Below are 56,403 nucleotides of genomic sequence, written 5' to 3' on the forward strand. Positions count from 1 at the left end.
TACAATTTGCTGGTCTTGATTTTACGGTTTGGGTCGCGCTGATTCTAATCCAGTTTCTTGGAAATATCTTAACACGACTAGTCCTATTACTATGACAGTAAATCGAGCCATTTATCAGCATTTTTCCCAAGATGATATTCCCTTTATTGACAAGGGAATAGAGTGGATAAGGCGGGTAGAAGATACATATGCGCCAGTGCTTACACCTTTTATCAATCCCCATCAGGAACAGATCTTAAGGGTTCTTGCTGGGACATATGGACTGGGTTGCCAAAGTAGTGGTGATTTTCTTCCGACGGAGTCGGTTCGTGTTCTTCTCTATCCAGATTACTTTGAACCGGAAATATCAGATTTTGAAATGACCTTGTTAGAAATTTGTTATCCGAGCAAATTTGAACAACTGAGTCATGGGAAAATATTGGGAACAATCATCAACCAGCTAGGAATTGACCGTAAATTATTTGGTGATATCTTGGTAGATGAAAAGAGAGCACAGATTTTTGTCAATCGTGATTTTATTCCTCTTTTTCAGGATGGGATAAGAAGGATTGGCAGACTTCCTGTATCGCTGGAGGAACGTCCTTTTACCGATAGGATTATATCTAAAATTGACTTTAGAGAACGAGAAATTTTAGTTTCGAGTTTTCGATTGGATGCCCTCTTATCAAGTGCCTTGAAATTATCTAGAAATCAAACTAGTCAACTGATTGAGAAAAAATCTGTCCAAGTAAACTATCATCTGGTTGAAAAATCTGATTACCAGGTTGCCGTTGGAGATTTGATCAGTGTGAGAAAGTTTGGCCGTCTAAAAGTTGTCAAAGACAATGGACAGACAAAAAAAGACAAGATAAAATTAAGCATTCAATTATTATTAAGTAAGTGAGGAAAAGTATGCCAATTACATCGTTAGAAATTAAAGATAAAACCTTTGGTACAAGATTTAGAGGTTTTGACCCAGAAGAAGTAGATGAATTTCTTGATATCGTTGTTCGTGACTATGAAGATTTGGTTCGTAGTAATCACGACAAAGAAACACACATCAAGAGTTTGGAAGAACGTTTGTCTTACTTTGATGAGATGAAAGATTCCTTGAGTCAGTCAGTTTTGATTGCTCAAGATACTGCGGAGCGTGTCAAACAGGCTGCTCAAGAACGTTCGAACAATATTATTCAACAAGCTGAACAAGACGCTCAGCGTTTGCTAGAAGAAGCAAAATACAAGGCAAATGAAATTCTCCGTCAGGCAACAGATAACGCTAAGAAAGTGGCTGTTGAGACAGAAGAGTTGAAGAACAAGAGTCGTGTATTCCATCAACGCCTCAAGTCTACGATTGAAAGTCAATTGGCTATTGTTGAGTCATCAGATTGGGAGGACATTCTTCGCCCAACAGCTACTTACCTTCAGACAAGTGATGAAGCCTTTAAAGAAGTGGTGGGTGAAGTTCTTGGTGAAACTGTATCTTTACAACCAGAGGAAGAGCCTATTGATATGACTCGTCAATTCACACCAGAAGAGGTTGCTGAATTGCAAGCTCGTATTGAGGCTGGCAACAAAGAATTAGCTGAGTTTGAAGCTCAACAAAATCAACAGACAGAAGAAAGTGACCAGCATGAAGAGTCAGTTGAAGTAGAAGCTACTGCGGCAACTGAGGACGATGCAAACAAAGAATCTGTTCTTATCCTATAAAAAATGTGAGAACAAGATCCAACCAACTATATTTTCAGCGAGCGGGAGATGGTGAGAGTCCTGCAATCCCTAGTGGTTAGATTATCCTCTCAAGCAATCCAGTCCGAAAGCAGTAAGACTGGACGTCCCCCACGTTACGGGAAAAGAGGAAAAGAGACCCTGTCTTTTTTCGAACAAAGGTGGTACCACGATTTTCGTCCTTTTTGCGAATCGTGGTTTTTATTTTGTCATTTTAAATTAAAGGAGTAACAATGAAACTTAAAGAAACCCTCAATTTAGGGAAAACAGACTTTCCTATGCGTGCTGGTCTTCCAACTAAAGAACCAGTTTGGCAAAAAGAATGGGAAGAAGCAAAACTTTACCAACGCCGTCAAGAATTGAACAAAGGAAAACCGCATTTCACCTTGCATGATGGCCCTCCATATGCAAACGGAAATATCCACGTTGGACATGCCATGAACAAGATTTCCAAAGATATTATTGTTCGTTCTAAGTCTATGTCAGGATTCTATGCACCTTACATCCCAGGTTGGGATACACATGGTCTGCCAATCGAGCAAGTCTTGGCAAAACAAGGCGTTAAACGCAAAGAAATGGACTTGGTTGAGTACTTGAAACTTTGCCGTGAGTATGCTCTTTCTCAAGTTGATAAACAACGTGAAGACTTTAAACGATTGGGTGTTTCTGGTGACTGGGAAAATCCTTATGTGACCTTGACTCCGGACTATGAAGCGGCTCAGATCCGTGTCTTTGGTGAAATGGCTAAAAAAGGCTATATCTACCGTGGTGCCAAGCCTGTCTACTGGTCATGGTCTTCTGAGTCAGCTCTTGCTGAAGCGGAAATTGAGTACCATGACTTGCTTTCAACTTCCCTTTACTATGCTAACCGCGTCAAAGACGGAAAAGGTGTCCTAGATACAGATACTTATATCGTCGTATGGACAACAACTCCATTCACTATCACAGCTTCTCGTGGATTGACAGTTGGAGCAGATATTGATTATGTATTGGTACAACCAGCTGGTGAAGAGCGTAAGTTTGTGGTTGCTTCAGAATTACTGAATAGTCTTTCTGAGAAATTTGGCTGGGTGGATGTGCAAGTCTTGGCAACCTACCGTGGTCAAGAATTGAATCACATCGTAACAGTCCACCCATGGGATATGGCTGTAGATGAGTTGGTAATCCTTGGTGACCACGTTACGACTGACTCTGGTACTGGTATTGTCCATACAGCCCCTGGTTTTGGTGAGGACGACTACAATGTCGGTGTTGCCAACGGCCTTGAAGTTGCTGTAACAGTTAACGAACGCGGTATTATGATGGAAAATGCTGGTCCTGAATTTGCGGGTCAGTTCTATGACAAGGTTGTGCCGACTGTTATCGAAAAACTGGGTGATTTACTCCTTGCTCAAGAAGAAATCTCCCACTCATACCCATTTGACTGGCGGACTAAGAAGCCAATCATCTGGCGTGCTGTTCCACAGTGGTTTGCCTCTGTATCTAAATTCCGCCAAGAAATCTTGGATGAAATTGAAAAAGTGAAGTTCCACTCAGAATGGGGTAAAGTTCGTCTTTACAATATGATTCGTGACCGTGGCGACTGGGTTATCTCTCGTCAACGTGCTTGGGGAGTTCCCCTTCCTATCTTCTATGCTGAAGACGGAACGCCAATCATGACTGCTGAGACTATTGAACATGTAGCTCAACTCTTTGAGGAACACGGTTCTATCATCTGGTGGGAACGTGATGCTAAGGACCTCTTGCCAGAAGGATTTACTCATCCAGGTTCACCAAATGGCGAGTTCAAGAAAGAAACAGATATCATGGACGTATGGTTTGACTCAGGTTCATCATGGAATGGAGTAGTGGTCAACCGTCCAGAACTCAAATATCCAGCAGATCTATACCTTGAAGGTTCTGACCAGTACCGTGGTTGGTTCAACTCATCACTTATCACATCTGTTGCTAACCATGGCGTTGCTCCTTACAAACAAATCTTGTCACAAGGTTTTGCCCTTGATGGTAAAGGTGAGAAGATGTCTAAATCTCTTGGAAATACCATTGCTCCAAGTGATGTTGAAAAACAATTTGGTGCGGAAATCTTGCGTCTCTGGGTAACAAGTGTGGACTCAAGCAATGACGTGCGTATCTCTATGGATATCTTGAGCCAAGTCTCTGAAACTTACCGTAAGATCCGTAACACTCTTCGTTTCTTGATTGCCAACACATCTGACTTTAACCCAGCTCAAGACGCAGTAGCTTACGATGAGCTTCGTTCTGTTGACAAGTACATGACCATCCGCTTTAACCAGCTTGTGAAAACGATTCGTGATGCTTATGCCAACTTTGAATTCTTGACAATCTACAAGGCCTTGGTGAACTTCATCAACGTTGATTTGTCAGCCTTCTACCTTGACTTCGCTAAAGACGTTGTTTACATCGAAGGTGCCAAATCACTCGAACGCCGTCAAATGCAGACTGTGTTCTATGACGTTCTTGTCAAAATCACCAAACTCTTGACACCAATCCTTCCTCACACTGCAGAAGAAATCTGGTCATATCTTGAGTTTGAAGCTGAAGAATTTGTTCAATTGTCAGAATTGCCAGAAGCAGAAACTTTTGCCAACCAAGAAGAAATCTTGGATACATGGTCAGCCTTCATGGATTTCCGTGGACAAGCTCAAAAAGCCTTGGAAGAAGCGCGTAATGCAAAAGTTATCGGTAAATCACTCGAAGCACACTTGACAGTTTATCCAAATGAAGTGGTGAAAACTCTTCTTGGAGCAGTGGATAGCAATGTAGCTCAACTTTTGATCGTGTCAGAATTGAACATCGCTGAAGGTACAGCTCCAGAAGGCGCAGTTAGCTTTGAGGATGTTGCCTTTACAGTTGAACGCGCTGCAGGTGAAGTTTGTGACCGTTGCCGTCGTATCGACCCAACTACTGCAGAACGCAGCTACCACGCAGTTATCTGTGACCACTGTGCAAGCATCGTAGAAGAAAACTTTGCGGATGCAGTTGCAGAAGGATTTGAAGCCAAATAATCAGAATAGACTGAGAAAGGTCACTAAAATCATAAAAACGCATAATATCAAGAGTTCAAGTACCTTGATATTATGCGTTTTATCATGGGAAAATTTACTAGTCCATTTCCTCAAATGAAGTTCTTCCTGGCCTGTCCGTGTAGATAATTAACATAATCAACTATTCAGTTTTCTCATAATTTTATATTTCTACTAATTATAAAGAGACTGTAGAACTTAAAATTATTTTTTGAAAATCAATATTTATTATAAAATTTTATAAGATTGTTTAATTTTTAGATAAATTATGATAGAATAATACCTATAAAAATTTTAAGGAGATTATTATGAAAACAAATACACTTGCTCGTGTTAACGCTATTTTTGGTCTTATTTCAGGAATTGTATTGCTTTTAGCGCCAGCCATCATGTTTATCATGGCTATTGGAGCTGCTGCGGCAACTGAAGACGCAGATGTAACGGTTGGGACATTGACAGGGCTCTCAATTATTTTGTCATTGGTTAAAATTGCTGTTTTAGTATTGGGAATTGTGGCTATTGTTTATTATAAAGATGATGAACGTGTTACGAATGCACCTTCTGTCTTGCTCATTGTAGGTGGTGCGGTCGGCTTGATTCCATTTTTGGGATGGGTAGGTGGAATTCTAACCATTATTGGTGGTTCACTTTACTTTGGAACATTGAAAAAATTTGTAATTGAAGAGTAGTAGTTTTCCAATTATTTGGACGGGACTATTTCATCGTCTATCGAGAACAATTATGATAGTGTGATAAAGAGAAGACTGATAAGCTCTTCTCTTTTTAGTTGATTTTAACTAGCTTTTTTGTGAAAAATTGTGTAAAATAGAATAGATAAACGAGGGAAACCTCGAAAAATAAAAGGAGAATCCATCTAATGGTAAAATTGGTTTTTGCTCGCCACGGTGAGTCTGAATGGAACAAAGCTAACCTTTTCACTGGTTGGGCTGATGTTGATTTGTCTGATAAAGGAACACAACAAGCGATTGACGCTGGTAAATTGATCAAAGAAGCTGGTATCGAATTTGACCAAGCTTACACTTCAGTATTGAAACGTGCGATCAAAACAACAAACTTGGCTCTTGAAGCTGCTGACCAACTTTGGGTTCCAGTTGAAAAATCATGGCGCTTGAACGAACGTCACTATGGTGGTTTGACTGGTAAAAACAAAGCTGAAGCTGCTGAACAATTTGGTGATGAGCAAGTTCACATCTGGCGTCGTTCATACGATGTATTGCCTCCTGCAATGCCTCATGATGACGAATACTCAGCTCACACTGACCGTCGTTACGCTTCACTTGACGACTCAGTCATTCCAGATGCTGAAAACTTGAAAGTGACTTTGGAACGTGCCCTTCCATTCTGGGAAGATAAAATCGCTCCAGCGCTTAAAGATGGTAAAAACGTATTCGTAGGTGCTCACGGTAACTCAATCCGTGCCCTTGTAAAACACATCAAACACTTGTCAGATGATGAAATCATGGGTGTAGAAATCCCTAACTTCCCACCATTGGTATTCGAATTCGACGAAAAATTGAACGTCGTAAAAGAATACTACCTTGGAAAATAATCTATAAACAGAAAGCCTAGGATTCCTAGGCTTTTTGTTTTTGCTTCTGGTTTCCAACTAGTTGAAAAAATGTTATAAATGATAGTAAAGAGTTACTTAATTGTAAGAAAGAGAGAAAGACGATGGCTTACAGGCTCTTTGTCAACTGTAGTGGGTTGATGAAAAGGGCTAGTAAGGTGAAACGATCTAATCGAGTGGTTAATCTAGGGTAATTAAAAACGATTTATCGTGCTGAAAATTTAGAAATGGCAGTACAAGCTTTAGAGAACTTTATCGCTGAATGGAAGCCAAAGTATAGGAAAGTCATAGAAAGTCTGGAGAATACGGATAATCTTTTAACTTTTTTCTAGTTTCCCTACCAAATTTGGCACAGCATTTATTCGACAAACCTCATTGAGTCTCTCAACAAAGAAATTAAACGTCAAACGAAAAAGAAGGTTCTTTTTCCTAACGAAGAAGCCCTGAACCGTTATTTAGTTACTTTGTTTGAAGATTATAATTTCAAGCAAAGTCAACGAATTCATAAAGGGTTTGGTCAATGTTCTGACACACTTGAAAGCTTATTTGATTAGCACTCCATAACTCTACTTGAGTGTTTACACATAATTATTGACAGTATCTAAAGCGTTTTTAGTGTAATTCGTATATAGTTGTTGACAAAACATTTTAACAGTAAAAGAGTGCGACTTTATTTGTTCACTCTTTTTTTGCGTATAACAGAAAAATTTTTGATAAATAGAATAGTATTGCTACTTATTTATCAAAAATTTACGATGATTAGACGAAAGAATACTTTGCCCCAAAAATAGCATTTAGAAATATTTAGAAGATAAATAATATGTCGCAATGCTCCAAATGGTTAGTTTTCTAAGTGTAAGCTTGTTCTTAGGCAGGCCATTATTCCTTTACTAAAGGTAAAGAAATGGTGACTTTTAAGCCTGGATGATTGTCTAAAAAAACAATTTCACCTTGATGTAATTTAATAATTTGTTTGGTGATAACTGTTCCCATACCATGTGATTCATAATTAGTTGATTTTTGATTTAGCTCAGTAATTTTTTGAGCTGTAATATCTCCTTGATCCGCAATGACGATGAGCACTTTATTATCAGATAATTGATAAGTCAGATCAATCTGGTTAGAGCCGCTGTGCATAATACTATTAAGCAAGAGATTTCTAAAAGCTCTTGCTAATAAAGTTACCTCTCCTTTTACCAACACTGTCTCGGCAGGCAAATCAAAATGAAGTGCAATTGTTTCATAATTATTCAATATATCGGCAATTACTGTTCGTAGGACAGCAACCAAATCAAGATTGGAAAATTCGGAGTGACGCTTTTGGTTATCCAATAAGTAGCTCATATTGAGATTAGAAATCATTTCTTTCATAGTTTGAATCTGATTTTCAATTTCCTCTGTCTGCTTTCCTTTGCCATATTGCTGCTCTAACTGACTGTTATAACCTGATATGAGCATAAGAGGATTGCGTAAATCATGACTGACCCCTCTAATCCATTGCTCTTTCATCGTGTTGCTTTCTTCCAAAATATGAGATGTTTCATTGAGAGCCGTCTTAATTTCAGAGAAATTTCCCTTTTCTTTAAGAACGATATTTTGACCTTGAGATAAAGAAGTGACAGCAGTAATAATCGGCTCCATCTCCTTTTTAATACGCAACTTTGATCGGCTTAAAAGAATAAAAATAAGTAAAAGAATAATACCCAAGAAAACAAGTCCCAAACTGAGAAAATTCCTAATAAATTGCGTATTAGCATAGAAATTAAATTTTGCTAAGGAATGCTTTTTAGGATAGCCCAAAACTAAAATTTGCTGATCACGTACATAGGAGAAAACAGGGTAATCTTCTAAATACCAGCGCGAAAATTTCACTATATCAGCATTGGTATAATGTCTTTTGAGCTGTTGAGGTAAACGATAAGATTGGACAATATTGCCATCTTGATTCAGTACCATAGCCCAAGTATTTTGTTTATCCATTTCAATTTTGCTGCTTTTATCAAAATTGAAATTATTCTCTTGACTTGATTGAGCGATTTTAGTGTAAAGTAGTTCCGGTTTTTCCTTTCCATAGAAACTAAAATAGGCTGAGAAAACCAAACCATAAACAAAAACAAGTCCTATGATTAAAGCCAAGATTAATAGAACATACCTGGTTAATAACTTAGTAAAAAATTTAACGGTATCCATTTAATTCACCTTTAGTTTGTAACCCAAACCTTTAACCGTTATTAAGCTTTCTGGTTTAGAAGGATTGGCTTCAATCTTTTGTCGAATCTTACGAATATGAGCCATTAGGGTATTATCATAGCCTTGGTATTGTAATCCCCAGACCTTTTCTAAGAGTTGGTCAAAAGTGACAATGCGATTCTTATTATCATATAGGACCTTAAGAATACTGTATTCCTTAGCTGTCAGCTGAATCTCTAGTTTTCCTTTGGTAATCAAGGCTTGGCTAAAATGCACCTGGCAAGCAGGCAAAATAAGGGTATCTTCCTTTTCGGGATAGGCTCTTTTTAAGATGGAAAGAATACGCAGCTCCAAATCTCTTGGGCGGAAAGGCTTGATAATATAGTCATCTGCCCCTAGCTCAAAGCCCTGATATTGTTTTTCTATATCGGAGATTGCCGACAAAAACAAAACAGGAACCGTTGAAGTCTTACGGATGCCCTTTAAAACTTCAAATCCTGATCCTTCAGGCAGCATAATGTCTAAAATAACTAAATCAAAAGATTTTTCTTCAAATTGCTTCAAAGCTTCTTTTTGTGATTGTACACTTGTTAGATTGCTAAACCCAGCAATGCTCAATGATTCTTGCACTATTTCTAAAATTTCTGGGTTATCGTCTAAAATTAAGATCTTCTTTTCTTTATAATTCATACTATTACCTCAACAAGACTAGTATAACACATTGCTTCCTTGGTCAAGGACTTTAAAGTAAAAATTAAGGAAGAATTAAGGTAATGAACAGGTTAAAATAAAGGAGGTTCATTATAATGAAAATAGCGAAAGGATATAACATCACTCTAAGATTTTTAAAGGAGAAAACAAATGAACAATTATATCGTTGAAACCAACCAATTAAGTAAGGATTTTTCAGGTGAAGTAGCCGTTAATCAGCTCTCTATTCATATTAGAAAAAATGAAATTTATGGTTTTTTGGGACCAAATGGTGCTGGTAAGAGTACTGCTATGAAAATGCTTTTAGGATTGTTGCAACCAAGCCACGGTTCCATTAAGCTCTTTGGAAAAACCTTTAATAGCAATCAAATATCACTCCTCTCAAATGTAGGTTCCCTCATTGAAGAGCCCTCTTACTATGCTAATTTGACCGGTTATGAAAATCTTGAAATTATCCAAAAATTGCTTAAATTACCAAAAAGAAATATTGATGAAGTCTTAAAGATTGTCAAACTTTTCGATCAAAAAGACAAGCTAGTTAAAAACTATTCACTAGGCATGAAACAACGTCTAGGAATTGCACTAGCCATTGTTAAATTTCCTAAATTACTGATTTTGGATGAGCCAACTAATGGTTTAGACCCTGCCGGTATTCAAGAAATTCGTGAGCTCATCAAGTCCTTGCCACAAAAATATGATATGACTATCATCGTTTCTAGCCATATTCTTTCAGAAATTGAACAGATGGCTACAACTGTTGGTATTGTCAATCATGGTCAATTACTTTTTGAAGGCCACCTATCTGACCTTGAAGAAGATGAAAAATATCTGTTTGAGACCAGTGATGATGTAACTGCTAAAAGAATACTAATGTTCAATGGTTTTAATTTGGATGATGACAAAAAATTGATTATCAACGATAACAATAAAGTTAATATAGCCACTGCTATTCGACTCTTAGTTGAAAATGATGTTGATATTTATCAAGTTCGTATGATTCGTCGATCGCTGGAAGATGTTTTCCTTGATATGACAGGACGGGAAGGAAGTGTTTTGTAATGCTAAATTTACAATTAGAATTTATCAAACTAAAAAGACGGTCTTTCTTGCTATCTTTGATTGCTATTGTAGCAGTGGGCCTGATTTGGAGTGGCGTTGTTATCAAATATGAATTACCTAAAACGCATGAGGCCTATAATGCCATTTATACCATGACTTACTTGAATGATGTTATTTTGCCACTTTTCATTGCAGTTTTAGCGTCTAGACTACTGGAATTGGAACATCTAGGCAAAACTTTTAAACTCTTGCAAACCAGTAACGAAAGTCCTTGGCAACTTTTTAAGGCTAAATTGACTGTGATGGCTATTTTTGCCTTTGTTGTCAGTTTGATTCAAACGATTTTTCTGAAATTTATTATTCAGGGCATGCAGGTCAGTGTGACACCTGTTTCATTGAGTCTCTTTTTGTCCACAACTTTTTTGGTTTGTCTCTTTCTGTCTTGTTTACATCTTTGCTTAGCTTTTATCTATCCAAAGCCAAGTGTGACGGTGGTAACAGGCTTAATTGGTTCCTTCCTGTCATTTGTAGGTATCGGTGCGTTACCATTTCCTATTCGTATTTTCATTCCTTGGCAATATTTCTCTATGATGGGAATCGCTAAACGGGTGGCTGGAACTAACACTTATCTTTTTCAATATGATAATTCTTATCCCTTTAAATTAGTCACATTATTGCTTATCATTTTTTTAAGCATCTTTGTCAGTAAAAAACTCATTGGAAAGGCGGATCTATTATGATTATTTTTGAATTTAAAAAAATCAAAAAAAGTGCTATTCCGATAACGCTAATCTTCTTTAACCTTATTGGGTCCTTATTGGGAGCAATGATTTACGCTCTCAATCGAGAGGTGCTCCTAGATGGTACACAAGCTCACGTCCTTTGGGGACAAACAGTTTTCTATTCCTCGCAGATATTTACTCCTATTCTGATCGGGATTATCTGTTCCATCAGTTGTCAATTCGAGGAAAGCAATAAAAACTGGCAGCGCTTATTAAGTATTCCAGTTAAAGCCAATCGTATCGTTTTATCAAAAATCACCAGCTTGTCACTAGTCATGGCTATTAGTCAACTGATAGTTCTTCTCTTTTATATTATCAGCGCTTTGGTTTTGAAGGTACCTTTTGCAAATTATCTACTGGACTTTTTGCTTTGGTCTATCACAGGTTGGATAGCAACCATTACTATTGTCACCATTCAAATTTTTCTTAGTATTCGCTTAAAAAATTTCGCAGTGCCTATTCTTATATCAGCTATTTTGGCTATGGCAGGACTTATGACCCTCTTTATTGGGCAAGGTCTTTTTAGAATTTTCCCTTATGCTCAGATTGCTGTTGGTGATCGAGCTCGTTCCTTAGTCCCTTTTACCTTATCTGAATTTATCCTTTTCTTAGTTGTCAATAGTGCTTATATTTTTGTCTTCTATACCTTAGCAGTTAGACAGCTTAAAAAGAGATTTATTTAATCTCATTTATAGTGAAAAACATGAAAAAAGCAAAGAACTATCGTAATTGTTATACAATTAATGATCAGCAAATAAACAGTGGGCTCTTTGTCAACTGTAGTGGGTTGATGAAAAGCTATACCCTGGAGAGGACCAAATTGGTTCTCTCCTTTTTGATGTTCAAAGCAATGAGAATTCTAGTTTTAAAGTTGTCAAAGTTCCGGAAGCCAAAAGCATTTCGCTTGATGACTTTGATAAGGTTATTGGTAGCCTCTAGTTTTGCGTTTGAGTAGGGAAGTTCCAGTGCATTCATGATCTTGTCTTTATCTTTCGAAAAGGTCTTGAAAACAGTTTGAAAAATAGGATTTACAGAAGAAATTGTTTCTTCAATAAGACTAAAGAAATGTTCCGTTTGTTTCTCTTGAAAATGAAAGAGTAGGAGTTGATAGAGATTATAGTGCTGTCTAAGTTCTTGAGAGTATGAAAGCAGCTTTTCTAGAACCTCTTTATTGGTCAAGTGTGACCGAAAAGTTGGTCGATAAAATCGTTTATCACTGAGTTTACGGCTATCCTGTTGAATGAGTTTCCAGTAACGTTTCAGTGCTTTATATTCGTGCGATCTCCGATCAAACTGATTCATGATTTGGATGCGAAGGTGGTTCATAGCTCGACTGAGATGCTGGACAATGTGAAAGCGGTCGAGGACGATTTTAGCAGAAGGAAATAGTTTTCTGGCAATATCGTAGTAGGGACTAAACATGTCCATGGTAATGACTTTCACACGACTTCTCACCTGTCTAGAATAACGAAGGAAATGATTGCGAATAGTTGCTTGAGTCCGTCCATTATCGTAGTCCTGTGCAATAAAGCTCATCTTACCTTTCTTGAAGCTGTACTCATCCCAGCTCATGTGTTCTGGAAGGTGGTTAAGATCAGACTTGACCTCGAACTCTTTCAATTTACGGATGACTGTCGAAGTAGAGACCGATAAACTTTCGGCGATAGCAGTCATAGGGACTTTCTCGATTAATTTTTGAGTGATTTTCTGGTTGACGATCGTTGAGATTTGGTAGTTCTTTTTGACTAAGGAAGTCTCTGCGACAGCTATTTTTCCGCATACTTTACAACGAAAACGGCGTTTTCTCAATCGAATAAGAGTTTTGTATCCCGCACACTCTAGATAGGGAATTTTAGATTCTTTTTGGAAGTCATATTTAGCCATTTGTCCTTGACAATCGAGATACTTAGGAGCAGGCTAATCTAGCTTAGCGATGATTTCTTTATGTGTTCCAGCATCCAGATAATCCAAGATTATGATGTTCTTGTCTTTAATTCCGAGTATGTTTGTGATAAAATTTAATTGTTCCATAAGATTCTTTCTAATGAGGGTTTGGTCACTTTTTCATTATAGGTCTTATGGGGCTTTTTTTGTTTTTGCTTCTAGTTTCCAACTAGTTGAAAAAGCGTTATAATGATAGTAAAGAGTGACTTAATTGTAAGAAAGAGAGAAGGACAATGGCTTATATTGAAATGAAACACAGCTACAAGCGTTACCAGGTTGGGGATACGGAGATTGTGGCTAATCGTGATGTGAATTTTGAAATTGAAAAGGGGGAGCTGGTTATTATCCTTGGTGCTTCTGGTGCTGGAAAGTCAACGGTTCTCAATCTCCTAGGAGGTATGGATACCAATGATGAGGGGGAGATTTGGATCGATGGTGCGAATATCGCCAACTATAGTTCGCACCAACGAACAAACTATCGTCGAGATGATGTGGGCTTTGTTTTTCAATTTTACAATCTGGTCTCCAATCTGACAGCCAAGGAAAATGTGGAACTGGCCTCAGAAATCGTAGCGGGTGCCCTAGATCCAGAGCAAGTGCTCAAAGACGTAGGTCTGGCTCATCGCCTCAATAACTTTCCAGCCCAGCTTTCTGGAGGGGAGCAACAGCGAGTCTCCATTGCACGCGCTGTAGCCAAAAATCCTAAAATCCTCCTTTGTGATGAACCGACGGGTGCATTGGATTACCAGACGGGGAAGCAAGTCTTGAAGATTCTCCAAGACATGTCTCGTCAAAAAGGAGCAACGGTGATTATCGTAACCCACAATGGCGCGCTAGCCCCTATTGCAGATCGGGTGATTCATATGCGCGATGCTACAGTTAAGAGCATGACGGTCAATGAGCATCCGCAGGATATCGATACATTGGAGTATTAGCATGAAAAAAACGTATCGGAAAGACCTATTTCAGTCAGTGACGGCTTCAAAGGGACGCTTTGTTTCTATCCTGACCTTGATGATGCTGGGTTCTTTAGCCCTTGTTGGTCTCAAAGTGGCCAGTCCAAATATGGAACGTACGGCAGAAGATTATCTCCGTAAAGCCAATACATTGGATATGGCAGTGATTGCTGATTATGGTTTGGATAAAGAGGATCAAGACGAACTAAAGACCCTTCAAGGAGCAAGTGTTGAGTTTGGCTATATGGTAGACCTGACCGTAGAAAATAGTGAAGAAGCGGTTCGACTTTATTCCAAGCCAGAGGGGATTTCAACCTTCCAAGTGACAGAAGGGCGAATGCCAGAGGCTGATGAGGAAATTTCCCTAGCCGACTTCTGGAAAGACCTCTATCAGATTGGGCAGACCATTACCTTTACTAAGAAAGAAGAAGGGAAGTCCGTCCTAAAATCCCAAACTTTCACAATTACTGGATTTGTTCAGTCGGGTGAAATCCTTTCTAAAGAAGATTTAGGAGGGGCTAGTAGTGGAAATGGAAGCTTGGCTGGCTATGGAGTGATTTTACCCAGTCAGTTTGATACAGAAGTGTATAGTATTGCGCGTGTGCGCTATGACGATTTAAAAAATCTGGATGCTTTTTCATCAGACTATAAGACCAAACGAACCCAACACCAGGAAGATTTGCAAGACTTACTTGCCGATAATGGTCAAAAAAGATTGGCAACTATCAAAGCAAATGGGCAAAAGAGCCTAGAAGAGGGCAAAGAACAGCTCCAAACAGCTGAAAGTAACCTTCAAAAAGGCAAGAGTCAGCTAGAGCAGGCTGAAAATCGCTTGAAAAAGCAAGAAGAACAAGTGCCTACTTTACCAGAACCGCAAAAGAGTCAAATCGAGGGACAGCTGACAAAAGCTAAGGAAGAACTGGCGACAAAAAAAGAAAAACTGGCTCAGACAGAGAGTGATCTAACTAAGGAAAAAGAGAAGCTTGAACAGCGTCAGAAAGAGCTTGATGAACTGGCAGAGCCGAAATACCATGTATACAACCGCCAAACTATGCTAGGTGGTCAAGGCTATCTCATGTACAGTAACGCTTCAGCAAGCATTCGTTCCGTCGGGAATATCTTCCCCGTGGTGCTTTATATGGTCGCTGCAATGGTGACCTTTACAACGATGACTCGCTTTGTAGACGAAGAACGCACCAATGCTGGTATTTTTAAGGCTCTAGGTTACCGAAATCGAGATATAGTTGCCAAGTTTGTCCTCTATGGTTTTCTTGCAGGAACTGTAGGAACCATTTTAGGAACGCTTCTAGGACATTATCTCCTTGCAGGCGTGATTTCGGATGTTATAACAGCAGGAATGGTCGTTGGGAAAAGTCAGGAGTATTTTTACTGGTCTTATAGCCTCCTTGCCCTAACCTTAAGTTGGGTATCCAGTGTTTTGCCGGCTTATTTGGTGGCACGGAGGGAACTACACGATGAAGCAGCCCAACTCTTACTTCCAAAACCTCCCGTTAAGGGATCAAAGATTTTGCTGGAACGCCTGAGCTTTATTTGGAGTCGTTTGAGTTTTACTCATAAGGTTACGGCGCGAAATATTTTCCGTTATAAGCAACGGATGTTGATGACTATTTTTGGAGTTGCAGGTTCGGTGGCTCTCTTATTTGCAGGTCTTGGCATTCAGTCTTCTGTAGGAGGAGTTGTCGAGCGTCAATTTGAACAAATCCAGCAATACCAGATGATTGTAGCGGAAAAGAGCAGTGCGACGGAGCAAGAAAAAGCAGATTTAGAAAGTGCCTTGCAAGCTGAACCTATACATGCTTATCAAAAGATTTACTCTAAATCCATTGAAAAAGATTTCAAAGGCAAAGCAGGACTTCAAACCATCACCATGATGGTTACTAGTGGAGAAGACTTCAAGCCCTTTATCACATTAGAGGAAAATGGGCGAGAGATGCAGTTCACTGATGGAGCGGTCGTGAGTCAAAAATTAGCCCAACTAGCAGGTGTTACAATTGGAGATAAGCTGGAGCTTGATGGGAAGGAAATCAAGGTCGCGGCTATTTCTGAAAACTATGTTGGACACTTTGTTTATCTCAACAGAGCGACTTACGAACAAGTCTACGATACCCGTCCACAAGACAATACCTACCTAGTAAAATTAAAAGAACCAACACCTTCCAATATCGAGAAAGAAGTGGCTAGCTTCATGGAAAAACCTGTTGTTTCTGGGGTCGTCCAAAATGCGACGGCCATCCATCTCTTTGAATCTGTAGCTAGTTCGCTCAATAAAACCATGGCCATCCTTGTCCTTGTTTCCGTTTTACTAGCCATTGTCATTCTTTACAATCTCACCAATATCAATGTGGCAGAACGTATCCGTGAACTTTCCACTATCAAGGTTCTCGGTTTCCATAATAAAGAAGTGACCCTCTATATCTACCGTGAGACTATGGTGCTGTCCCTTGTGGGAATTACTCTTGGTTTGGTAGCTGGCCACTATTTACATCAATTTTTGATTCAAATGATTTCACCAGCCACCATACTTTTTTATCCACGAGTCAGCTGGGAAGTCTATGCCCTTCCAATCGTCGCAGTGACTGTAATCTTAGCCTTATTAGGCCTCTTTGTCAATCACCACCTAAGAAAGGTAGATATGCTCGAAGCCCTGAAATCAGTAGAGTAATTCACGGGTTTAAATAGTAAATCAGTTGACAAAGTCCCTGCTTCTTGGTAGAATAAGAACTGTCGTAAAGACAAATAACTTCTTCTTGGTTGCAGGCATGCCAACCTGTCACTCGGATGAAGCCAAATAAAAAGGAGAAACATCATGGCAATCTCAAAAGAGAAAAAAAATGAAATCATCGCACAATATGCACGTCACGAAGGTGATACAGGTTCAGTAGAGGTTCAAGTTGCTGTCCTTACTTGGGAAATCAACCACCTTAACGAACACATCAAACAACACAAAAAAGACCACGCTACTTACCGTGGATTGATGAAGAAAATTGGTCGCCGTCGTAACTTGCTTGCATACTTGCGTAAAAACGACGTTAACCGATACCGTGAGTTGATCAACTCTCTCGGACTTCGTCGCTAATCTTGCGTCTAAAACGTTTCTATACTTCGTTGGCTTCAGCTCGATGTACCATTAGTACAATCTTCGCCTCGTCGCCTAGTCTATAAACGTTTTATCCAGCAAGAATTATGATGCTAAGGGCGTTAAAAATACGTATGAAAATAGGGAAACGACACAGTGTTCGATGAACACAAGGAGTTTCATCTTTTTCACTAGGATTCTAGCCCGAGCTCAAATCAGCTCTCTGACTTCAGAGAGCTTTTTCTATATATATTTCCATCCTTGTCCATCTAATGGAAATATGGTATACTTTTCATGAGAATTTTCTAAATTTTTAAGATGCTATCAAAGGAGGTTTGCATGCTTTCCAAATTTTCTGGAAGCCGACGGGACCTGCAATTTGTGTTACTTTTAGGTATTTTGCTAGCTGCTTTAGGGATTTCCCTATTTCTAGCAGTTTCTATGGGATCCGTTGCGATTAATTTAGGAGATACCTATCGGATTATTTTGAGCAGGTTGGGTTTTCCTCTTGAGATAGGAGAGGTTTCCAAGTCCACTCTTGCCATTGTATGGAACATGAGGTTCCCCCGAGTATTGTTAGGCTTGATAGTAGGGGCTGGTCTTTCCATGTGTGGTAGCGTAATGCAGTCTACAGTGAACAATCCCATCGCTGAACCCTATGTCTTAGGCATCTCTGCGGGCGCAACTCTAGGGGCAACCTTGAGCATCATTCTTGGTTTAAAAGTGATGATTAGCCTTGGAGCTTTTCTTGGAGCTATTTTGGCAACCATTGCTGTTCTTATCATTGCCTCTATGCAGGGAAGGATGACGACTTCTAGTCTGATCTTATCAGGAACGGTGGTCAATGCTCTCTTTCTGGCTTTTTCCAACTTTATTATCTCAGTTGGCGCTAATGCGGACAGTGTGATGACCATTAAGTTTTGGACCATGGGTTCGCTTGCCGGGACTACCTGGTCTGACTTAGTCCTGCCAACTATAGTAGTAGGTATGGCCTTTCTATTTTTCGCTACTCAGTATCGTGTTTTTAATGCGATGATGATGGGAGATGAGGCTGCTTTAACTTTGGGGATTCCCTTACGCTTTTATTGGTATCTTTATGTGACCATGGTGGCTGTGCTGACAGCAGTCTTAGTAGCAACTTGTGGGATTATTGGATTTGTTGGTCTCATTACTCCTCACTTAGCTCGAGGGTTAGTAGGAACGAATTACAGAAGACTTTTTCCTGTTGCAACCATACTGGGTGCCCTCTTTGTGGTCTGGGCAGATGTACTCTCTCGTGTCATCATTCCAAATGCTGAGCTGCCGATTGGTATTTTCACAGCCTTAGTAGGTGCTCCCTTCTTTATCTACATTGTTGGAGGTAGGCGAAGGGAGGTGAGGGCCTGATATGGACTTGATTTGTCAGGATGTCCACTTTGGACTAGGAGAGAAAAAAATCCTCAAAGGAGTTTCTCTTAAGGTTGAGGGGCATCAATTTCACACGATACTAGGACCAAATGGAAGTGGGAAAACCAGCCTGCTTAAACTTCTCTATCGTCAGGAAAAGGCGGACAAAGGCTTGATAAGCTTAGATGGAAAGCCGCTGGAGCATTGGTCACTCAAAGAAACAGCCAAGCAAATGGCAGTTGTTACCCAGTTTAATCAATTGCAGTTTGATTGTACAGTTGAGGAAATCGTCTTGCTGGGAAGAACTCCCCACCTCTCTTTTTTACAGAAGGAAAAGGAAAGGGATTATGCCCTCGTTCAAGATGCTCTCGTCAAGGTGGATATGCTTGAGAAGAAAACTCGTCTCTATTCGTCTCTGTCAGGGGGGGAGAAACAACGAGTCTTGTTAGCACGTGCCTTGGCGCAAGAACCGACTCTCTTGCTCCTGGACGAACCAACCAATCATCTAGACATCAAGTATCAGCTAGACTTGTTGGCCATTGTGAAGAATCTCAAGGTCAATGTTCTAGCTGTCCTGCATGATATTCAACTTGCCTGTCGCTATTCGGATTATCTCTATCTGATGAAAGAGGGAGAAATCCTTTACCAAGGAACTCCAAAGGAGACCATCACACCTGAGTCATTGCAAACTGTATATGGAGTTCAAAGTCAGGTTACTTGGACCGAGGATCAGCAAGCTATGATTCACTATTTATAAGAATGAAAAGGAAAACAAGATGAAAAAAACACTAAGCATTTTACTCGTAACAGTAGCTACCCTAACCATGGCAGCTTGTAACAACACTACCACTGAAAAAGCAACCTCACAATCTAGCACAGAAACAAGTCAAAAGGCGAGCACAGAGACGAGTTATCCGCTAACGGTCAAGACCTATGATGCTAAGGGAAATGAAGTCGAACAAGTCTTTGACAAGACACCTGAAAAAGTTATCACTAACAATCTTTCAACCACTGAAATCTTATTGGAGTTAGGCTTGAAGGATAAAATTGCTGGCATGCTTAACCCAGACAATGCTGTAACGGACAAATACAAGGATGCTATTGCGACGATTCCTCAAATTGGGGATAAAAAAACAGTCTCACAAGAGACAGTCCTTTCTTATGAGCCAGACACTGTGATGGGTCGAAACATGATGTTTTCTGAAAAATCCTTGGGAACAGTTAGCACTTGGAATGAAAATAAAATCCCAATCTATACGCAGAAAGCCTCTCTCTCAACGATTCAGCAAGATTTGGGAAATATTGTAGAAGACGTTAAAAATCTTGGAATGATTTTTAATGTGCAGGACAAGGCTAATGAATACGCAGCCCAATTACAAGCTAAAATTGACGCTGTTAAGAAAGCAAACCCAACAAGCCAAGGTGAAAAGAAAAAGGCTTTGATTATGGTTGCTTATAACGACGAAACCTTCGGCGCTTACAAGTCTGCTTTGCAAGAAAGCTTGCTAAATCAACTTGGTTATACCAATGTCGCAACGGGAACATCAGGCTTGACCTTGGAAAATCTCGTGTCAATGGATCCTGAATTAATTATCTATGTAACCAGCGACCGCAATAAAAAATTGGATGCCACAGCTGTAGAGTTGATGAAGGCAAATGAAGTTTTAGAAAACGTTCCTGCAATTAAGAATCAAAAAATCATGACCATCTCTTACGATGAGTTGATGGACTATGGTCCAGCAGTGATTGATTCCCTTGAGAAAATCAATGATTTTATCAATAAATAATGAGTTTGATTGGGAAGGGATCCAAGTCAAGGTCAGCCTTCCTTCGACCTATGATCCCAATCAAACCTATCCGGCTATTTTATTGAATGATGGAAACTTGGATTTCCTATCATCTCTGTCCGAATCTGTGATTTTAGTGGGCTTGACCTCTAAAAATCGCCTAGATGACTACACTCCTTGGAAGGCATCTGCTCTGAGAGATGGAGCTCCAGATTTTGGAGGTCAAGCCAACGTCTATCATGGACATTTATTTGGAGGTCTTTTAGAAAAATTGCAGTCTCTTTATCAACTGGACGAAGATCGTCTTGCCTATGGAGGGTATTCATTAGGTGGTTTGACAGCAGTATACAGTCTTTTCCGTTTTGATAAGGTTTCCTGTATCTTCTCTATCTGCGGTTCCTTTTGGTATCCTGATTTTACGACTTATTGCAGGGAAGAAAGGGTGAAAAATTTAGATTGTTTACTGTATTTACAGAATGGTCAAACAGAAGGAGTTCATCATACCAATCGCTTGGCTCAAGCACCAGCCTATGCTGAGCAGATCCATACTAGTCTTCAGAAGCACTATCCGACTAGTCAGTTTGTCTTTGATCCCTATGGGCATCATGAGCAAGTGGTTGAACGATTCCTAACCTTTTCCAACTGGTTGGCTCAAAAATGGAAAATCGAATAAAAGAAATATCCCTTGGCAAAAGCCAAGGGATAATTGTATTTTTTAACCAAGAGCCTCTCTCTTCTTATCTGGATTCCAGATAAAGCTTGCGATGAAGGTAAAGATAATCGTTAGGATACCAACAATCACAGCAAGGATGAGGGCAGGGATGCGGACAAACCACCAGAGTGGGTTTGGTTTTTTATCGTTGTGCCATTGTTTGGTTTCTTCATCCAAACGTTGGAATTCTGCTTGGATACGATCTGCAACCATTTCGATTCCTTCATCATTCATTTTCTTGATGTCTGAGATATCGATAGGATTTCCAAAGTTCATATCCACACGTTCACGGCTAACCAAACCTTTCAAGGTCATGGGACCTGTGTAGGTGACCGGCATGATACGGACCTTGGCCATTTTAGCAATCAAGGCAACTCCACCCTTGACATCATTTGAGTGACGGCTCCCACTTGGAAACATGATGAGAGAACGGTCGCTTTTTTTGAGGACATTGATAGGGTACTTGATGGCGGAGGCGTTAGGTTTTTCCCGGTCGATAGGAAAGGCTCCACACATACGGATCCACCAGCCAAAGATACGGTTGTTAAATAGCTCTTTTTTGGCCATAAAGATGAACTGTTTTGGCTTGGTCGCAAAGGCCATGTAAACAGGATCCCACCAGGTACGGTGAGGTGCGACGAGGATATAGTTTTCGTCTCGGCTAGGGATTTTATCAGTATTGTGGTAGTGAGCATTGCCATTAATGGACCACAAGATCAGCATGACTAGTCCACGCAAATAAGTATAAAACATGAGATCTCCTTCGATTGTATTGCTTTTATTATTATACCTTATCGAAACACTACTGGCAAACTTTTTCAGTTATCAGTGGACAGTTTTTAGATAGGATTAGAATTCTGCTAGAAAAAATGATATGATAGAATTTATGGATAAAAATAAGATAATGGGATTAACCCAAAGAGAAGTCAAGGAAAGACAGGCTCAAGGTTTGGTCAATGACTTTACCGCATCGGCCAGTACCAGTACTTGGCAAATCATTAAACGAAATGTTTTTACACTTTTTAACGCGTTAAACTTTGCCATTGCTTTGGCGCTAGCTTTTGTGCAGGCTTGGAGCAATTTGGTCTTCTTTGCTGTTATCTGCTTTAACGCTTTTTCTGGAATTGTGACCGAGCTACGGGCCAAACACATGGTGGACAAGCTCAATCTCATGACCAAGGAAAAGGTCAAGACTATTCGTGATGGCCAAGAAGTGGCTCTGAATCCTGAAGAATTGGTGTTAGGAGATGTCATTCGTTTGTCTGCAGGAGAGCAGATTCCTAGTGATGCCTTGGTTTTGGAAGGCTTTGCGGAAGTCAATGAAGCCATGTTAACGGGTGAGAGTGATTTGGTGCAAAAAGAAGTGGATACCTTGCTTTTGTCTGGAAGTTTCTTAGCCAGTGGGTCTGTTTTAGCTAAAGTTCACCATGTCGGGGCAGACAACTATGCTTCCAAACTCATGCTGGAAGCTAAGACAGTGAAACCGATCAACTCCCGTATCATGAAATCGCTAGACAAGCTAGCTGGTTTTACTGGGAAGATTATCATTCCCTTTGGTCTAGCTCTTCTGCTAGAAGCCTTGATGTTAAAAGGCCTACCCCTCAAGTCATCCGTTGTAAATTCGTCAACAGCTCTTTTGGGAATGTTGCCCAAGGGAATCGCCCTTTTGACCATAACTTCGCTCTTGACTGCGGTGATTAAGCTGGGCTTGAAAAAGGTCTTGGTGCAGGAGATGTACTCTGTCGAGACCTTGGCGCGCGTGGATATGCTCTGTCTGGACAAGACGGGGACCATCACCCAAGGAAAGATGCAGGTGGAGGCAGTTCTTCCTCTGACGGAAACTTATGGTGAAGAGGCTATTACTAACATTCTGACCAGCTACATAGCTCATAGTGAGGATAAAAATCCAACAGCTCAAGCCATTCGCCAGCGTTTCCAAGGACAGGTCTCCTATCCTATGCTTTCGAATCTTCCTTTCTCAAGCGACCGTAAGTGGGGAGCTATGGAGTTAGAAGGGCTAGGGACAGTTTTCTTAGGAGCTCCTGAGATGTTGTTGGACTCTGAAGTACCAGAAGCCAGAGAGGCTTTGGAGAGAGGGTCACGAGTCTTGGTTTTAGCCCTCAGTCAGGAAAAACTAGACCACCACAAAACACAGAAACCGTCTGATATTCAGGCTCTAGCCTTGCTGGAAATCTTGGACCCTATTCGAGAAGGAGCCGCTGAAACGCTAGACTATCTCCGTTCTCAGAAAGTGGGCCTCAAGATTATATCTGGTGACAATCCGGTCACTGTATCCAGCATTGCTCAGAAAGCTGACTTTGCAGACTATCACAGCTATGTAGATTGTTCAAAAATCACGGATGAGGAATTGATTGCCATGGCTGAAGAGACAGCTATTTTTGGACGTGTCTCCCCTCATCAAAAGAAACTCATCATCCAAACGCTGAAAAAAGCAGGGCATACAACGGCAATGACAGGGGACGGAGTCAATGACATCCTAGCTCTTCGTGAGGCGGATTGTTCGATTGTAATGGCGGAGGGAGATCCGGCGACTCGTCAGATTGCCAATCTGGTTCTCTTGAACTCAGACTTTAATGATGTTCCTGAGATTCTCTTTGAAGGCCGTCGGGTGGTCAATAACATCGCCCATATCGCACCGATCTTCTTGATTAAAACGATCTATTCCTTCCTGTTAGCAGTCATCTGTATTGCCAGTGTTCTTCTGGGACGGTCTGAGTGGATCTTGATTTTCCCCTTCATTCCAATCCAGATTACCATGATCGACCAGTTTGTGGAAGGTTTCCCACCATTCGTTCTGACTTTTGAGCGAAATATCAAGCCTGTTGAACCAAACTTCCTCAGAAAATCCATACTTCGCGCCCTACCAAGTGCCCTCATGGTCGTGTTCAGCGTTCTTTTTGTGAAAATTTTTGGAGCTAGTCAAGGTTGGTCTGAGTTAGAAATCTCAACCCTACTCTATTATCTCCTTGGGTCTATCGGTTTCTTATCCGTATTTAGAGCCTGCATGCCATTCACCCTCTGGCGTGTCCTCTTGATTGTCTGGTCAGTAGGAGGCTTCCTAGCCACAGCTCTTTTCCCAATGATCCAAAAGTTGCTTGAAATTTCGACCTTAACAGGACAAACACTGCCTGTTTATGGGGCCATGATGTTGGTCTTTACCGTGATTTTCATCTTGACTAGTCGTTACCAAGCGAGAAAATAAAGAAAGACTGCAATCTGTGGATTGCGGTCTTTTTAGGTGCAAGATTGCTAGCTGAAATGTGGTATAATAAGAGGTAATAGAGTTTTGGAAAGTGAGAGAAGATGATTTCAAAGAGATTAGAATTGGTAGCTTCCTTTGTGCCACAAGGTGCTGTGTTACTAGATGTGGGGAGTGACCATGCTTATCTGCCAATCGAGTTAGTTGAGAGAGGCCAAATCAAAAGCGCCATTGCAGGTGAGGTGGTGGAAGGCCCCTACCAGTCAGCGGTGAAAAACGTTGAGGCTCACTGTCTAAAGGAGAAAATCCAAGTCCGTTTAGCCAATGGCTTGGCAGCCTTTGAAGAGGCAGACCAAGTGTCGGTTATCACCATTGCTGGTATGGGTGGCCGTTTGATTGCGACCATATTGCAAGAAGGCTTGGACAAGCTAGCTAATGTAGAGCGTTTGATCCTCCAACCCAATAATCGTGAAGACGACTTGCGCATCTGGCTACAGGGTAACGGCTTTCAGATTGTAGCAGAAAGCATCCTAGAAGAAGCTGGTAAATTCTACGAGATTTTGGTGGTGGAAGCAGGACAAATGAAGCTATCAGCCAGTGATGTTCGCTTTGGACCTTTCTTGTCCAAAGAGGTCAGTCCAGTATTTGTCCAAAAATGGCAAAAAGAAGCTGTTAAGCTAGAGTTCGCCCTCGAACAAATCCCAGAAAAAAATCTGGAGGAACGTCAAGTTCTAGCTCATAAAATTCAAGCCATCAAGGAGGTGCTCCATGTTAGCAAGTGAAGTAATTAAGGCGTATGAAGACTTTTGCCCTCAGGAATTGTCTATGGAGGGTGACAGTCGTGGTCTGCAAATCGGCACTTTGGACAAGGATATTCAAAGGGTCATGGTTGCTCTGGATATTCGTGAAGAGACGGTTGCTGAAGCCATTGAAAAGGGTGTGGATTTGATTATCGTTAAGCACGCGCCTATCTTTCGTCCGATTAAGGATTTGGTAGCCAGCCGTCCACAAAATCAGATTTACATCGACCTTATCAAGCATGACATTGCCGTTTATGTCAGTCATACTAATATCGACATTGTAGAGAATGGTCTCAATGACTGGTTCTGCCAGATGCTAGGCATTGAGGAGACGACTTATCTCCAGGAAACAGGCCCAGAACGTGGGATTGGTCGTATTGGAAATATTCAGCCTCGGACCTTTGGGGAATTGGCCCAGCATGTCAAGCAAGTCTTTGGTCTTGATAGTCTTCGCATGGTGCATTATCAAGAGAGTGATTTGCAGAAGTCTATTTCAAGAGTAGCCATCTGTGGTGGTAGTGGTCAATCTTTCTATAAGGATGCTCTAGCTAAGGGGGCAGATGTCTATATTACTGGTGATATCTACTACCACACAGCTCAGGATATGCTTTCTGATGGCCTGTTGGCATTGGACCCAGGCCACTATATAGAAGTGCTTTTTGTGGAAAAAATCGCAGCACTTCTTACTCAATGGAAGGCAGAAAATAGCTGGACTGTTGATATCTTGCCTAGTCAAGCCTTGACTAATCCTTTCCACCATATTTAGTTAGAAGGTGAAGACAATGAAAAGAGTTGCCATTATTGGAGCAGGGATTGTAGGGGCAACTGCTGCCTACTACCTCTCCAAAGAAGCAGATTTAGAGGTGACCGTTTTTGACCATGGACAGGGGCAAGCAACCAAGGCTGCAGCAGGAATTATCAGTCCTTGGTTTTCAAAACGACGCAATAAAGCTTGGTACAAGATGGCGCGCTTGGGAGCTGACTTTTATGTGGATTTGTTGGCTGATTTAGAGAAGTCAGGGCAAGAAATCGACTTTTATCAGCGTTCGGGAGTCTTTCTCTTGAAAAAGGATGAATCCAAGTTGGAAGAACTCTATGAACTAGCCCTTCAGCGCAGGGAAGAATCTCCCTTGATAGGTCAGTTAGCCATTTTAGACCAAGCGTCTGCAAATGAATTATTCCCTGGTCTGCAGGGATTTGACCACTTGCTCTATGCTTCTGGTGGGGCGAGAGTAGATGGTCAAATCTTAGTGAATCGTTTGCTAGAAGCCAGTCAGGTCAAGCTGGTCAAAGAAAAAGTGAGTCTGATACCTTTAGCATCTGGCTATCAGATTGGCGAAGAGGTGTTTGATCAGGTTATGCTAGCGACGGGAGCTTGGTTGGGGGACATTTTGGAACCTTTAGGATATGAGGTAGATGTTCGTCCCCAAAAGGGGCAACTCCGAGATTATCAGCTTGCCCAAGACATGGAATCATACCCTGTTGTCATGCCAGAAGGGGAATGGGATTTGATCCCTTTTGCAGGTGGGAAATTGTCCTTGGGCGCTACTCATGAAAATGATATGGGATTTGATTTGACGGTAGATGACACCTTGCTCCAACAAATGGAGGAGGCAGCCTTACCTCACTATCCAGCCTTGGCAGAAGCGAAATCATCGGGTGAGCGAGTAGGAATCCGTGCCTACACCAGTGATTTCTCGCCTTTCTTTGGGCAAGTACCTGGTTTAGCAGGTGTCTATGTAGCTAGTGGTCTAGGTTCATCAGGTCTCACAACGGGGCCTATCATCGGTTACCATCTAGCCCAATTGGTCCAAGACAAGGAATTGACCTTGGACCCAGTAAACTACCCAATTGCAAACTATGTCAAACGAGTAAAAAGCGAATAATACTCAATGAAAATCAAAGAGCAAACTAGGAAGCTAGCCGCAGGCTGCTCAAAGCACGGCTTTGAGGCTGTGGACAGAACTGATGAAGTCAGCTCAAAACACTGTTTTGAGGTTGTGGATCGAACTGACGAAGTCAGTAACCATACCCACGGCAAGGCGAAGCTGACATTGCTTGAAGAGATTTTCGAAGAGTATAAGCATTTTACTAAAATTTTAGTCTCCCCTTTAGGATGGCAAATGACATTCCCTACCAAAAATGGTAAAATAAGAAAAAATAATTCGAGAATCGAGGAAAAAAGATGCAAGAAAAGATTTTGGTAACAGGTGGAGCAGGTTTTATCGGAACCCACACTGTTATTGAATTGATCCAAGCAGGTCATCAAGTGGTTGTAGTGGATAACCTTGTCAACAGCAACCGTAAAAGTTTAGAAGTTGTTGAAAGAATCACAGGAGTTGAAATTCCTTTCTATGAGGCAGATATCCGTGATACTGATACTCTCAGAGATATTTTCAAGCAAGAAGAGCCAACAGGTGTGATTCACTTTGCTGGTTTGAAGGCTGTAGGTGAATCAACACGTATCCCTCTTGCCTACTATGACAACAATATCGCTGGAACTCTTAGTCTTTTAAAAGTTATGGAAGAAGCAAACTGTAAGAATATCATCTTCAGCTCTTCTGCGACAGTATATGGAGATCCTCACACGGTTCCAATCTTAGAAGATTTTCCACTTTCAGTGACCAATCCGTATGGCCGTACTAAGCTTATGTTAGAGGAAATTTTGACTGATATCTACAAAGCAGACTCAGAATGGAATGTGGTCTTGCTTCGTTACTTTAATCCAATCGGAGCGCATGAGAGTGGAGATTTAGGAGAAAATCCTAATGGAATTCCAAACAATCTCTTACCATATGTGACTCAGGTAGCTGTTGGAAAATTAGAGCAAGTGCAAGTCTTCGGAGACGATTACGATACGGAAGATGGAACTGGTGTTCGTGACTATATCCACGTTGTCGATTTGGCTAAAGGTCACGTTGCAGCTCTTCAAAAAATCCAAAAAGGGTCTGGCCTTAACATTTATAACCTTGGAACAGGCAAGGGCTACTCTGTTCTTGAAATTATTCAAAATATGGAAAAAGCAGTGGGACATCCCATTCCTTACCGCATCGTAGAACGCCGACCAGGAGACATCGCTGCCTGCTATTCAGATCCTGCAAAAGCCAAAGCAGAACTCGGATGGGAAGCAGAATTTGATATCACGAAAATGTGTGAAGACGCATGGCGTTGGCAAAGTAAGCATCCAAATGGATTTGAAGACTAAGATAATGATTTCGATCATTGTCCCCTGTTTAAATGAAGAGGAAGTACTTCCTCTTTTTTATCAGTCTGTTGAAGATTTGCTTCCTGATCTGGGAGCAGAGGTCGAGTATGTCTTTGTAGACGATGGCTCAAGCGATGGAACCTTAGAGCTCTTGAAGGCTTATCGGGAGCAAAATCCTGCGGTGCATTATATCTCGTTCTCACGAAATTTTGGGAAGGAGGCAGCTCTGTACGCAGGTTTACAGTATGCGACTGGGGACCTGGTGGTTGTGATGGATGCAGACCTCCAGGACCCTCCCGGTATGCTACTTGAGATGAAAGCCTTACTAGACCAAAATGCAGACTTGGACTGTGTTGGGACACGGAGAACTAGTCGGGAGGGAGAACCCCTCTTTCGCAGTTTCTGTGCTGATCTTTTTTATCGTCTCATGCAAAAAATCAGCCCAGTAGCTCTCCCCTCAGGCGTCCGTGATTTCCGCATGATGAGAAGGTCTGTGGTAGATGCTATTTTAACCCTGACCGAGTCCAATCGGTTCTCTAAGGGACTCTTTGCCTGGGTGGGCTTTAAAACGCACTATCTTGATTATCCAAACGTTGAACGACAGGCTGGCAAGACCAGTTGGAGTTTTAGACAGCTCTTTTTCTACTCGATTGAAGGGATTCTCAATTTTTCAGATTTCCCCTTGAGTATAGCCTTTGTAGCTGGACTTCTATCTTGTTTTATTTCTTTTATGATGACTGTTTTTGTAGTGTTTCGGACTCTTATTTTGGGAAATCCAACATCTGGCTGGACCTCTCTGATGGCTGTCATTCTCTTTCTTGGAGGGATTCAACTTCTGACCATTGGAATTCTAGGCAAGTATATCAGTAAGATTTACCTGGAAACCAAAAAAAGACCACTCTACCTCATCAAAGAAAAAAGTGATCTTTCTATTTTTGAAGGAAAAAATAACCGGAAAAGACTATAATTTTACCTAGAAATATGCTAAACTAGTAGGTGAAGGGATTAAAGTGATAAAGAGAATCTACAAAATCAATCTCCCTTTTAAACTATGATGGATCTTTTAGAAGTGCACGTGTAGGACAATTTTTGATGGCCTCCAGAACATCTCTGGTCTCAGCGATTTCTCTTTGCAATTCAACTGGATCATCGCAAAATCGAACGATTCCATTATCATGGTAATCAAAGAGTTCAGAATAGGTTTGGCAAAGCCCGCAGGCGATGCACCGTTCAGGTATAAGTGTGAGTTTCATATTTATATTGTAATAAGAAAGTTTAAAAAATACAAGGAGTAAGGTATGGCAAAGGAACCATGGCAAGAAGATATCTATGAAAATAGTGAGGAAGAATCAAGATCAGAGCGTCGTCGCCGTAAACAAAAAGGAAAAGGCGCTGTTGCGAATCGTGTCTTAACAGTTCTAGCTAGCCTCTTCTTTGTGATCGTTGTAGCGATGGTAGTTGTATTGATTTACTTATCAACCGGAGGAAGCAATCGTACTTCATCTTTGAAGGACTTCTATGATACATCGTCTCCTTCTACAAGTTCAAGTTCTAAAGTAGAAGCATCGTCATCTTCAAGTAGCAAGGTAGAAGAAACATCTTCTTCTGAAACAACTCCTTCAGAGAGCAGTTCAGAAGAACACACAGAAGGAGAGGGAACACTCACTGTGCATCCGGGAGAGGGTGAGGCAGCTCTTGCTCAGCGTGCAGGGATTTCCATTGCCCAGTTGGAAGCGTTAAATCCTTCTCATATGTCATCTGGATCTTGGTTTGCCAATCCAGGTGATGTGATCAAGACAAGATAGGAGTCGGGAATGAAGACAATTCAAATTGCTATTGATGGTCCAGCTTCCAGTGGTAAGAGTACGGTTGCAAAGATTGTCGCTAAAGATTTTGGTTATACTTATCTCGATACGGGCGCTATGTACCGTGCTGCGACTTATATAGCTCTCAAAAACCAGTTGGATGCAGGAAAAGTAGAGCAACTTTTGGAATTGCTTGATCAACATCCCATTAGTTTTGGACGTTCAGAAACAGGTGATCAACTTGTTTTTGTAGGGGATGTGGATATCACTCATCCTATCCGTGAAAATGAAGTGACCAACAAGGTTTCAAGCATTGCTGCCATTCCTGAAGTGCGTGAGAAACTTGTTTCGCTCCAGCAAGAGATTGCCCAGCAAGGTGGTATCGTCATGGATGGGCGTGATATTGGGACAGTTGTTTTACCACGAGCTGAACTCAAGATTTTCCTAGTGGCTTCTGTTGAAGAAAGAGCAGAGCGTCGTTACAAGGAAAATATTGCTAAAGGGATTGAGACTGACTTGGAAACGCTGAAAGAAGAGATTGCGGCGCGTGACTACAAGGATAGTCATCGTGAAACCTCACCTCTCAAGCAGGCTGAGGATGCAGTTTATCTTGACACAACTGGACTAAGTATCCAAGAAGTGGTCGAAAAAATTGAATCAGAAGCAAAAAAATATATGTCCTAGGGACGAGAGGAGCAGGCTAGATGATGCCTGCTCCTTTTCTCTCTTTTGCGCGCGTTTCAAAACAGTCTTTTTGGGAGAATTTTGATAAAATAGTAATATCAATAAAAAGGACGGAAGCATGACAAAGAAAATCATAGCCATTTGGGCCCAGGATGAAAAAGGTGTGATTGGGAAGGAAAATCGTCTCCCTTGGCATTTGCCGGCAGAGTTGCAACATTTTAAGGAAACAACTTTAAATCATGCCATACTGATGGGACGAGTGACCTTTGATGGCATGGGACGTCGTATGCTTCCAAAACGGCAAACCCTGATTTTAACGCGCAATAGCGAAGAGGTCATAGATGGGGCGCTCGTATTTCAAGATGTGGAGTCTGTTTTAGCGTGGTATCAGAGTCAAGAAAAAAATCTCTATATCATTGGCGGAAAACAGATTTTTCAGGCTTTTGAGCCTTATTTAGATGAAATCATCGTGACACAGATTCATGCTCAGATAGAGGGAGATACCTATTTCCCTGAGGCGTTTGACTTGTCTCGTTTTGAGACGGTCGCAAGCAAATCTTACACCCGAGATGAGAAAAACGACTATGATTTTACCATCGAATACCGAGATAGAAAGGAAGTCTAATGGAGCGCAGTATATTTGGATTTTTCACAGCTTTTTTGTGTGTAATCTGTATCTTGACTGGAGCACAGGCTTTTCGTAAGAAGCGCTATGGACTGTCTGCCTTACTCTGGTTGAATGCCTTTACCAATCTGGTAAACAGTATTCATGCTTTTTACATGAACTTATTTTAGATAGAATGATAAATTAGAATGGAAGGAAATCATGCCTACAAATAGGAAAAATGATATGATGGTTTATTGCTCATTTTGTGGCAAAAGTCAAGAAGAAGTAAAGAAAATAATCGCTGGGAACAACGCTTTTATCTGTAATGAATGTGTGGAGTTGGCCCAGGAAATCATTCGGGAGGAGTTGGCCGAGGAAGTTTTGGCAGACTTGTCTGAAGTGCCAAAACCAATCGAGCTCCTCAATATCTTGAACCACTATGTGATTGGTCAAGATCGTGCCAAACGTGCCTTGGCAGTGGCTGTATACAATCACTATAAACGCATCAATTTCCACGATACGCGTGAAGAGTCAGAAGATGTGGATTTGCAGAAGTCAAATATCCTGATGATTGGCCCAACTGGTTCAGGGAAAACTTTCTTGGCTCAGACCTTGGCTAAGAGCTTGAACGTGCCTTTCGCTATTGCAGATGCGACAGCTCTGACTGAGGCTGGTTATGTGGGTGAGGACGTGGAAAATATCCTCCTCAAACTTTTGCAGGCTGCTGACTTTAACATCGAACGTGCAGAACGTGGGATTATCTACGTGGATGAAATTGACAAAATTGCCAAGAAGAGCGAGAATGTGTCTATCACACGTGACGTTTCGGGCGAAGGGGTACAACAAGCCCTTCTCAAGATTATCGAGGGAACTGTCGCTAGCGTGCCACCTCAAGGAGGACGCAAACATCCACAACAAGAGATGATTCAGGTGGATACTAAAAATATCCTCTTTATCGTGGGTGGTGCTTTTGATGGCATCGAAGAAATTGTGAAACAACGTCTGGGAGAAAAAGTCATCGGTTTTGGCCAAAATAACAAGGCGATTGACGAAAATAGCTCCTACATGCAAGAAATCATCGCAGAAGACATTCAAAAATTTGGTATTATCCCTGAGTTGATTGGACGCTTGCCTGTCTTTGCAGCTCTTGAGCAATTGACGGTTGATGACTTGGTTCGCATCTTGAAAGAGCCAAGAAATGCCTTGGTCAAACAATACCAAACCTTGCTTTCTTATGATGATGTTGAGTTGGAATTTGACGATGAAGCCCTTCAAGAAATCGCCAATAAGGCTATCGAACGTAAAACTGGTGCGCGTGGTCTTCGCTCAATCATTGAAGAAACCATGCTAGATGTTATGTTTGAAGTACCAAGTCAAGAAAATGTGAAATTGGTTCGCATCACGAAAGAAGCTGTCGATGGAACGGAAAAACCCATCCTAGAAACAGCCTAGAGGTGACTATGGAACTTAATACACACAATGCTGAAATCTTGCTCAGTGCGGCTAATAAATCCCACTATCCGCAGGATGAACTGCCAGAGATTGCTCTAGCAGGACGTTCAAATGTTGGTAAATCTAGCTTTATCAACACCATGTTGAACCGCAAAAATCTTGCTCGTACATCGGGGAAACCTGGTAAAACCCAGCTGCTCAACTTCTTTAATATTGATGACAAGATGCGTTTTGTGGATGTACCAGGTTATGGCTATGCCCGCGTTTCCAAAAAGGAACGTGAAAAGTGGGGGCGCATGATTGAGGAGTACCTGACGACTAGGGAAAATCTCCGTGCCGTGGTCAGTCTGGTGGATTTTCGTCATGACCCGTCAGCAGATGATGTGCAGATGTACGAATTTCTCAAGTATTATGAGATTCCGGTTATCATCGTTGCGACCAAGGCGGACAAGATTCCTCGCGGTAAGTGGAACAAGCACGAATCAGCAATCAAAAAGAAATTAAACTTTGACCCAAGTGACGACTTCATCCTCTTTTCATCTGTCAGCAAGACAGGGATGGATCAGGCTTGGGATGCAATATTAGAAAAATTGTGAGGGAAAGAAATGGCAAAAACAATTCATACAGACAAAGCTCCAAAAGCTATAGGACCATATGTTCAAGGAAAAATCGTTGGCAATCTTTTGTTTGCTAGCGGTCAAGTTCCCCTATCTCCTGAAACTGGAGAAATTGTAGGAGAAACGATCCAAGAACAGACAGAACAAGTCTTGAAAAATATCGGTGCTATTTTGGCTGAAGCAGGAACAGACTTTGACCATGTTGTCAAAACAACTTGCTTCTTGAGCGATATGAATGACTTTGTTCCTTTTAACGAGGTTTACCAGACTGCCTTTAAAGAGGAATTTCCAGCTCGTTCAGCTGTAGAGGTTGCACGTCTTCCTCGTGATGTAAAAGTCGAAATTGAAGTGATTGCAGAGATTGGATAAGCTAGTTGAAGTTTGGCTCTGCCAAACTTTTTTTGATATAAGGAGAGATAGATGACAAAGAAACAACTTCACCTGGTGATTGTGACAGGGATGAGTGGCGCAGGGAAAACGGTAGCCATTCAGTCCTTCGAGGATTTGGGATATTTCACTATTGACAATATGCCACCAGCCCTCTTGCCAAAGTTTTTGCAGTTGGTTGAGACCAAGGATGATGACCATAAGTTAGCCCTAGTAGTCGATATGCGGAGCCGTTCTTTCTTTTCAGAGATTCAGGCTGTTTTGGATGAATTGGAAAACCAAGACGATTTGGACTTCAAAATTCTCTTTTTAGACGCAGCAGATAAGGAATTGGTGGCACGCTATAAGGAAACTAGACGAAGTCACCCTCTAGCTGCAGATGGTCGGATTTTAGATGGCATCAAGCTGGAACGCGAACTCTTGGCACCTTTGAAAAACATGAGCCAAAATGTGGTGGATACGACCGAACTCACTCCGCGTGAGCTTCGTAAAACCATTGCAGAGCAATTTTCAGATCAAGAACAGGCCCAGTCTTTCCGTATCGAAGTCATGTCTTTTGGATTCAAGTATGGTATCCCTATCGATGCAGACTTGGTCTTTGATGTCCGTTTCTTGCCAAACCCATACTACCTCCCTGAACTTCGCAATCAGACAGGTGAGGATCAAGCAGTTTATGACTATGTGATGAATCATGAAGAGTCTGAAAGTTTTTATCAACACTTACTCGCCTTGATTGAGCCCATTTTGCCAAGTTACAAAAAAGAAGGCAAGTCTGTTTTAACCATTGCAGTAGGATGTACAGGTGGACAGCACCGTAGTGTTGCCTTTGCTAAGCGAATCGCTGAGGACCTTGCTAAAAACTGGCCTGTCAATGAAAGCCATCGTGACAAAGACAGAAGAAAGGAAACGGTAAACCGTTCATGAGAAAACCAAAGATAACGGTAATTGGTGGAGGAACAGGTATCCCCGTCATTTTGAAAAGCTTGCGAGAAAAGGATGTTGATATCGCAGCCATCGTAACGGTAGCTGATGATGGTGGCTCTTCTGGTGAACTAAGAAAGAATATCCAACAGCTGACACCACCAGGCGATCTTCGCAATGTTCTGGTAGCCATGTCGGATATGCCTAAGTTTTATGAGAAGGTTTTTCAGTACCGTTTCTCAGAAGAGGCTGGAGCTTTTGCGGGTCATCCTCTAGGAAATATCATTATAGCAGGGCTTTCTGAAATGCAAGGGTCCACTTATAATGCCATGCAGCTGCTAAGTCTCTTTTTCCACACAACAGGAAAAATTTACCCATCGAGCGATCAGCCTCTGACACTGCATGCAGTCTTTAAAGACGGTTCTGAGGTGGCAGGTGAGAGCCACATTGCAGACCATCCAGGTATGATCGACCATGTCTATGTGACCAATACCTTGGATGATGAAACACCCCAAGCCAGCCGTCGAGTAGTCAATACCATTCTCGAGAGTGACATGATCGTCTTGGGGCCTGGTTCCCTCTTTACATCGATTTTGCCGAATATTGTTATTGAGGAGATTGGACAGGCTCTCTTGGAGACTAAGGCTGAGATCGCCTATGTCTGCAATATCATGACCCAGCGTGGGGAAACAGAGTACTTTTCAGACAGTGACCACGTGGAAGTCCTCCATCGACACTTAGGTCGGCCTTTTATCGATACGGTCTTGGTCAATATCGAAAAGGTTCCTAGAGAATACATGGATACCAACCGTTTTGATGAGTATTTGGTTCAGGTAGAGCATGATTTTGCTGGTCTTTGCAAGCAGGTTCCTCGTGTGATTTCATCCAACTTCCTTCGTTTGGAAAATGGAGGAGCCTTCCATGATGGCGATTTGATTGTAGACGAATTGATGCGCATCATACAGGTGAGAAAATGAGTTTTACAGTTGCAGTAAAAGAAGAAATTCTTGGTCAACACCATCTCAGTCGTCATGAATTGTCTGCCATCATCAAGATGTCTGGCAGTATCGGTCTCTCTACTTCAGGCCTGACCTTGTCCGTCGTGACCGAAAATGCCAAGTTAGCTCGTCATCTTTATGAGTCTTTTCTCCATTTTTATGACATCAAGTCAGAAATTCGTCACCATCAGAGAAGCAATCTTCGCAAGAATCGTGTCTACACGGTCTATACCGATGAGAGGGTGCAGGAGCTTTTGGCTGATTTGCGGCTTGCGGATTCCTTCTTTGGTTTGGAGACGGGTATTGATCCCGATATCTTAGCAGATGAAGAAGCTGGTCGTGCTTACTTATGTGGGGCCTTTCTGGCAAATGGTAGCATCCGAGATCCGGAGTCTGGTAAGTATCAGTTGGAGATTAGTTCCGTTTATCTGGACCATGCACAAGGATTGGCCTCTCTCCTCCAGCAGTTTTTGCTGGACGCTAAGGTTATTGAGCGAAAGAAAGGTGCAGTTACCTATCTCCAGCGGGCAGAAGACATTATGGATTTCTTGATTGTGATTGGGGCCATGCAGGCGCGTGATAATTTTGAGCGCGTCAAGATTTTGCGTGAAACCCGTAATGATCTCAATCGAGCCAATAACGCTGAAACAGCCAATATCGCTCGAACGGTTTCTGCTAGTATGAAGACTATCAACAATATCAGTAAAATCAAAGATAGAATGGGTTTGGAAAATTTACCCGTGGATTTGCAAGAGGTAGCGCAGTTGCGGATTCAGCATCCAGACTACTCTATCCAGCAGTTGGCAGATAGCCTGAGCAATCCCCTAACCAAAAGTGGTGTCAACCACAGACTAAGAAAAATCAATAAAATAGCAGATGAACTATAAAACCACGAATCAGTTGATCCGTGGTTCTTTTCTTATAAACTGGTCGAGTGTTTGGGTTGAACTTTTTGTTCTGGGTCAATGTAGTTGATGGCATTGTTAACAGCTGTTGGAGCTTCCCCCAGTCCTGTAGCGATTAAATCGATCTTACCTTCATAGTAGCAGCAGTCCCCGATGGCATAGATACCTGCTTGGCTAGACTCTTGCTTGCTATTGACGATAATCTTGTGACGGTTGAGGTCCAGCCCCCAATTTTTAAGATTACCGACAGATGATTTGAAACCATAGTTGACAAAGAGATGGTCTACTTCGATAGTTTCGGTTTCATCTGATTTGACTTTGGTGATTTCTAGTTTATCGAGTGTTTTTCCATCTCCGATAAGTTGGCTAGGAACGAACGGCGTCTTGATGGTTACAGATGATTCTTGTAGAGCTTGCACACTATGTTCCAAGGCGCGGAAATTATCTCTGCGGTGAACAAGGGTAGTTGGCGAAATCTTTTCAAAAGCCAGAGCCCAGTCCACTGCTGAGTCCCCGCCACCAAGGATAGTTACTTTCTTGCCCGCATATTGCTGAATGTTGGAAACGTGGTAGTGGATATTTTCATAGTCTTCAACGTTCTCCAATTCGAGCGGACGTGGCTTGAAGGCGCCACCACCCATAGCAATGATAACGGTTTTAGTCAGGTGACTTCCCTTGTTGGTTGTAATGGTAAATCCTTGATCTTGTTTATTAATTTCAAGAACGGTTTCATTGAGATGGATAGGGGTATCAAAGCCGTTTAGCTGTTCAATCAAGCGATTGGTTAGCTCTTCCCCAGTTAAGTTTGGAAAACCTGGCACGTCAAGGATTTGCTTTTCAGGGTAGAGGATGGCTGGTTGACCACCGAGCTGGGGAAGGGAGTCGATGATTTGGACTTTGGCTTGGCGTAGGTGAGCGTAAAAGGCAGCAAAGAGCCCGACAGGACCGCCACCTATAATGGTAATATCATAGAGTTGAGACATGATTTCTCCTTTGTTTTTTCTAGTCAGTTTATTTTATCATATTTTTGCTTAATTTAAAATGAGGTAGGATAGGGAAAAAATGGGCAAAAAATGGTATAATGATGAGTAAAGTGTTTTGACAGGGAGGAGGCCAAGGATGAATTTTCAACAATTATCCAATTTACAATACTGGACGAGTTTGTTTTCAAGTCCTTGGAGTATAGTCACCAATCTGATTGATATTCTCATTGTGACTTATATTTTATATCATTTTACTAAAGCTATTGCAGGCACCAAGATTATGATATTGGTCCGTGGGGTCTTAGTTTTTATTCTAGCCCAGATTCTTTCCAATATGATTGGTTTAACGACTATTTCCTGGTTAATCAATCAGATCATCACCTACGGGGTGATTGCAGCGGTGGTTATCTTTTCACCAGAGATTCGGACTGGTTTGGAACGATTGGGCCGGGCTACTGATTTCTTCTCCAATGCCCCTATTAGTGCGGAAGAGCAGATGGTTCGTGCATTTGTGAAATCAGTTGAATACATGAGTCCTCGTAAGATTGGGGCGCTTGTAGTGGTTCAGAGAGTGAGAACCTTGCAGGAATATATCTCGACAGGGATCCCTTTAGATGCTAAAATTTCGGCTGAATTGCTTATCAATATTTTCATTCCCAATACTCCCTTGCATGATGGTGCTGTCATTATCAAGGAAGACCGGATTGCTGTAACTTCAGCCTATCTACCCTTGACTGAAGATACCGGGATTTCCAAGGAGTTTGGAACGCGTCACAGGGCGGCGATTGGTTTGTCGGAAGTGTCAGATGCTCTTACCTTTGTGGTTTCGGAAGAAACGGGTGGAATCTCAATCACTTATAATGGAGTCTTTAAGCACGATTTGACCTTGGAAGAGTTTGAATCTGAATTGAGAAGAATCTTACTTCCAACATCAGAGAAAAAGCAAGGTCTGAAAGAGCGCTTGCTAGGAGGATTGAAACATGAGAAAAAATAGTCTATACATCATTTCTTCCTTCTTTTTCGCCTGCATTCTCTTTATCTATGCAACATTGACAAACTATCAGAATAGCAACAGTGCCAGACAGGTGCGGACGGAGACTTATACGAACACAGTTCTTAATGTCCCAATTGATATTCAGTATGACAGTGATCAGTATTTTATCAGTGGTTTTACATCTGAGGTGACGGTCTTTCTAACAGGGTCAAATAGAGTTGCTTTGGCGAGTGAGATGCAGGAAAGCACCCGCAAATTTAAGGTGACAGCTGATCTTTCTGATGCCAGTGTAGGAACCATCGAAGTTCCTCTAACCATTGAAAATCTTCCGAGCGGTTTGACGGCTGTTGCGACACCGCAAAAGATAACAGTGAAGGTCGGTAAAAAAGCAAAACGGGACAATGTCATTGTTGTGCCGGAGATTGATCCTAGTCAGATTGATTCTCGCGTGAAAATCGATACAGTTACTGTATCAGATGAAAAAGTAACGGTTATTAGTGATGAGGAAACCCTCTCCAAAGTAGATCGTGTCATTGCCATCTTACCGACGAGTGAACGGATAACTGGAAACTACTCGTCCTCTGTTCCTCTACAAGCAGTCGATAAAAATGGAAATGTCTTACCAAGCGTCATTATGCCATTTGACACAACTATGAAAATTACAACAAAAACAGCAACGTCTAGTTCAAGTAACTCGTCAACAAGTTCTTCAGAAGGCAGTTCGTCTTCAACGAGTTCAGAAACAAAATCAGATTCGTCTAAACAATAATAAATAATAGAAAAGGATGATAAATAAAATGAGTAAATATTTTGGGACCGATGGAGTCCGTGGAGAAGCAAACGTAGAACTGACACCAGAATTGGCTTTTAAACTAGGCCGTTTTGGTGGATATGTCCTCAGTCAACACGAAACAGAAGCCCCTAAAGTCTTTGTAGGACGCGATACACGTATCTCAGGAGAAATGCTAGAATCTGCCTTGGTGGCAGGTCTCCTCTCTGTAGGGATTCACGTCTACAAACTTGGTGTCCTTGCAACACCAGCAGTAGCTTACTTGGTAAAAACTGAGGGAGCCAGTGCAGGTGTCATGATTTCCGCTAGCCACAACCCAGCCCTTGATAATGGAATTAAGTTCTTTGGTGGGGACGGCTTCAAACTTGATGATGAAAAAGAAGCAGAAATCGAAGCCTTGCTAGATGCTACAGAAGACACCCTTCCTCGTCCAAGTGCCGAAGGCTTGGGAACCTTAGTGGACTATCCAGAAGGTTTACGTAAGTATGAAGGCTACCTTGTTTCAACTGGAACTCCTCTTGAAGGAATGAAAGTGGCCTTGGATACAGCCAACGGTGCAGCGTCTACGAGTGCTCGTCAAATCTTTGCAGACCTTGGGGCTCAAATAACTGTTATTGGGGAGACACCAGATGGTCTGAATATCAACTTGAATGTGGGTTCTACACATCCAGAAGCTCTTCAAGAAGTGGTCAAAGAAAGCCAGTCAGCTATTGGTTTGGCCTTTGACGGAGATAGTGACCGTTTGATTGCTGTTGATGAAAATGGTGACATCGTCGATGGTGATAAGATCATGTACATCATCGGAAAATATCTTTCTGAAAAAGGCCAGTTGGCTCAAAACACCATCGTGACAACCGTTATGTCTAACCTTGGCTTCCATAAGGCCTTGGAGAGTGCCGGTATTAACAAGGCAGTGACTGCTGTTGGTGACCGCTATGTCGTTGAAGAAATGAGAAAATCAGGCTACAATCTTGGTGGTGAACAGTCTGGTCACGTTATCTTAATGGATTACAATACAACTGGTGATGGTCAATTATCAGCTGTCCAATTGACTAAAATCATGAAAGAAACAGGCAAGAGCTTGTCTCAACTGGCATCAGAAGTGACGATTTACCCACAAAAACTGGTCAATATCCGAGTGAAAAATGCCATGAAAGAAAAGGCTATGGAAGTACCAGCCATCAAGACAATCATCGAAAAGATGGAAGAAGAAATGGCAGGGAACGGTCGTATCCTTGTCCGCCCAAGTGGAACAGAACCCCTCTTGCGTGTCATGGCAGAAGCCCCAACAACAGAAGAAGTTAACTACTACGTAGATACGATTGCTGCTGTTGTTAAAGATGAAATTGGAATTGACTAAAGCCTAGAAAACTAGATGAAATGATAAAAATGTGGTACAATTGCATAGTAAATTGTAGCAATGGGAGAGAAAAATGAATCTTAAACGAGAACAAGAATTTGTTAGCCAGTATCACTTTGATGCTCGTAACTTTGAATGGGAAAATGAAAATGGAGCTCCTGAAACCAAGGTAGACGTGAACTTTCAGTTACTCCAACATGACCAAGAAAACCAAGTGACTTCTTTAGTCGTTATCTTGAGCTTTATGATTGTCTTTGACAAATTTGTCATCAGCGGAACAATTTCCCAAGTGAACCATGTGGAAGGTCGTATTGTCAACGAACCAAGCGAATTTAACCAAGAAGAAGTCGAAACCTTGGCACGTCCATGTTTGAACATGCTCAATCGTTTGACGTATGAAGTAACAGAAATTGCCTTGGATCTTCCAGGGATCAATTTGGAGTTTTAGTCATGAAATTAGCTGTCATTACAGATTCTTCAGCCTATTTAGAGGAGAAGACGCTGCAAAGAGAGAATCTATTTATCTTGGATATTCCTGTCAATATTGATGGGGAAGAGTATGTCGAAGGTGTCAATCTGACTGCTGAGGAATTTTATCAAAAAATGGCTCAGTCTGGAGAATTGCCTAAAACTAGTCAACCAAGTATTGCCAAATTGGATGAGATTCTTAGTTCTTTGAAAAACGAGGGTTATACCCATGTCTTGGGACTCTTTCTTTCGTCAGGAATTTCAGGCTTTTATCAGAATATCCAATATATGTTAGACGAGTATGAAGGTTTGACCATTGCCTTTCCAGATACCCATATCACAAGTTCCCCTCTAGGATTTATGGTAGAGAGTGCCTTTGAATGGGCAGAACAAGGCGATGATTTTGCTCAGATTCAGGAGAAATTAGCTCTTCAAATTGCTGATAATTCAGCCTTTATCATAGTAGATGACCTCGATCACTTGGTTAAAGGAGGACGTTTGTCAAATGGGGCAGCCATCTTAGGGAATCTCCTCAGTATCAAGCCTATTCTTTACTTTAATGACCAAGGAGTGATTGAAGTTTACGAAAAAGTTCGTACAGAAAAGAAAGCAATCAAACGTTTGGTGGAAATCATCAAGGAGTTGACAAAAGATGGGGACTACCGTATAACAGTCATTCATGGGAACGCTCCTCAAAAGGCAGCGGATTTACGTCAGCTTTTGATGGAGAGTGGTGTGACTGCTGAAATTCCAATTGAAACCTTTGGTAGTGTTATTGGGACCCACCTTGGAGAAGGTAGTATCGCCTTGAGCTATACACCAATCGTCTAAATTGTTCTTACAGGCCTTGTATCTTAGAAATTGAACACGGCCTACCTGCCTCTTGAAAAAAGATGCCTGCCTTGCCTTTCATGGAAAGTCAGCGCCATTCCCTATTTTTCATGGGCAGCTAACGTCCTTTGTATCTTAGTCAGGAGTAGAGATGAGTATTCGAGTAATTATTGCCGGTTTTAAGGGAAAGATGGGCCAGGCTGCTTGTCAGATGGTCTTGGCTGATCCAGACTTGGACTTGGTCGCAGTTTTGGATCCTTTTGAGTCTGAGTCAGAATGGCAGGGGATTCCTGTCTTTAATGATAAGGCTGACTTGGCTGGTTTTGAAGCGGATGTCTGGGTGGATTTTACTACACCAGCCGTTGCTTACGAAAATACGCGTTTTGCCCTTGAAAATGGCTTTGCTCCTGTCGTAGGAACAACTGGATTCACTAGTGAAGAAATTGCAGAATTAAAAGCATTTTCCCGTGAACAAGATTTGGGTGGCTTGATTGCCCCTAACTTTGCCTTGGGGGCTGTCTTGCTTATGCAATTTGCGACGCAGGCTGCCAAATATTTCCCCAATGTGGAGATTATCGAGCTCCATCATGACAAGAAAAAAGATGCTCCGAGCGGAACAGCCATTAAAACGGCTGAGTTGATGGCGGAAGTGCGAGAGTCTATCCAACAAGGTGCGCCTGATGAGGAAGAATTGATTGCAGGTGCCCGTGGTGCTGATTTTGATGGCATGCGGATCCACTCAGTTCGTTTGCCAGGCTTAGTAGCTCATCAAGAAGTTATCTTTGGCAATCAGGGAGAAGGGTTGACCCTTCGTCATGACTCCTATAATCGCAGCTCCTTCATGACAGGGGTCAATTTGGGAATAAAAGAAGTTGTCAAGCGTCATGAGCTTGTCTATGGATTAGAACACTTATTATGAGATTAACGCAAATGCCTTCTGAATTTCAGAAGGCTTTACCAGTATTAGAAAAAATTAAAGAAGCAGGCTTTGAGGCCTATTTTGTTGGGGGCTCTGTTCGAGATGCCCTCCTCAATCGTCCCATCCATGATGTGGACATCGCAACTTCTTCCTACCCAGAGGAGACCAAGCAGATTTTTCCACGAACAGCTGATATCGGAATCGAGCACGGAACTGTCTTGGTTTTAGAAGGGGACGAGGAGTATGAGGTAACCACCTTTAGGACCGAAGATGTCTATGTGGACTATCGCAGACCCAGTGCGGTTTCCTTTGTGCGCTCGCTAGAAGAGGACCTCAAGCGCCGTGATTTCACGGTTAATGCCTTTGCTTTGGATGAGACAGGCGAAATCATTGACTTATTTCATGGTTTAGAAGATTTGAAAAACCAAGTCTTGCGAGCAGTTGGAGTAGCTAGTGAGCGTTTCAACGAAGATGCTTTGCGTATTATGCGTGGTTTTCGTTTTCAGGCCAGTCTCGGTTTTAAACTTGAGTCAGAAACTTTTGAGGCGATGAAGACTTTGACGCCGCTCTTGGAGAAAATTTCTGTGGAGCGCACTTTCGTTGAGTTTGATAAGCTCTTGCTGGCACCTTTTTGGCGAGTTGGTCTGGCTTCCATGATTGAGAGTCGAGCTTATGACTATCTTCCAGATATGGCAGGGAGCCAGGACAAGCTCAACAGACTGTTTGATTTGGAGACTGAGTTCACTTTTGAATCTTCTGAACAAGCCTGGGCGGCTCTATTGTGGGCTTTGGAGATTAAAGATGCACAGCCATTTTTGAAAGCTTGGAAAACCTCACGCCAGTTTGCCAAGCAGGTTCAGGATTTGCTGACCATTTTGGCTTTGCGAGAAGAAGGAGAGCTTAGCAAGCGCGATTGTTACCGCTTTGACTTGGATTCCCTTCTACAAGCTGAAAATCTTCGTCAGGCCCAAGGAAAAGAAGTCAAGCCACAAGCTATTACAGAAACTTACCATAGTTTGACCATTCATGATAAGAAAGAAATTCAGATTAACGGTGGCATTTTGATTAAGGAATATGGTTACCAGCCAGGACCAGACTTGGGAGAGATTTTAACAGAGATTGAGTTTGCCATTGTCGATGGAGAGTTGGAAAACGACCGTCAAGCTATCCATGCTTACCTGAGGGAGAAAAAATGAGTGATTTTATCGTTGAAAAACTAAGCAAATCCGTTGGTGACAAGACCGTTTTTAAGGATATTTCCTTTATCATCCATGACTTGGACAGAATCGGTCTGATAGGTGTCAATGGAACGGGTAAGACCACCCTTTTGGATGTTCTTTCTGGTGTTTCTGGCTTTGATGGGGATGTCAGTCCCTTTTCGGCTAAGAATGACTATAAGATTGGCTACTTGACACAGGATCCTGATTTTGATGATAGCAAGACAGTTTTGGACACGGTTCTATCCAGCGACCTCAAGGAAATCCAGCTCATTCGTGAGTATGAGTTAATCATGCTCAACTACAGTGAGGACAAGCAAGCTCGTTTGGAACGGGTCATGGCAGAAATGGATTCTCTCCAAGCCTGGGAAATCGAGAGTCAGGTCAAGACCGTTCTCAGCAAGTTGGGTATTCAGGACTTGTCGACTCCAGTTGGTGAATTGTCAGGTGGTCTGAGAAGACGGGTTCAGTTGGCGCAAGTTCTCCTAGGAAACCACGACCTCTTGCTTCTGGACGAGCCGACTAACCATTTGGATATTGCGACCATTGAGTGGCTGACTCTTTTTTTGAAAAATTCCAAGAAGACCGTTCTCTTTATCACACATGATCGTTATTTCCTAGATGCACTATCAACGCGGATTTTCGAGTTGGACCGAGCAGGCTTGACCGAGTATCAGGGAAATTATCAGGACTATGTTCGCCTCAAGGCTGAACAAGATGAGCGTGACGCAGCTCTTCTCCACAAGAAAGAACAACTTTATAAGCAAGAACTGGCCTGGATGCGCAGACAACCACAGGCACGTGCGACCAAGCAACAAGCCCGTATCAATCGTTTCCTTGACTTGAAAAAGGAAGTTTCAGGTGGCGTTGCTGATACAGACTTGACCATGAACTTTGAAACCAGTCGGATTGGGAAGAAAGTCATCGAGTTTCAGGATGTTTCCTTTGCCTATGAAAACAAGCCCATTTTGCAAGATTTTAATCTCTTGGTGCAAGCCAAAGACCGTATCGGAATCGTTGGGGACAACGGTGTCGGGAAGTCAACTCTGCTTAATCTCATCGCAGGAAGTCTTGAGCCGACTAAAGGTCAAGTTATCATCGGTGAGACGGTTCGCATCGCCTATTTTTCTCAACAAATTGAAGGTTTGGATGAAAGCAAACGGGTTATCAATTACCTGCAGGAAGTAGCAGAAGAGGTTAAGACCAGTGGTGGTTCTACGACTTCCATTGCAGAGTTGCTAGAGCAGTTTCTCTTCCCACGTTCGACGCATGGAACCTTGATTGAGAAATTGTCTGGTGGAGAGAAAAAACGCCTTTATCTTCTCAAATTGCTCTTGGAAAAACCCAATGTTCTTCTTTTGGACGAGCCGACCAATGACCTAGATATTGCGACTTTGACAGTCTTGGAAAATTTCTTACAGGGCTTTGCAGGTCCTGTCTTGACAGTTAGCCACGATCGTTATTTCTTGGATAAGGTAGCGACCAAGATTCTCGCCTTTGAGAATGGCAAGATTCGTCCTTTCTTTGGCCATTACACCGACTACCTTGATGAAAAAGCCTTTGAAACAGAGATGGCCAATCAAGTGCAAAAGGCAGAAAAGGAGAAAATGGTCAAGGTCCGTGAAGACAAGAAACGCATGACCTACCAAGAAAAGCAGGAGTGGGCAAGTATTGAAGGCGATATTGAAGCCTTGGAAAATCGTATCGCAGCCATTGAAGAGGAGATGCAGGCCAATGGTTCTGATTTTGGTAAACTGGCCACTCTTCAGAAAGAACTAGACGAGAAGAATGAAGCCCTGCTTGAAAAATACGAACGCTATGAATATTTAAGTGAGTTGGCATGATGGAAGAAAAAGTCATTAAACGTAGTCCCAAGAAAATCATTTGGAATACCTTGTTTGGTCTTTTCTTCTTGTTACCTCTATCTTATCTCTATTCGTATTCGGAAAAGGGGAGCAAACTTCATGCGATCAGTCTTTTGTTAATACTGCTTGTCCTCTTTTGTGCTGGAGTAGTCATTTATCAGACATACAGACTGTTAAGCTCCGATAAGGAATATTTAAAATGTACTGCTGAGGGGTTTTACTACAAACCAAACCCAAAGAAACCCAGTCATTTCTATGCTTGGGCAGATGTAGAGGAATTTTCCTTCTCTCGGATTGGAGGAAAGTATAGGAATTCCTATCGGATTGAAGTTTATTTTAAAAACAAGGAAAATGTGAAATCCCAATCACTTCTAGCTCTACTGAAGAGAAGGTGTTTCCCTTTTCATCCGTCAGCAGATTTGATCATCCCTATCTTTCTGCTAGATGTAGGACTTCCTGAAAGGGTCTACGAGACCATGAAGTACTATGAAAGAGAATGGCGCATCGAACAAAATCGTCAAGCAAGAAAAAAGGCAAAACAAGCTTCGAAAAGCAAATCTTCCAAACCGTCATAGTCTGTCTTTGCTTAAAGTAGAATAATCAAAAAGGCCCTATCCACTGGATAGGGTCACTGTTTGTCTTCTTTTTTAGTTTCCTGATGGAAGATGTTTTGCCAAGTCTCATGGCGACGCCAGATACTGGTGTGGACGATGCCATCTAGCTCATAGCAAATGAGCTTGGTTTTCTGACTAATGGAAGTGATTTGAATATCCTTAATAGCAGCTTTAAGTTCTTTTTCGGCTTGATAAGCGACTTTATCCATCTGCTCTCCATCTTGACGGATATAGAGAAAGTCCTCAGCAAGGAGTTCTTCTAGCTGATTTCCTTGGTCAATCAATTGCTCACGCATGAGCAGTTTTTTGTAGACATTGTCTAAAATCTCGTCCTCAGGTATGGGAGCTGGCTCGATATGGACATCGGTATCAAAGACTCCAAAGCGCTCTTCCAGCATGGATTCGACCTGGTCTGCTATTTCGTGACTTTCATAGACTGATAGGTCAGGATTCATCTCCAGCGTGATATCAAGGTAGATATTGCTACCGTAGGTGCGCCCTCTTTGGGACTTAACCTTACTAATCTTTGGAATCTCCATGATGGCCTTTTGGTAGTCCTCCAGCAGACGGTCATCAAAACCATCTGAAAGACTGAAGGAAGACTCGATAAAGATATCATAGGCTGTCTTTAAGATAAAGAAGGTGATGATGATAGCGACCAATTTATCCACGATAGGATAGTTGAAACTGCTGGCTAGGATAGCAATGGAAGTCCCAAGCGAGGTAACAGCATCGGAAAGATTGTCCTTAGCAGCTGCCTTGAGAGCCTTGGACTTGGATCTCTTACTGAGGCGAGTATTATAGAGATAAACAGCGAACATGACTGCCGAAGAGACGACTCCGAGAGTTGCACCCAGAGGGTCGATAACCGTCTGTTCCCGACTAAGAATTTTTTGAATGGTGTCCCGAAGAACATCAAAGCCAACGTAGAACATGATGATGGAAGTAATCAAACTAGCCAAATCTTCAATCTTCCAGTGTCCAAAGCGGTGTTCACGGTCTGCAGGCTGGCGCGCCATCCGAATACCGATCAGAAGAGCAACATTTCCGATAATATCTGATACGTTGTTGAAACCATCCGCTACCAAACTGGAAGACTGTAGGAGGTGGCCAGTCGCTAATTTTGCCGCAGACAAGAATAAGTAGGTCGAAATGCTGATAATGGCACCACGTTCCGCCAACTTGAGATTTGATATGGATTGATTCATCGGACTTCCTTTCTAGTGCTGAGATTCTGTTTTCATTATACTGGTTTTCATGGGAAAATTCAAATTTAGTCTTGTTTCATCGGATTTTAATTCTTGAAAATTGTTCAAATTTTGATATAATAGTACTACTCAAGGGAGTAGCTGGCAGAAACCTGTGATAGTGTCGTCATTCCGAATTTTATACTGCAAAGTATTCTTTCCGGCGCTATCTTAAACAGCGAGACTTGTTATGATTAACAGGTCTCTTTTTGTTTGTCATAAAACCAAAAGAGAGCTTGTTTTGCACACAAAGTCAAGGAGGAGACATATGTCAAAAGAACAAAAACGCCAAGCGTTTTATACTCAAAGTCCCGAAGAAGTCTTGAAGTCGGTTGAAGCAACTGAGCAAGGCCTTTCGTCAAGCGAAGCGCAGAAACGCCTAGCTGAATATGGGCGCAATGAACTCGAAGAGGGTGAGAAAAAATCTCTCTTGGTTAAATTCATCGAACAGTTTAAGGATTTGATGATTATTATTTTGGTGGCTGCAGCCATCTTGTCTGTCATAACTTCTGGTGGGGAAGATATCGCAGATGCCATCATTATCCTAGCCGTGGTTATCATCAATGCTGCTTTTGGTGTTTACCAAGAAGGAAAAGCAGAAGAAGCCATCGAGGCCCTCAAGTCTATGTCTAGTCCAGCTGCTCGCGTTATTCGTGATGGGCATATGGCTGAGATTGATTCCAAAGAATTGGTACCAGGAGATATCGTTGCCCTTGAAGCTGGTGATGTGGTTCCAGCAGACCTACGTTTGCTAGAAGCCAACTCTCTTAAAATCGAAGAAGCGGCTTTGACAGGTGAGTCTGTTCCAGTTGAAAAAGACTTGACCGTAGAACTTGCTGCAGATGCTGGTATTGGTGACCGTGTCAATATGGCCTTCCAGAACTCAAACGTGACTTATGGTCGTGGTCTTGGTGTTGTTGTCAATACAGGTATGTACACGGAAGTTGGTCATATCGCTGGCATGCTCCAAGATGCGGATGAGACAGACACGCCACTCAAACAAAACTTGAACAACCTTTCTAAGGTCTTGACCTATGCAATTTTGGTTATTGCCCTTGTTACTTTTGTAGTTGGAGTCTTCATTCAAGGTAAAAATCCACTTGGTGAGTTGATGACCTCTGTTGCGCTTGCTGTTGCAGCCATCCCAGAAGGACTTCCTGCTATCGTGACCATCGTTCTTGCCCTTGGTACTCAAGTTTTGGCAAAACGAAACTCTATCGTTCGTAAGTTACCAGCAGTAGAAACACTTGGTTCAACTGAAATCATCGCTTCTGATAAGACTGGTACACTTACTATGAACAAGATGACAGTCGAAAAAGTCTTCTATGATGCAGTCCTACATGACTCTGCTGATGACATTGAACTTGGCTTGGACATGCCACTACTTCGTTCAGTTGTCTTGGCTAATGATACCAAGATTGATGCAGAAGGAAACCTGATCGGGGATCCAACGGAAACAGCCTTCATCCAGTATGCCTTGGACAAGGGCTACGATGTTAAAGGGTTCTTAGAGAAATATCCTCGTGTAGCTGAGTTACCGTTTGACTCAGATCGTAAGCTCATGTCAACGGTTCACCCATTGCCAGATGGTACATTCCTTGTGGCGGTTAAGGGAGCTCCAGACCAACTTTTGAAACGTTGTGTTGCTCGTGATAAAGCTGGAAATGTCGCTCCGATTGATGAGAAAGTCAATGACTTAATTCACACAAACAACTCTGAAATGGCTCACCAAGCCTTGCGTGTCCTTGCAGGTGCTTATAAGATTATCGATAGTATTCCAGAAAATCTTACTTCTGAAGAGCTTGAAAACAACTTGATCTTTACTGGTTTAATTGGGATGATTGACCCTGAGCGTGCCGAAGCGGCAGAAGCCGTTCGTGTGGCTAAGGAAGCGGGAATCCGTCCAATCATGATCACTGGTGACCACCAAGACACAGCAGAAGCTATTGCTAAACGTTTGGGAATTATCGACGAAAATGACTCGGAAGACCATGTTTTGACTGGTGCTGAGCTTAACGAACTTTCTGATGAAGAATTTGAAAAAGTCGTTGGTCAATACTCTGTTTATGCGCGTGTATCTCCAGAACACAAGGTTCGTATCGTGAAGGCTTGGCAAAACCAAGGTAAGGTTGTTGCCATGACAGGTGACGGTGTTAATGATGCGCCAGCTCTAAAAACAGCCGACATCGGTATCGGTATGGGAATCACTGGTACAGAGGTTTCTAAGGGAGCTTCTGACATGATCCTTGCAGATGATAACTTTGCGACTATCATCGTCGCAGTTGAAGAAGGACGTAAGGTCTTCTCAAACATTCAAAAGACCATCCAGTACCTACTTTCTGCCAATACGGCCGAAGTATTAACAATCTTCTTATCAACCTTGTTTGGTTGGGATGTACTACAGCCAGTTCATCTCTTGTGGATTAACTTGGTAACCGATACCTTCCCAGCTATCGCTCTTGGTGTTGAACCAGCTGAGCCAGGTGTTATGACCCACAAACCACGTGGACGCAAATCAAGCTTCTTCTCAGGTGGGGTCTTGAGTTCCATTATCTATCAAGGTGTACTTCAAGGGGCACTCGTCTTGACTGTTTATGGTCTTGCTCTTGCTTATCCGGTCCATGTAGGAGACAACCAAGCCATTCACGCGGATGCCCTCACCATGGCCTTTGCAACACTTGGTTTGATCCAGCTCTTCCATGCTTACAACGTCAAGTCTGTTTACCAATCCATCTTGACAGTCGGACCATTCAAGTCTAAGACCTTCAACTGGTCTATCTTGGTATCCTTCATTCTCTTGATGGCAACAATCGTTGTAGAACCGCTTGAAGGTATCTTCCATGTTACAAAACTGGACTTGTCACAATGGGGTATTGTTCTAGCTGGAAGCTTCTCAATGATACTTATCGTCGAAATCGTCAAGTTTGTTCAACGTAAACTTGGTCTTGATAAGAACGCGATTTAAAAAGAAAGTCATCTTCGGATGGCTTTTTTTGCATTTGAGGAGAATGGTTAGAAGTTATCCTCTTTTGTGCTATAATAAAGTAAAATAGCAAGGAGTGAAAGAGAATGGAAAAGAAAATTGTCCGAGATGTCTTATTCTTGTCGCAGGTCTCGAAACCTGCAAGTCAGGAAGACCTTTATCTGGCTAGGGATTTGCAGGATACCCTGTTGGCTAATCGTGAGACTTGTGTTGGTCTGGCAGCTAATATGATTGGTGTGCAGAAACGCGTGATTATCTTCAATCTTGGCCTAGTTCCCATGGTCATGTTTAACCCTATTCTCCTTTCTTACAAAGGGCCTTACGAGACGGAGGAAGGTTGTTTGTCTTTGACTGGGGTTCGAACGACGACTCGTTATGAAACGATTACGGTTTCCTATCGCGATAGCAGGTGGCAGGAACAGACCATTACGCTAACAGGTTTTCCAGCTCAGATCTGCCAACATGAACTGGATCATTTGGAAGGACGGATTATTTAGGAGGAACTCAGATGAAACGTATACTCTTTGAACTTGTTTTTATCGCAACGACCTGGTATATCTTTTTGCCACCACTCAATCTCACCAGCTGGGAATTTGTCTTTTTCCTATGTGGACATTTGGTGGTGATGGGGATTTTGTTTAGTATTCGTAAGGATACCAATTTCGTCAAGACGGTTCATGTTCGTCATGGCAAGGTTGCCAACGAACTCAATCTAGAAGGGCTTCATTTTAATAAATTAGGTGGAGGATTGTTGCTGACTGCAGGCCTTATCTTTGCCCTTGCTGGTCTGGTAAGTCTAGTGACCTCTAGCTTTTTCCAAGCAAAAAATTATGCTAATGTGGTGTCCATCACAGAAAAAGACTTTAAAGATTTTCCTAAGAGTGATACCAGTAAGGTTCCAATCCTAGATCGGAGCACTGCAGAAAAGATTGGAGACCGTTATCTGGGCTCTCTGACGGATAAGGTATCCCAGTACGTAGCAGCAGATACCTATACTCAGCTGACAGTTGATGGCAAACCCTATCGGGTGACTCCCTTGGAGTATGCTGATCCTATCAAATGGTTCAACAATCAAGCCAAGGGAATTGGCGAGTATATCAAGGTTGATATGGTGACAGGAAATGCGGAATTGGTAGATTTGAAAACACCGATGAAGTATTCGGACTCCGAGTATTTTAACCGTGACGTCAAACGTCATCTTCGGATTAAGTACCCAACCAAGATTTTTAAAACCCCGTCCTTTGAGGTGGATGATGAAGGCAATCCCTTCTATGTAGCAACCGTTTATCAAAAACAGTTTGGTCTAGGAGTCCCTCGTCCTTCATCTGTTATTATCTTAGATGCTACCAATGGAGAAACCAAGGAATACAGCTTGGATGAAGTCCCAGAATGGGTGGATCGTGTCTATCCAGCAGAAGAAACCATCGAGCAAATCAACTACAACGGCAAGTATAAAGACGGCTTCTGGAATGCTTTGATTTCTAAGAAAAACGTTACCCAAACGACAGAAGGCTATAACTATCTTTCTATCGGAAATGACATTTATCTCTACACGGGGGTGACTTCAGCAAATGCTGACGAAAGTAATCTAGGATTTATCCTTGAAAATATGCGCACTGGTGAAATCACCAAGTACAATCTAGCATCAGCAACCGAAGAATCAGCCCGTGCTTCCGCAGAAGGAGCAGTGCAGGAAAAAGCCTATAAGGCGACCTTCCCTATCCTTGTCAATCTCAATGACAAACCGCTCTACATCATGGGATTGAAGGACAATGCAGGTTTGGTCAAGGAGTATGCTTTGGTTGATGCCGTGGAGTACCAAAACGTCATCGTAGCAACTACGGTAGATGAACTCCTCAGCAAGTATGCCAATAAAAACGACCTCGACCTGGATAATGAAACGGTAGAAAACATCAAGGGAGTGGTTTCAGACCTTAAATCAGCTGTTATCAAGGGGAATACCGTCTACTTCTTTAAAGTTGATGGCAAGATTTATAAGGTCAAGGCTTCCGTATCAGACGACCTTCCTTACCTCGAAAATGGCCAAACCTTCGAAGGTCAAGTTGGAAAAGATAATTACCTCAAGACCTTTAAAGTACAATAATACTCTTCGAAAATCAAATTCAAACTACGTCAGCGTCGCCTTGCCGTACTCAAGTACTGCCTGCGGCTAGCTTCCTAGTTTGCTCTTTGATTTTCATTGAGTATAAAAATAGGTTTTCTCAGTTCAAGGAGAAAAAAGATAAATTCTTATCTATCTTAACAAGCTTAGCTGGCACAGCCCTTGTTCTCGTGGCTATCTGGTTAGGATGGCCAAAATAAACAGAGAAACCTCGGTATGAACCGAGGTTTTTAAGATGAAATTCTTGGTCGTGATTGAAAAATATGCTACACTAACAATATGAAAATTTTAATCCCAACAGCAAAAGAAATGAACACAAACCATCCTTGTATCGAAGCGCTCCCTTTGAAGGAAGAAAGTCAGGCAGTCCTTGACTCACTGGCGCACTACTCAGCTAGTGAATTAGAGACTTTTTATAAGGTATCTGCCGAGAAAGCAGAAGAAGAGTACAGCCATATTCAAGCTCTAAAAGATCGAAGGGCTAAGCATTATCCAGCCTTGAAACTCTTTGACGGTCTCATGTATCGTCACATCAAACGAGATGGGTTAGCTGAGGCTGAACAAACCTATCTTGAAAATCATGTTTTAATAACATCAGCTTTATACGGTGTTGTCCCAGCCTTGTCGCCCATGGCTCCTCATCGTTTGGACTTCTTAATGAAGTTAAAAGTAGTTGGTAAAACCCTAATGACTCATTGGAAGTCAGCCTACGATGAGGCGCTACAGGATGAGGATTTGATATTCTCCCTCCTATCATCAGAGTTTGAAACCGTATTTTCGAAGGAAATCAGAGAAAAGATGGTGACCTTCAAATTTATGGAGGACAAGGCAGGTCAGCTGAAAATCCACTCAACTATTTCAAAAAAAGCCCGTGGCGCCTTTTTGACCGCCTTGATAGAAGGACAAGTTCAAACAGTCGAACAAGCTCGTAAGCTTAGCTTCGCCGGTTTTGACTACCAACCTGATTTATCCAGTGATTTAGAACTCGTCTTTGTGAAACAAGCATAAAACCAGCTCATTCGAGCTGGTTTTTGTTTGATTAGTTGATGGCTGTAAGAAGGTCGTCCGCTTGTTTTGCAAGTGACGAAGCGGTTGCTTCTTCTAACACCAATTTTCCGTCTGCCCAAGCAGAGTCATTGACACGAGCAGCTGTAAAGTCACCAACGACTTGTGTACGGATAAATGGCAAGAGGTCTTTGTAAATAGCAAAGAGTTGATCGTGACCGGCATTGGCTACAGATGAGACAGTGATAAACTTGTCTTGGAGGGCAGAAGCACCACGTGTATCAGACAAGTCAATGGCGCGAGAGAGCCAGTCAAGCAAGTTCTTTACTGTTCCAGGGATAGAGAAGTTGTAGACTGGAGAGAAGATCCAGATCGCATCCGCAGCAAGGACTGCTTCACGAGCAGCAGCTACAGCTGGATGAGTTGGAACTTCCAAATCTTGGCTGAAGAGAGGAACAGCTGAGTAATCAAGATAGCTAACTTCCGCTTTTCCAGCAAGTGCTTTTTCAGCTTCGAGGGCCATTTGGTGGTTGAAAGAACCTTGGCGTAGTGAACCGACGATAAACAATACTTTTTTAGACATGTTGTGTCTCCTTTAGTTTAAAATTCAAAGAGCGAACTCTTTTGTTACCATCCATGTTACAACAAATGATACTAATTAGCAATAAATGTGCTCACAAATTTTTAAATTTTTTTAAAATGCGGATTAAGTCTTCCTTTTCGCCATCTTCCAAGATGCTGAGTGCTTCTACGATAGAATCGATATGGTCAGGAAGAACCTCTTCGATTTTTCTGCGTCCTGCAGGTGTTAATTTCAGGAAAAAGGAGCGACGATCCTTGGGGTCGCAAGTTCTAGAAATCCATCCATCTCGAACCATATTTCGAATGACAACAGTCATGTTTCCAGAAGTGGCTAGCATTTTTTCAATCAAATCCTGAATGCGTAGTTCCCCCTTGCTATAGAGGGTTTCCAGAACGGAAAATTGGGTGGGTGTTAGCCCGTGTTCTTTAGCAGCCTTAGCTTCATATGGTTTAAAAGTCCGTATGGCTTTATTGAGGACGATAGCCGTTTTTAAGTCTAATTGATTATCGGAAATTTTCTCTTTCAAATATTGTTTCATAAGGTTATTTTATCAATAATGAGAGAGAAAAACAAGAACTTCTATTTTATAGGAAAAGAATCTTAGAATGTTCCTGTCTTCACTTGTAATAAAAGAGGAGAGATGGTAAAATAGACGAGTGAAACTAAGACAGAAAAAAGCAAAAAACAAGCTACTTTTACAGTATGGAATTGGCATTGCTCTGGTAGTACTAGTCATGACAACTTCCTTCCTTTATCTGATATCACTCAGCATGAAACCCTATCAAGATGCTAGGGTTGAAGGAGAAAAACTAGCCAAGCAGTATGCAGAATTGGAAAAGGCAGATCAGGTTGATTTCTATAATGGACTAGAGGGTTATTACAGTGTTCTGGGGCATAATAAAAAGCAAGAGGCCATTGCCGTACTGATTGAAAAGAATGACCACAAGATTTATGTTTATCAGCTTGATAAGGGGATTTCTCAAGACAAGGCAGCGACGATTTCGAGGGAAAAAGGAGCTAGCGACATTGACAAGATTACTTTTGGTCGTTATCAGGACAAGCCGATTTGGGAAGTTAAGTCAGGAAACCAGTACTATCTGGTTGACTTTGGAACAGGAGCAGTGATCCAATAAGGAGGGCATATGAAACTATCCAAACGTGTACTAGAAATGGAAGAAAGCGTCACTCTAGCTAGTGATGCAAGAGCCAAAGCATTAAAAGCTCAGGGAAAGGATGTTCTTTTCTTAACCTTGGGACAGCCTGATTTTCATACTCCTGAAAACATTCAGGATGCAGCGATAGAAGCGATTCGAGATGGACGCGCTTCCTTTTATACAGTTGCTTCAGGCCTACCAGAGTTAAAAGCAGCGGTTAATACCTATTTTGAACGCCACTATGGGTATTCTGTAGCAGCCAACGAGGTTACTTTTGCCACTGGTGCTAAGTTCTCTCTCTACACCTTCTTTATGGCTGTGGTCAATCCAGGTGATGAGGTCATCATCCCTACACCATACTGGGTCAGCTATGGAGACCAGGTCAAAATGGCAGAAGGTGTGCCAGTCTTTGTCCAGGCTAAAGAAGACAATCACTTTAAAGTAACAGTAGAGCAGCTAGAAGCAGCCCGAACAGATAAGACCAAGGTCTTGGTTCTCAATTCGCCATCGAATCCGACCGGTATGATCTACTCTCGCAAGGAACTTTTGACTATCGGAAATTGGGCTGTTGCGCATGATGTCCTTATCCTAGCAGATGATATTTATGGTCGTTTGGTTTATAACGGGAATGAATTTGTTCCAATCTCTAGTCTGTCAGAAGCCATTCGCAAGCAAACCATCGTGATTAACGGTGTATCTAAGGCCTA

At 42.0% G+C, this 56,403-nt stretch carries 57 protein-coding genes and 2 pseudogenes (2 of these 59 only partly in view); 50 read left to right on the plus strand and 9 right to left on the minus strand.

The annotated features are described in order from the left end of the window. From HMPREF1518_RS04375 to HMPREF1518_RS10630, 7 genes and pseudogenes are all read left to right on the plus strand, one after another. Positions 1–95, plus strand: partial view of a YggT family protein gene (locus HMPREF1518_RS04375; protein WP_000576502.1) — the final stretch only. Its footprint begins 166 nt before the window's first position; the window shows 95 of its 261 coding nt (coding positions 167–261); its start codon lies off the left edge, out of view; the stop codon is at positions 93–95. Continuing rightward, a complete protein-coding gene (locus HMPREF1518_RS04380; protein ID WP_000217806.1) occupies positions 92–883 on the plus strand; it encodes a YlmH family RNA-binding protein in 792 nt (263 codons plus the stop codon). The genes HMPREF1518_RS04375 and HMPREF1518_RS04380 overlap by 4 nt, the downstream gene beginning before the upstream one ends. A gap of 8 nt (positions 884–891) precedes the next feature. Then, on the plus strand, positions 892–1,686 hold the full coding sequence (locus HMPREF1518_RS04385) for a DivIVA domain-containing protein (protein WP_033584416.1): 795 nt from the start codon (positions 892–894) through the stop codon (positions 1,684–1,686). Between the two features lie 251 nt (positions 1,687–1,937). Then, positions 1,938–4,730 (plus strand): isoleucine--tRNA ligase, encoded by a 2,793-nt coding sequence (gene ileS / locus HMPREF1518_RS04390; RefSeq protein ID WP_033584418.1) that lies wholly within the window; start codon positions 1,938–1,940, stop codon positions 4,728–4,730. Between the two features lie 326 nt (positions 4,731–5,056). Further along, positions 5,057–5,437, plus strand: a complete 381-nt coding sequence (locus HMPREF1518_RS04395; RefSeq protein ID WP_000856376.1) for a hypothetical protein — start codon at positions 5,057–5,059, stop codon at positions 5,435–5,437. Positions 5,438–5,625: 188 nt separating this feature from the next. Then, the gene (locus tag HMPREF1518_RS04400; RefSeq protein ID WP_000240120.1) at positions 5,626–6,318 is read left to right on the plus strand and encodes a phosphoglycerate mutase; all 693 of its coding nucleotides are present in this window, start codon (positions 5,626–5,628) and stop codon (positions 6,316–6,318) included. Between the two features lie 167 nt (positions 6,319–6,485). Continuing rightward, a pseudogene (locus HMPREF1518_RS10630) lies at positions 6,486–6,890 on the plus strand (transposase); the annotation flags it as partial. Between the two features lie 325 nt (positions 6,891–7,215). Here HMPREF1518_RS10630 and HMPREF1518_RS04405 read toward each other — a convergent pair. Together HMPREF1518_RS04405 and HMPREF1518_RS04410 are read right to left on the minus strand one after the other, a co-directional pair. Continuing rightward, entirely contained in the window at positions 7,216–8,526 is a 1,311-nt protein-coding gene (locus tag HMPREF1518_RS04405; RefSeq protein ID WP_000381906.1) for a sensor histidine kinase, read from the minus strand. Then, positions 8,527–9,216, minus strand: coding sequence for a response regulator transcription factor (locus tag HMPREF1518_RS04410; RefSeq protein ID WP_033584420.1), 690 nt, complete (start codon positions 9,214–9,216; stop codon positions 8,527–8,529). It lies immediately after the preceding gene. A gap of 171 nt (positions 9,217–9,387) precedes the next feature. Between HMPREF1518_RS04410 and HMPREF1518_RS04415 the strand changes: the two genes are divergently transcribed. Genes HMPREF1518_RS04415 through HMPREF1518_RS04425 form a run of 3 tightly spaced genes read left to right on the plus strand, consistent with a single transcriptional unit; the run spans position 9,388 to position 11,761 of the window. Further along, entirely contained in the window at positions 9,388–10,296 is a 909-nt protein-coding gene (locus HMPREF1518_RS04415; RefSeq protein ID WP_001067290.1) for an ABC transporter ATP-binding protein, read from the plus strand. Beyond that, positions 10,296–11,036, plus strand: coding sequence for an ABC transporter permease (locus tag HMPREF1518_RS04420; protein WP_000933492.1), 741 nt, complete (start codon positions 10,296–10,298; stop codon positions 11,034–11,036). The genes HMPREF1518_RS04415 and HMPREF1518_RS04420 overlap by 1 nt, the downstream gene beginning before the upstream one ends. Further along, positions 11,033–11,761, plus strand: a complete 729-nt coding sequence (locus HMPREF1518_RS04425) for an ABC transporter permease (RefSeq protein ID WP_033584422.1) — start codon at positions 11,033–11,035, stop codon at positions 11,759–11,761. The genes HMPREF1518_RS04420 and HMPREF1518_RS04425 overlap by 4 nt, the downstream gene beginning before the upstream one ends. A gap of 115 nt (positions 11,762–11,876) precedes the next feature. Here HMPREF1518_RS04425 and HMPREF1518_RS10635 read toward each other — a convergent pair. Then, positions 11,877–13,109 (minus strand): annotated as a pseudogene (locus tag HMPREF1518_RS10635) (ISL3 family transposase). A 146-nt stretch (positions 13,110–13,255) separates the two neighbouring features. Here HMPREF1518_RS10635 and HMPREF1518_RS04445 point away from each other — a divergent pair. The 7 genes from HMPREF1518_RS04445 (at position 13,256) to HMPREF1518_RS04475 (ending at position 20,921) form a co-directional block, all read left to right on the plus strand. Continuing rightward, positions 13,256–13,957, plus strand: coding sequence for an ABC transporter ATP-binding protein (locus tag HMPREF1518_RS04445; RefSeq protein WP_000323383.1), 702 nt, complete (start codon positions 13,256–13,258; stop codon positions 13,955–13,957). Continuing rightward, entirely contained in the window at positions 13,953–16,661 is a 2,709-nt protein-coding gene (locus HMPREF1518_RS04450) for an ABC transporter permease (protein WP_197018560.1), read from the plus strand. Before HMPREF1518_RS04445 ends, HMPREF1518_RS04450 begins: the two co-directional genes overlap by 5 nt. Before the next feature lie 144 nt (positions 16,662–16,805). Further along, a complete protein-coding gene (gene rpsO / locus HMPREF1518_RS04455; protein WP_001018251.1) occupies positions 16,806–17,075 on the plus strand; it encodes a 30S ribosomal protein S15 in 270 nt (89 codons plus the stop codon). Positions 17,076–17,414: 339 nt separating this feature from the next. Further along, positions 17,415–18,461: a FecCD family ABC transporter permease gene (locus HMPREF1518_RS04460; RefSeq protein ID WP_033584428.1), complete on the plus strand. Its 1,047-nt coding sequence runs from the start codon at positions 17,415–17,417 to the stop codon at positions 18,459–18,461. 1 nt (position 18,462) lies between these two features. Then, positions 18,463–19,218 carry an ABC transporter ATP-binding protein gene (locus tag HMPREF1518_RS04465; protein WP_000364120.1) on the plus strand — a complete coding sequence of 252 codons (756 nt, stop codon included), beginning with the start codon at positions 18,463–18,465 and terminating at the stop codon, positions 19,216–19,218. Between the two features lie 19 nt (positions 19,219–19,237). Beyond that, the gene (locus HMPREF1518_RS04470; RefSeq protein ID WP_033584430.1) at positions 19,238–20,248 is read left to right on the plus strand and encodes an ABC transporter substrate-binding protein; all 1,011 of its coding nucleotides are present in this window, start codon (positions 19,238–19,240) and stop codon (positions 20,246–20,248) included. After that, positions 20,229–20,921, plus strand: a complete 693-nt coding sequence (locus HMPREF1518_RS04475; RefSeq protein ID WP_000603757.1) for an alpha/beta hydrolase-fold protein — start codon at positions 20,229–20,231, stop codon at positions 20,919–20,921. Before HMPREF1518_RS04470 ends, HMPREF1518_RS04475 begins: the two co-directional genes overlap by 20 nt. A gap of 42 nt (positions 20,922–20,963) precedes the next feature. On the opposite strand, the gene HMPREF1518_RS04480 is transcribed toward HMPREF1518_RS04475, so the two are convergent. Then, positions 20,964–21,713 carry a lysophospholipid acyltransferase family protein gene (locus HMPREF1518_RS04480; RefSeq protein ID WP_000500180.1) on the minus strand — a complete coding sequence of 250 codons (750 nt, stop codon included), beginning with the start codon at positions 21,711–21,713 and terminating at the stop codon, positions 20,964–20,966. A 133-nt stretch (positions 21,714–21,846) separates the two neighbouring features. Between HMPREF1518_RS04480 and HMPREF1518_RS04485 the strand changes: the two genes are divergently transcribed. From HMPREF1518_RS04485 to HMPREF1518_RS04515, 7 genes are all read left to right on the plus strand, one after another. Continuing rightward, positions 21,847–24,183: a cation-translocating P-type ATPase gene (locus HMPREF1518_RS04485; protein ID WP_033584432.1), complete on the plus strand. Its 2,337-nt coding sequence runs from the start codon at positions 21,847–21,849 to the stop codon at positions 24,181–24,183. Between the two features lie 101 nt (positions 24,184–24,284). Continuing rightward, positions 24,285–24,962, plus strand: coding sequence for a tRNA (adenine(22)-N(1))-methyltransferase (locus HMPREF1518_RS04490; RefSeq protein ID WP_033584434.1), 678 nt, complete (start codon positions 24,285–24,287; stop codon positions 24,960–24,962). Continuing rightward, the gene (locus tag HMPREF1518_RS04495; RefSeq protein WP_033584436.1) at positions 24,949–25,746 is read left to right on the plus strand and encodes a Nif3-like dinuclear metal center hexameric protein; all 798 of its coding nucleotides are present in this window, start codon (positions 24,949–24,951) and stop codon (positions 25,744–25,746) included. The genes HMPREF1518_RS04490 and HMPREF1518_RS04495 overlap by 14 nt, the downstream gene beginning before the upstream one ends. Positions 25,747–25,762: 16 nt before the next feature. After that, positions 25,763–26,866 carry an NAD(P)/FAD-dependent oxidoreductase gene (locus HMPREF1518_RS04500; RefSeq protein ID WP_033584438.1) on the plus strand — a complete coding sequence of 368 codons (1,104 nt, stop codon included), beginning with the start codon at positions 25,763–25,765 and terminating at the stop codon, positions 26,864–26,866. Between the two features lie 6 nt (positions 26,867–26,872). Then, a complete protein-coding gene (locus tag HMPREF1518_RS10640; protein ID WP_081730804.1) occupies positions 26,873–27,187 on the plus strand; it encodes a hypothetical protein in 315 nt (104 codons plus the stop codon). Next, a complete protein-coding gene (gene galE, locus HMPREF1518_RS04510) occupies positions 27,166–28,185 on the plus strand; it encodes a UDP-glucose 4-epimerase GalE (protein WP_033584440.1) in 1,020 nt (339 codons plus the stop codon). Before HMPREF1518_RS10640 ends, galE begins: the two co-directional genes overlap by 22 nt. Further along, the gene (locus tag HMPREF1518_RS04515; RefSeq protein WP_161802766.1) at positions 28,169–29,152 is read left to right on the plus strand and encodes a glycosyltransferase family 2 protein; all 984 of its coding nucleotides are present in this window, start codon (positions 28,169–28,171) and stop codon (positions 29,150–29,152) included. Before galE ends, HMPREF1518_RS04515 begins: the two co-directional genes overlap by 17 nt. Before the next feature lie 82 nt (positions 29,153–29,234). On the opposite strand, the gene HMPREF1518_RS10645 is transcribed toward HMPREF1518_RS04515, so the two are convergent. Next, positions 29,235–29,438 (minus strand): ferredoxin, encoded by a 204-nt coding sequence (locus HMPREF1518_RS10645; RefSeq protein ID WP_165442223.1) that lies wholly within the window; start codon positions 29,436–29,438, stop codon positions 29,235–29,237. Positions 29,439–29,483: 45 nt separating this feature from the next. Between HMPREF1518_RS10645 and HMPREF1518_RS04520 the strand changes: the two genes are divergently transcribed. The 10 genes from HMPREF1518_RS04520 (at position 29,484) to whiA (ending at position 36,543) form a co-directional block, all read left to right on the plus strand. Then, positions 29,484–29,990, plus strand: a complete 507-nt coding sequence (locus tag HMPREF1518_RS04520) for an SAG1386/EF1546 family surface-associated protein (RefSeq protein ID WP_001040924.1) — start codon at positions 29,484–29,486, stop codon at positions 29,988–29,990. A gap of 9 nt (positions 29,991–29,999) precedes the next feature. Then, positions 30,000–30,674 (plus strand): (d)CMP kinase, encoded by a 675-nt coding sequence (gene cmk / locus HMPREF1518_RS04525; protein ID WP_033584442.1) that lies wholly within the window; start codon positions 30,000–30,002, stop codon positions 30,672–30,674. Between the two features lie 118 nt (positions 30,675–30,792). After that, positions 30,793–31,299, plus strand: coding sequence for a dihydrofolate reductase (locus HMPREF1518_RS04530; protein WP_033584444.1), 507 nt, complete (start codon positions 30,793–30,795; stop codon positions 31,297–31,299). Next, positions 31,299–31,469 carry a hypothetical protein gene (locus tag HMPREF1518_RS04535; RefSeq protein ID WP_000442251.1) on the plus strand — a complete coding sequence of 57 codons (171 nt, stop codon included), beginning with the start codon at positions 31,299–31,301 and terminating at the stop codon, positions 31,467–31,469. Before HMPREF1518_RS04530 ends, HMPREF1518_RS04535 begins: the two co-directional genes overlap by 1 nt. 31 nt (positions 31,470–31,500) lie before the next feature. Beyond that, positions 31,501–32,733, plus strand: a complete 1,233-nt coding sequence (gene clpX / locus HMPREF1518_RS04540) for an ATP-dependent Clp protease ATP-binding subunit ClpX (protein ID WP_002874765.1) — start codon at positions 31,501–31,503, stop codon at positions 32,731–32,733. A gap of 8 nt (positions 32,734–32,741) precedes the next feature. Next, entirely contained in the window at positions 32,742–33,329 is a 588-nt protein-coding gene (gene yihA / locus HMPREF1518_RS04545) for a ribosome biogenesis GTP-binding protein YihA/YsxC (RefSeq protein WP_000422603.1), read from the plus strand. Between the two features lie 9 nt (positions 33,330–33,338). Continuing rightward, on the plus strand, positions 33,339–33,719 hold the full coding sequence (locus HMPREF1518_RS04550) for a RidA family protein (RefSeq protein WP_001140420.1): 381 nt from the start codon (positions 33,339–33,341) through the stop codon (positions 33,717–33,719). 51 nt (positions 33,720–33,770) lie between these two features. Beyond that, on the plus strand, positions 33,771–34,661 hold the full coding sequence (rapZ, locus tag HMPREF1518_RS04555; RefSeq protein ID WP_000163039.1) for an RNase adapter RapZ: 891 nt from the start codon (positions 33,771–33,773) through the stop codon (positions 34,659–34,661). Continuing rightward, positions 34,658–35,635 carry a YvcK family protein gene (locus tag HMPREF1518_RS04560; RefSeq protein WP_001231060.1) on the plus strand — a complete coding sequence of 326 codons (978 nt, stop codon included), beginning with the start codon at positions 34,658–34,660 and terminating at the stop codon, positions 35,633–35,635. The genes rapZ and HMPREF1518_RS04560 overlap by 4 nt, the downstream gene beginning before the upstream one ends. Then, positions 35,632–36,543 carry a DNA-binding protein WhiA gene (gene whiA / locus HMPREF1518_RS04565; RefSeq protein WP_000011266.1) on the plus strand — a complete coding sequence of 304 codons (912 nt, stop codon included), beginning with the start codon at positions 35,632–35,634 and terminating at the stop codon, positions 36,541–36,543. Before HMPREF1518_RS04560 ends, whiA begins: the two co-directional genes overlap by 4 nt. 32 nt (positions 36,544–36,575) lie before the next feature. Here the strand turns inward: whiA and HMPREF1518_RS04570 are convergent, their stop codons facing one another. Continuing rightward, the gene (locus HMPREF1518_RS04570) at positions 36,576–37,544 is read right to left on the minus strand and encodes an NAD(P)/FAD-dependent oxidoreductase (RefSeq protein WP_033584449.1); all 969 of its coding nucleotides are present in this window, start codon (positions 37,542–37,544) and stop codon (positions 36,576–36,578) included. A gap of 136 nt (positions 37,545–37,680) precedes the next feature. Here HMPREF1518_RS04570 and cdaA point away from each other — a divergent pair, with 136 nt between their 5' ends. The 9 genes from cdaA (at position 37,681) to HMPREF1518_RS04620 (ending at position 46,563) form a co-directional block, all read left to right on the plus strand. Next, entirely contained in the window at positions 37,681–38,538 is an 858-nt protein-coding gene (gene cdaA / locus HMPREF1518_RS04580) for a diadenylate cyclase CdaA (protein WP_033584451.1), read from the plus strand. Continuing rightward, on the plus strand, positions 38,525–39,307 hold the full coding sequence (locus HMPREF1518_RS04585; protein ID WP_001230922.1) for a CdaR family protein: 783 nt from the start codon (positions 38,525–38,527) through the stop codon (positions 39,305–39,307). Before cdaA ends, HMPREF1518_RS04585 begins: the two co-directional genes overlap by 14 nt. 28 nt (positions 39,308–39,335) lie before the next feature. Continuing rightward, the gene (gene glmM / locus HMPREF1518_RS04590; protein ID WP_033584453.1) at positions 39,336–40,688 is read left to right on the plus strand and encodes a phosphoglucosamine mutase; all 1,353 of its coding nucleotides are present in this window, start codon (positions 39,336–39,338) and stop codon (positions 40,686–40,688) included. A gap of 73 nt (positions 40,689–40,761) precedes the next feature. Then, positions 40,762–41,136 (plus strand): DUF1149 family protein, encoded by a 375-nt coding sequence (locus HMPREF1518_RS04595; protein ID WP_001050092.1) that lies wholly within the window; start codon positions 40,762–40,764, stop codon positions 41,134–41,136. A gap of 2 nt (positions 41,137–41,138) precedes the next feature. Continuing rightward, complete coding sequence (locus HMPREF1518_RS04600; RefSeq protein WP_033584455.1) at positions 41,139–41,987, plus strand: DegV family protein; 849 nt, start codon at positions 41,139–41,141, stop codon at positions 41,985–41,987. Positions 41,988–42,138: 151 nt separating this feature from the next. Then, positions 42,139–42,906 (plus strand): 4-hydroxy-tetrahydrodipicolinate reductase, encoded by a 768-nt coding sequence (dapB, locus tag HMPREF1518_RS04605; protein WP_033584456.1) that lies wholly within the window; start codon positions 42,139–42,141, stop codon positions 42,904–42,906. Further along, positions 42,903–44,102 (plus strand): CCA tRNA nucleotidyltransferase, encoded by a 1,200-nt coding sequence (locus HMPREF1518_RS04610; RefSeq protein ID WP_081730807.1) that lies wholly within the window; start codon positions 42,903–42,905, stop codon positions 44,100–44,102. Before dapB ends, HMPREF1518_RS04610 begins: the two co-directional genes overlap by 4 nt. Continuing rightward, a complete protein-coding gene (locus HMPREF1518_RS04615) occupies positions 44,099–45,967 on the plus strand; it encodes an ABC-F family ATP-binding cassette domain-containing protein (RefSeq protein ID WP_033584460.1) in 1,869 nt (622 codons plus the stop codon). The genes HMPREF1518_RS04610 and HMPREF1518_RS04615 overlap by 4 nt, the downstream gene beginning before the upstream one ends. Further along, positions 45,964–46,563: a hypothetical protein gene (locus HMPREF1518_RS04620; RefSeq protein WP_033584462.1), complete on the plus strand. Its 600-nt coding sequence runs from the start codon at positions 45,964–45,966 to the stop codon at positions 46,561–46,563. Before HMPREF1518_RS04615 ends, HMPREF1518_RS04620 begins: the two co-directional genes overlap by 4 nt. 53 nt (positions 46,564–46,616) lie before the next feature. Here the strand turns inward: HMPREF1518_RS04620 and HMPREF1518_RS04625 are convergent, their stop codons facing one another. Beyond that, on the minus strand, positions 46,617–47,810 hold the full coding sequence (locus HMPREF1518_RS04625) for a cation diffusion facilitator family transporter (RefSeq protein ID WP_033584464.1): 1,194 nt from the start codon (positions 47,808–47,810) through the stop codon (positions 46,617–46,619). A 307-nt stretch (positions 47,811–48,117) separates the two neighbouring features. Between HMPREF1518_RS04625 and HMPREF1518_RS04630 the strand changes: the two genes are divergently transcribed. From HMPREF1518_RS04630 to yaaA, 5 genes are all read left to right on the plus strand, one after another. Then, the gene (locus HMPREF1518_RS04630) at positions 48,118–50,814 is read left to right on the plus strand and encodes a cation-translocating P-type ATPase (RefSeq protein ID WP_033584466.1); all 2,697 of its coding nucleotides are present in this window, start codon (positions 48,118–48,120) and stop codon (positions 50,812–50,814) included. A 104-nt stretch (positions 50,815–50,918) separates the two neighbouring features. Next, positions 50,919–51,329, plus strand: a complete 411-nt coding sequence (locus tag HMPREF1518_RS04635; protein WP_033584468.1) for a peptide deformylase — start codon at positions 50,919–50,921, stop codon at positions 51,327–51,329. 11 nt (positions 51,330–51,340) lie between these two features. Further along, on the plus strand, positions 51,341–52,936 hold the full coding sequence (locus HMPREF1518_RS04640; RefSeq protein WP_033584469.1) for a hypothetical protein: 1,596 nt from the start codon (positions 51,341–51,343) through the stop codon (positions 52,934–52,936). Between the two features lie 86 nt (positions 52,937–53,022). Beyond that, positions 53,023–53,154 carry a DUF3953 domain-containing protein gene (locus tag HMPREF1518_RS10440; protein ID WP_002874755.1) on the plus strand — a complete coding sequence of 44 codons (132 nt, stop codon included), beginning with the start codon at positions 53,023–53,025 and terminating at the stop codon, positions 53,152–53,154. 79 nt (positions 53,155–53,233) lie between these two features. Next, positions 53,234–53,962 (plus strand): peroxide stress protein YaaA, encoded by a 729-nt coding sequence (gene yaaA, locus HMPREF1518_RS04645; protein ID WP_033584471.1) that lies wholly within the window; start codon positions 53,234–53,236, stop codon positions 53,960–53,962. Positions 53,963–53,993: 31 nt separating this feature from the next. Here the strand turns inward: yaaA and HMPREF1518_RS04650 are convergent, their stop codons facing one another. Both HMPREF1518_RS04650 and HMPREF1518_RS04655 read right to left on the minus strand, forming a co-directional pair. After that, complete coding sequence (locus HMPREF1518_RS04650; RefSeq protein WP_033584472.1) at positions 53,994–54,542, minus strand: NADPH-dependent FMN reductase; 549 nt, start codon at positions 54,540–54,542, stop codon at positions 53,994–53,996. Between the two features lie 91 nt (positions 54,543–54,633). Further along, positions 54,634–55,080 (minus strand): MarR family winged helix-turn-helix transcriptional regulator, encoded by a 447-nt coding sequence (locus HMPREF1518_RS04655; RefSeq protein ID WP_000816318.1) that lies wholly within the window; start codon positions 55,078–55,080, stop codon positions 54,634–54,636. Between the two features lie 118 nt (positions 55,081–55,198). On the opposite strand from HMPREF1518_RS04655, the gene HMPREF1518_RS04660 reads away from it, so the two are divergent. Next, on the plus strand, positions 55,199–55,675 hold the full coding sequence (locus HMPREF1518_RS04660; RefSeq protein WP_033584474.1) for a cell wall elongation regulator TseB-like domain-containing protein: 477 nt from the start codon (positions 55,199–55,201) through the stop codon (positions 55,673–55,675). A 9-nt stretch (positions 55,676–55,684) separates the two neighbouring features. Beyond that, on the plus strand, positions 55,685–56,403 hold the 5' portion of the coding sequence (locus tag HMPREF1518_RS04665) for a pyridoxal phosphate-dependent aminotransferase (RefSeq protein ID WP_000777439.1). The gene runs 460 nt beyond the window's last position; 719 of the gene's 1,179 nt are visible here — the first part of the coding sequence; its start codon is at positions 55,685–55,687; its stop codon lies beyond the right edge, outside the window.

Origin of the sequence: Streptococcus sp. SR1 (assembly GCF_000526075.1) — a bacterium.
In the GTDB taxonomy this organism is placed as follows: Bacteria; Bacillota; Bacilli; order Lactobacillales; family Streptococcaceae; genus Streptococcus; species Streptococcus halitosis.

Excerpts from the sequence above, each read along its gene's own strand:
- galE (WP_033584440.1), top strand. The coding sequence starts at position 27,166 with ATGCAAGAAAAGATTTTGGTAACAGGTGGAGCAGGTTTTATCGGAACC.
- HMPREF1518_RS04620 (WP_033584462.1), top strand. The coding sequence starts at position 45,964 with ATGATGGAAGAAAAAGTCATTAAACGTAGTCCCAAGAAAATCATTTGG.
- HMPREF1518_RS10640 (WP_081730804.1), top strand. The coding sequence starts at position 26,873 with ATGAAAATCAAAGAGCAAACTAGGAAGCTAGCCGCAGGCTGCTCAAAG.
- HMPREF1518_RS04395 (WP_000856376.1), top strand. The coding sequence starts at position 5,057 with ATGAAAACAAATACACTTGCTCGTGTTAACGCTATTTTTGGTCTTATT.
- HMPREF1518_RS04570 (WP_033584449.1), bottom strand. The coding sequence starts at position 37,544 with ATGTCTCAACTCTATGATATTACCATTATAGGTGGCGGTCCTGTCGGG.
- HMPREF1518_RS04495 (WP_033584436.1), top strand. The coding sequence starts at position 24,949 with ATGTTAGCAAGTGAAGTAATTAAGGCGTATGAAGACTTTTGCCCTCAG.
- HMPREF1518_RS04615 (WP_033584460.1), top strand. The coding sequence starts at position 44,099 with ATGAGTGATTTTATCGTTGAAAAACTAAGCAAATCCGTTGGTGACAAG.
- HMPREF1518_RS04480 (WP_000500180.1), bottom strand. The coding sequence starts at position 21,713 with ATGTTTTATACTTATTTGCGTGGACTAGTCATGCTGATCTTGTGGTCC.
- HMPREF1518_RS04625 (WP_033584464.1), bottom strand. The coding sequence starts at position 47,810 with ATGAATCAATCCATATCAAATCTCAAGTTGGCGGAACGTGGTGCCATT.
- HMPREF1518_RS04490 (WP_033584434.1), top strand. The coding sequence starts at position 24,285 with ATGATTTCAAAGAGATTAGAATTGGTAGCTTCCTTTGTGCCACAAGGT.
- HMPREF1518_RS04640 (WP_033584469.1), top strand. The coding sequence starts at position 51,341 with ATGAAACGTATACTCTTTGAACTTGTTTTTATCGCAACGACCTGGTAT.
- HMPREF1518_RS04530 (WP_033584444.1), top strand. The coding sequence starts at position 30,793 with ATGACAAAGAAAATCATAGCCATTTGGGCCCAGGATGAAAAAGGTGTG.
- HMPREF1518_RS04400 (WP_000240120.1), top strand. The coding sequence starts at position 5,626 with ATGGTAAAATTGGTTTTTGCTCGCCACGGTGAGTCTGAATGGAACAAA.
- dapB (WP_033584456.1), top strand. The coding sequence starts at position 42,139 with ATGAGTATTCGAGTAATTATTGCCGGTTTTAAGGGAAAGATGGGCCAG.
- HMPREF1518_RS04485 (WP_033584432.1), top strand. The coding sequence starts at position 21,847 with ATGGATAAAAATAAGATAATGGGATTAACCCAAAGAGAAGTCAAGGAA.
- cmk (WP_033584442.1), top strand. The coding sequence starts at position 30,000 with ATGAAGACAATTCAAATTGCTATTGATGGTCCAGCTTCCAGTGGTAAG.
- HMPREF1518_RS04600 (WP_033584455.1), top strand. The coding sequence starts at position 41,139 with ATGAAATTAGCTGTCATTACAGATTCTTCAGCCTATTTAGAGGAGAAG.
- HMPREF1518_RS04535 (WP_000442251.1), top strand. The coding sequence starts at position 31,299 with ATGGAGCGCAGTATATTTGGATTTTTCACAGCTTTTTTGTGTGTAATC.
- HMPREF1518_RS04410 (WP_033584420.1), bottom strand. The coding sequence starts at position 9,216 with ATGAATTATAAAGAAAAGAAGATCTTAATTTTAGACGATAACCCAGAA.
- HMPREF1518_RS04520 (WP_001040924.1), top strand. The coding sequence starts at position 29,484 with ATGGCAAAGGAACCATGGCAAGAAGATATCTATGAAAATAGTGAGGAA.
- HMPREF1518_RS04465 (WP_000364120.1), top strand. The coding sequence starts at position 18,463 with ATGGACTTGATTTGTCAGGATGTCCACTTTGGACTAGGAGAGAAAAAA.
- clpX (WP_002874765.1), top strand. The coding sequence starts at position 31,501 with ATGCCTACAAATAGGAAAAATGATATGATGGTTTATTGCTCATTTTGT.
- whiA (WP_000011266.1), top strand. The coding sequence starts at position 35,632 with ATGAGTTTTACAGTTGCAGTAAAAGAAGAAATTCTTGGTCAACACCAT.
- HMPREF1518_RS04630 (WP_033584466.1), top strand. The coding sequence starts at position 48,118 with ATGTCAAAAGAACAAAAACGCCAAGCGTTTTATACTCAAAGTCCCGAA.
- HMPREF1518_RS04405 (WP_000381906.1), bottom strand. The coding sequence starts at position 8,526 with ATGGATACCGTTAAATTTTTTACTAAGTTATTAACCAGGTATGTTCTA.
- HMPREF1518_RS04650 (WP_033584472.1), bottom strand. The coding sequence starts at position 54,542 with ATGTCTAAAAAAGTATTGTTTATCGTCGGTTCACTACGCCAAGGTTCT.
- HMPREF1518_RS10645 (WP_165442223.1), bottom strand. The coding sequence starts at position 29,438 with ATGAAACTCACACTTATACCTGAACGGTGCATCGCCTGCGGGCTTTGC.
- HMPREF1518_RS04425 (WP_033584422.1), top strand. The coding sequence starts at position 11,033 with ATGATTATTTTTGAATTTAAAAAAATCAAAAAAAGTGCTATTCCGATA.
- HMPREF1518_RS04610 (WP_081730807.1), top strand. The coding sequence starts at position 42,903 with ATGAGATTAACGCAAATGCCTTCTGAATTTCAGAAGGCTTTACCAGTA.
- yihA (WP_000422603.1), top strand. The coding sequence starts at position 32,742 with ATGGAACTTAATACACACAATGCTGAAATCTTGCTCAGTGCGGCTAAT.
- HMPREF1518_RS04635 (WP_033584468.1), top strand. The coding sequence starts at position 50,919 with ATGGAAAAGAAAATTGTCCGAGATGTCTTATTCTTGTCGCAGGTCTCG.
- glmM (WP_033584453.1), top strand. The coding sequence starts at position 39,336 with ATGAGTAAATATTTTGGGACCGATGGAGTCCGTGGAGAAGCAAACGTA.
- rpsO (WP_001018251.1), top strand. The coding sequence starts at position 16,806 with ATGGCAATCTCAAAAGAGAAAAAAAATGAAATCATCGCACAATATGCA.
- HMPREF1518_RS04515 (WP_161802766.1), top strand. The coding sequence starts at position 28,169 with ATGGATTTGAAGACTAAGATAATGATTTCGATCATTGTCCCCTGTTTA.
- HMPREF1518_RS04420 (WP_000933492.1), top strand. The coding sequence starts at position 10,296 with ATGCTAAATTTACAATTAGAATTTATCAAACTAAAAAGACGGTCTTTC.
- HMPREF1518_RS04470 (WP_033584430.1), top strand. The coding sequence starts at position 19,238 with ATGAAAAAAACACTAAGCATTTTACTCGTAACAGTAGCTACCCTAACC.
- HMPREF1518_RS04595 (WP_001050092.1), top strand. The coding sequence starts at position 40,762 with ATGAATCTTAAACGAGAACAAGAATTTGTTAGCCAGTATCACTTTGAT.
- HMPREF1518_RS04445 (WP_000323383.1), top strand. The coding sequence starts at position 13,256 with ATGGCTTATATTGAAATGAAACACAGCTACAAGCGTTACCAGGTTGGG.
- HMPREF1518_RS04415 (WP_001067290.1), top strand. The coding sequence starts at position 9,388 with ATGAACAATTATATCGTTGAAACCAACCAATTAAGTAAGGATTTTTCA.
- HMPREF1518_RS04475 (WP_000603757.1), top strand. The coding sequence starts at position 20,229 with ATGATTTTATCAATAAATAATGAGTTTGATTGGGAAGGGATCCAAGTC.
- HMPREF1518_RS04460 (WP_033584428.1), top strand. The coding sequence starts at position 17,415 with ATGCTTTCCAAATTTTCTGGAAGCCGACGGGACCTGCAATTTGTGTTA.
- yaaA (WP_033584471.1), top strand. The coding sequence starts at position 53,234 with ATGAAAATTTTAATCCCAACAGCAAAAGAAATGAACACAAACCATCCT.
- HMPREF1518_RS04550 (WP_001140420.1), top strand. The coding sequence starts at position 33,339 with ATGGCAAAAACAATTCATACAGACAAAGCTCCAAAAGCTATAGGACCA.
- HMPREF1518_RS04380 (WP_000217806.1), top strand. The coding sequence starts at position 92 with ATGACAGTAAATCGAGCCATTTATCAGCATTTTTCCCAAGATGATATT.
- HMPREF1518_RS04560 (WP_001231060.1), top strand. The coding sequence starts at position 34,658 with ATGAGAAAACCAAAGATAACGGTAATTGGTGGAGGAACAGGTATCCCC.
- HMPREF1518_RS04500 (WP_033584438.1), top strand. The coding sequence starts at position 25,763 with ATGAAAAGAGTTGCCATTATTGGAGCAGGGATTGTAGGGGCAACTGCT.
- ileS (WP_033584418.1), top strand. The coding sequence starts at position 1,938 with ATGAAACTTAAAGAAACCCTCAATTTAGGGAAAACAGACTTTCCTATG.
- HMPREF1518_RS04655 (WP_000816318.1), bottom strand. The coding sequence starts at position 55,080 with ATGAAACAATATTTGAAAGAGAAAATTTCCGATAATCAATTAGACTTA.
- HMPREF1518_RS04585 (WP_001230922.1), top strand. The coding sequence starts at position 38,525 with ATGAGAAAAAATAGTCTATACATCATTTCTTCCTTCTTTTTCGCCTGC.
- rapZ (WP_000163039.1), top strand. The coding sequence starts at position 33,771 with ATGACAAAGAAACAACTTCACCTGGTGATTGTGACAGGGATGAGTGGC.
- cdaA (WP_033584451.1), top strand. The coding sequence starts at position 37,681 with ATGAATTTTCAACAATTATCCAATTTACAATACTGGACGAGTTTGTTT.
- HMPREF1518_RS04385 (WP_033584416.1), top strand. The coding sequence starts at position 892 with ATGCCAATTACATCGTTAGAAATTAAAGATAAAACCTTTGGTACAAGA.